The 44470-nt window shown below is 72.1% G+C and carries 48 protein-coding genes and 3 pseudogenes; 26 read left to right on the forward strand and 25 right to left on the reverse strand.

Annotated features, from left to right (window positions below):
• On the reverse strand, positions 1 to 383 hold a 383-nt coding region (locus AB0L29_RS12015), incomplete at its 3' end, for a biotin carboxylase N-terminal domain-containing protein (RefSeq protein WP_365826005.1).
• A 376-nt stretch (positions 384 to 759) separates the two neighbouring features.
• On the opposite strand from AB0L29_RS12015, the gene AB0L29_RS12020 reads away from it, so the two are divergent.
• Positions 760 to 1236, forward strand: coding sequence for a hypothetical protein (locus AB0L29_RS12020; RefSeq protein ID WP_365826007.1), 477 nt, complete (start codon positions 760 to 762; stop codon positions 1234 to 1236).
• Here AB0L29_RS12020 and AB0L29_RS12025 read toward each other — a convergent pair.
• Both AB0L29_RS12025 and AB0L29_RS12030 read right to left on the reverse strand, forming a co-directional pair.
• A complete protein-coding gene (locus AB0L29_RS12025; RefSeq protein ID WP_365826009.1) occupies positions 1205 to 1825 on the reverse strand; it encodes a nucleoside triphosphate pyrophosphatase in 621 nt (206 codons plus the stop codon). The genes AB0L29_RS12020 and AB0L29_RS12025 overlap by 32 nt on opposite strands.
• 32 nt (positions 1826 to 1857) lie before the next feature.
• Positions 1858 to 1986 carry a hypothetical protein gene (locus AB0L29_RS12030; RefSeq protein WP_365826011.1) on the reverse strand — a complete coding sequence of 43 codons (129 nt, stop codon included), beginning with the start codon at positions 1984 to 1986 and terminating at the stop codon, positions 1858 to 1860.
• Positions 1987 to 2123: 137 nt separating this feature from the next.
• Between AB0L29_RS12030 and AB0L29_RS12035 the strand changes: the two genes are divergently transcribed.
• Complete coding sequence (locus tag AB0L29_RS12035) at positions 2124 to 3254, forward strand: SGNH/GDSL hydrolase family protein (protein ID WP_365826013.1); 1131 nt, start codon at positions 2124 to 2126, stop codon at positions 3252 to 3254.
• A 7-nt stretch (positions 3255 to 3261) separates the two neighbouring features.
• Here the strand turns inward: AB0L29_RS12035 and AB0L29_RS12040 are convergent, their stop codons facing one another.
• Positions 3262 to 3474, reverse strand: coding sequence for an acyl-CoA carboxylase epsilon subunit (locus tag AB0L29_RS12040; RefSeq protein ID WP_365826015.1), 213 nt, complete (start codon positions 3472 to 3474; stop codon positions 3262 to 3264).
• Positions 3475 to 3488: 14 nt separating this feature from the next.
• A complete protein-coding gene (locus tag AB0L29_RS12045) occupies positions 3489 to 5078 on the reverse strand; it encodes an acyl-CoA carboxylase subunit beta (protein ID WP_365826017.1) in 1590 nt (529 codons plus the stop codon).
• A gap of 110 nt (positions 5079 to 5188) precedes the next feature.
• On the opposite strand from AB0L29_RS12045, the gene AB0L29_RS12050 reads away from it, so the two are divergent.
• Together AB0L29_RS12050 and AB0L29_RS12055 are read left to right on the forward strand one after the other, a co-directional pair.
• On the forward strand, positions 5189 to 6073 hold the full coding sequence (locus AB0L29_RS12050) for a biotin--[acetyl-CoA-carboxylase] ligase (RefSeq protein WP_365826019.1): 885 nt from the start codon (positions 5189 to 5191) through the stop codon (positions 6071 to 6073).
• A 195-nt stretch (positions 6074 to 6268) separates the two neighbouring features.
• Positions 6269 to 7414: an adenylate/guanylate cyclase domain-containing protein gene (locus AB0L29_RS12055; RefSeq protein ID WP_365826021.1), complete on the forward strand. Its 1146-nt coding sequence runs from the start codon at positions 6269 to 6271 to the stop codon at positions 7412 to 7414.
• A 190-nt stretch (positions 7415 to 7604) separates the two neighbouring features.
• Here AB0L29_RS12055 and AB0L29_RS12060 read toward each other — a convergent pair whose 3' ends face one another.
• Positions 7605 to 8210, reverse strand: coding sequence for a hypothetical protein (locus tag AB0L29_RS12060; RefSeq protein ID WP_365826023.1), 606 nt, complete (start codon positions 8208 to 8210; stop codon positions 7605 to 7607).
• Between the two features lie 240 nt (positions 8211 to 8450).
• Here AB0L29_RS12060 and AB0L29_RS12065 point away from each other — a divergent pair, with 240 nt between their 5' ends.
• From AB0L29_RS12065 to hutH, 3 genes are all read left to right on the forward strand, one after another.
• The gene (locus tag AB0L29_RS12065) at positions 8451 to 9251 is read left to right on the forward strand and encodes an enoyl-CoA hydratase-related protein (protein WP_365826025.1); all 801 of its coding nucleotides are present in this window, start codon (positions 8451 to 8453) and stop codon (positions 9249 to 9251) included.
• A 121-nt stretch (positions 9252 to 9372) separates the two neighbouring features.
• Positions 9373 to 10521 (forward strand): GGDEF domain-containing protein, encoded by a 1149-nt coding sequence (locus tag AB0L29_RS12070; RefSeq protein ID WP_365826027.1) that lies wholly within the window; start codon positions 9373 to 9375, stop codon positions 10519 to 10521.
• An 87-nt stretch (positions 10522 to 10608) separates the two neighbouring features.
• Positions 10609 to 12147 carry a histidine ammonia-lyase gene (gene hutH / locus AB0L29_RS12075; RefSeq protein WP_365826368.1) on the forward strand — a complete coding sequence of 513 codons (1539 nt, stop codon included), beginning with the start codon at positions 10609 to 10611 and terminating at the stop codon, positions 12145 to 12147.
• Between the two features lie 54 nt (positions 12148 to 12201).
• Here hutH and AB0L29_RS12080 read toward each other — a convergent pair whose 3' ends face one another.
• Together AB0L29_RS12080 and AB0L29_RS12085 are read right to left on the reverse strand one after the other, a co-directional pair.
• A complete protein-coding gene (locus AB0L29_RS12080) occupies positions 12202 to 12990 on the reverse strand; it encodes a hypothetical protein (protein ID WP_365826029.1) in 789 nt (262 codons plus the stop codon).
• A 42-nt stretch (positions 12991 to 13032) separates the two neighbouring features.
• Positions 13033 to 13350 carry a hypothetical protein gene (locus AB0L29_RS12085; RefSeq protein ID WP_365826031.1) on the reverse strand — a complete coding sequence of 106 codons (318 nt, stop codon included), beginning with the start codon at positions 13348 to 13350 and terminating at the stop codon, positions 13033 to 13035.
• Between the two features lie 109 nt (positions 13351 to 13459).
• Between AB0L29_RS12085 and AB0L29_RS12090 the strand changes: the two genes are divergently transcribed.
• From AB0L29_RS12090 to AB0L29_RS12110, 5 genes are all read left to right on the forward strand, one after another.
• On the forward strand, positions 13460 to 13828 hold the full coding sequence (locus AB0L29_RS12090) for a hypothetical protein (protein ID WP_365826033.1): 369 nt from the start codon (positions 13460 to 13462) through the stop codon (positions 13826 to 13828).
• A 260-nt stretch (positions 13829 to 14088) separates the two neighbouring features.
• Entirely contained in the window at positions 14089 to 15339 is a 1251-nt protein-coding gene (locus tag AB0L29_RS12095) for an Ig-like domain-containing protein (protein WP_365826035.1), read from the forward strand.
• 198 nt (positions 15340 to 15537) lie between these two features.
• Positions 15538 to 16992, forward strand: a complete 1455-nt coding sequence (locus tag AB0L29_RS12100) for an ABC transporter permease (RefSeq protein WP_365826037.1) — start codon at positions 15538 to 15540, stop codon at positions 16990 to 16992.
• A 48-nt stretch (positions 16993 to 17040) separates the two neighbouring features.
• On the forward strand, positions 17041 to 17724 hold the full coding sequence (locus AB0L29_RS12105) for an ABC transporter ATP-binding protein (protein ID WP_365826039.1): 684 nt from the start codon (positions 17041 to 17043) through the stop codon (positions 17722 to 17724).
• A 281-nt stretch (positions 17725 to 18005) separates the two neighbouring features.
• Positions 18006 to 21251, forward strand: coding sequence for a S8 family peptidase (locus tag AB0L29_RS12110; protein WP_365826041.1), 3246 nt, complete (start codon positions 18006 to 18008; stop codon positions 21249 to 21251).
• Positions 21252 to 21465: 214 nt separating this feature from the next.
• Here the strand turns inward: AB0L29_RS12110 and AB0L29_RS12115 are convergent, their stop codons facing one another.
• The gene (locus AB0L29_RS12115; protein ID WP_365826043.1) at positions 21466 to 21678 is read right to left on the reverse strand and encodes a hypothetical protein; all 213 of its coding nucleotides are present in this window, start codon (positions 21676 to 21678) and stop codon (positions 21466 to 21468) included.
• Positions 21675 to 22607 carry a helix-turn-helix transcriptional regulator gene (locus AB0L29_RS12120; RefSeq protein WP_365826045.1) on the reverse strand — a complete coding sequence of 311 codons (933 nt, stop codon included), beginning with the start codon at positions 22605 to 22607 and terminating at the stop codon, positions 21675 to 21677. Before AB0L29_RS12120 ends, AB0L29_RS12115 begins: the two co-directional genes overlap by 4 nt.
• Before the next feature lie 167 nt (positions 22608 to 22774).
• Here AB0L29_RS12120 and AB0L29_RS12125 point away from each other — a divergent pair, with 167 nt between their 5' ends.
• Entirely contained in the window at positions 22775 to 23815 is a 1041-nt protein-coding gene (locus AB0L29_RS12125; RefSeq protein ID WP_365826047.1) for an NAD(P)-dependent alcohol dehydrogenase, read from the forward strand.
• 81 nt (positions 23816 to 23896) lie between these two features.
• A complete protein-coding gene (locus AB0L29_RS12130; RefSeq protein ID WP_365826049.1) occupies positions 23897 to 24280 on the forward strand; it encodes a VOC family protein in 384 nt (127 codons plus the stop codon).
• A 35-nt stretch (positions 24281 to 24315) separates the two neighbouring features.
• Here AB0L29_RS12130 and AB0L29_RS12135 read toward each other — a convergent pair whose 3' ends face one another.
• The 4 genes and pseudogenes from AB0L29_RS12135 to AB0L29_RS12150 form a co-directional block, all read right to left on the reverse strand.
• A complete protein-coding gene (locus AB0L29_RS12135) occupies positions 24316 to 24576 on the reverse strand; it encodes a hypothetical protein (RefSeq protein ID WP_365826051.1) in 261 nt (86 codons plus the stop codon).
• Positions 24577 to 24844: 268 nt separating this feature from the next.
• The gene (locus AB0L29_RS12140) at positions 24845 to 24973 is read right to left on the reverse strand and encodes a hypothetical protein (protein ID WP_365826053.1); all 129 of its coding nucleotides are present in this window, start codon (positions 24971 to 24973) and stop codon (positions 24845 to 24847) included.
• Between the two features lie 21 nt (positions 24974 to 24994).
• Positions 24995 to 25060 (reverse strand): annotated as a pseudogene (locus tag AB0L29_RS12145) (DUF4291 domain-containing protein); the annotation flags it as partial.
• Between the two features lie 82 nt (positions 25061 to 25142).
• Entirely contained in the window at positions 25143 to 25520 is a 378-nt protein-coding gene (locus AB0L29_RS12150) for a helix-turn-helix domain-containing protein (protein ID WP_365826054.1), read from the reverse strand.
• A 100-nt stretch (positions 25521 to 25620) separates the two neighbouring features.
• Between AB0L29_RS12150 and AB0L29_RS12155 the strand changes: the two genes are divergently transcribed.
• Entirely contained in the window at positions 25621 to 26310 is a 690-nt protein-coding gene (locus tag AB0L29_RS12155) for an NAD(P)-binding domain-containing protein (protein WP_365826056.1), read from the forward strand.
• An 808-nt stretch (positions 26311 to 27118) separates the two neighbouring features.
• Here AB0L29_RS12155 and AB0L29_RS12160 read toward each other — a convergent pair.
• A complete protein-coding gene (locus AB0L29_RS12160; protein ID WP_365826370.1) occupies positions 27119 to 27571 on the reverse strand; it encodes a DUF4291 domain-containing protein in 453 nt (150 codons plus the stop codon).
• Positions 27572 to 27794: 223 nt separating this feature from the next.
• Between AB0L29_RS12160 and AB0L29_RS12165 the strand changes: the two genes are divergently transcribed.
• The 5 genes from AB0L29_RS12165 to AB0L29_RS12185 all read left to right on the forward strand — a co-directional run bounded on the left by AB0L29_RS12165 (position 27795) and on the right by AB0L29_RS12185 (position 32377).
• A complete protein-coding gene (locus tag AB0L29_RS12165) occupies positions 27795 to 28844 on the forward strand; it encodes a tyrosine-type recombinase/integrase (RefSeq protein ID WP_365826372.1) in 1050 nt (349 codons plus the stop codon).
• 172 nt (positions 28845 to 29016) lie between these two features.
• Positions 29017 to 29658: a hypothetical protein gene (locus AB0L29_RS12170; protein WP_365826058.1), complete on the forward strand. Its 642-nt coding sequence runs from the start codon at positions 29017 to 29019 to the stop codon at positions 29656 to 29658.
• Positions 29637 to 31286 (forward strand): site-specific integrase, encoded by a 1650-nt coding sequence (locus tag AB0L29_RS12175; protein WP_365826060.1) that lies wholly within the window; start codon positions 29637 to 29639, stop codon positions 31284 to 31286. The genes AB0L29_RS12170 and AB0L29_RS12175 overlap by 22 nt, the downstream gene beginning before the upstream one ends.
• A gap of 47 nt (positions 31287 to 31333) precedes the next feature.
• The gene (locus tag AB0L29_RS12180) at positions 31334 to 31927 is read left to right on the forward strand and encodes a hypothetical protein (RefSeq protein ID WP_365826062.1); all 594 of its coding nucleotides are present in this window, start codon (positions 31334 to 31336) and stop codon (positions 31925 to 31927) included.
• A gap of 150 nt (positions 31928 to 32077) precedes the next feature.
• Positions 32078 to 32377, forward strand: a complete 300-nt coding sequence (locus tag AB0L29_RS12185; protein WP_365826064.1) for a hypothetical protein — start codon at positions 32078 to 32080, stop codon at positions 32375 to 32377.
• A gap of 53 nt (positions 32378 to 32430) precedes the next feature.
• Here AB0L29_RS12185 and AB0L29_RS12190 read toward each other — a convergent pair.
• The 5 genes and pseudogenes from AB0L29_RS12190 to AB0L29_RS12210 form a co-directional block, all read right to left on the reverse strand.
• Positions 32431 to 32577: pseudogene (locus AB0L29_RS12190) on the reverse strand (DUF4291 family protein); the annotation flags it as partial.
• A 150-nt stretch (positions 32578 to 32727) separates the two neighbouring features.
• Complete coding sequence (locus AB0L29_RS12195; protein WP_365826066.1) at positions 32728 to 33018, reverse strand: hypothetical protein; 291 nt, start codon at positions 33016 to 33018, stop codon at positions 32728 to 32730.
• Positions 33015 to 33356, reverse strand: a pseudogene (locus AB0L29_RS12200) (hypothetical protein). The gene AB0L29_RS12195 and the pseudogene AB0L29_RS12200 overlap by 4 nt, the downstream one beginning before the upstream one ends.
• 297 nt (positions 33357 to 33653) lie before the next feature.
• Positions 33654 to 34322, reverse strand: a complete 669-nt coding sequence (msrA, locus tag AB0L29_RS12205) for a peptide-methionine (S)-S-oxide reductase MsrA (RefSeq protein WP_365826068.1) — start codon at positions 34320 to 34322, stop codon at positions 33654 to 33656.
• Positions 34323 to 34420: 98 nt separating this feature from the next.
• Complete coding sequence (locus tag AB0L29_RS12210; RefSeq protein WP_365826070.1) at positions 34421 to 35539, reverse strand: hypothetical protein; 1119 nt, start codon at positions 35537 to 35539, stop codon at positions 34421 to 34423.
• Between the two features lie 142 nt (positions 35540 to 35681).
• On the opposite strand from AB0L29_RS12210, the gene AB0L29_RS12215 reads away from it, so the two are divergent.
• Complete coding sequence (locus tag AB0L29_RS12215; RefSeq protein WP_365826072.1) at positions 35682 to 36836, forward strand: cystathionine gamma-synthase; 1155 nt, start codon at positions 35682 to 35684, stop codon at positions 36834 to 36836.
• A gap of 16 nt (positions 36837 to 36852) precedes the next feature.
• Here the strand turns inward: AB0L29_RS12215 and AB0L29_RS12220 are convergent, their stop codons facing one another.
• The 3 genes from AB0L29_RS12220 to AB0L29_RS12230 all read right to left on the reverse strand — a co-directional run bounded on the left by AB0L29_RS12220 (position 36853) and on the right by AB0L29_RS12230 (position 38329).
• A complete protein-coding gene (locus tag AB0L29_RS12220) occupies positions 36853 to 37098 on the reverse strand; it encodes a hypothetical protein (protein WP_365826074.1) in 246 nt (81 codons plus the stop codon).
• 64 nt (positions 37099 to 37162) lie between these two features.
• Positions 37163 to 37666, reverse strand: a complete 504-nt coding sequence (locus AB0L29_RS12225; RefSeq protein ID WP_365826076.1) for a sigma factor-like helix-turn-helix DNA-binding protein — start codon at positions 37664 to 37666, stop codon at positions 37163 to 37165.
• A gap of 156 nt (positions 37667 to 37822) precedes the next feature.
• A complete protein-coding gene (locus AB0L29_RS12230; RefSeq protein ID WP_365826374.1) occupies positions 37823 to 38329 on the reverse strand; it encodes a MarR family transcriptional regulator in 507 nt (168 codons plus the stop codon).
• A gap of 162 nt (positions 38330 to 38491) precedes the next feature.
• Here AB0L29_RS12230 and ilvA point away from each other — a divergent pair, with 162 nt between their 5' ends.
• The 3 genes from ilvA to AB0L29_RS12245 all read left to right on the forward strand — a co-directional run bounded on the left by ilvA (position 38492) and on the right by AB0L29_RS12245 (position 41741).
• Positions 38492 to 39721, forward strand: a complete 1230-nt coding sequence (gene ilvA, locus AB0L29_RS12235) for a threonine ammonia-lyase (protein ID WP_365826078.1) — start codon at positions 38492 to 38494, stop codon at positions 39719 to 39721.
• 170 nt (positions 39722 to 39891) lie between these two features.
• Complete coding sequence (locus AB0L29_RS12240; RefSeq protein ID WP_365826080.1) at positions 39892 to 40902, forward strand: ATP-binding cassette domain-containing protein; 1011 nt, start codon at positions 39892 to 39894, stop codon at positions 40900 to 40902.
• On the forward strand, positions 40899 to 41741 hold the full coding sequence (locus AB0L29_RS12245; protein ID WP_365826082.1) for an ABC transporter permease: 843 nt from the start codon (positions 40899 to 40901) through the stop codon (positions 41739 to 41741). The genes AB0L29_RS12240 and AB0L29_RS12245 overlap by 4 nt, the downstream gene beginning before the upstream one ends.
• A 57-nt stretch (positions 41742 to 41798) precedes the next feature.
• On the opposite strand, the gene greA is transcribed toward AB0L29_RS12245, so the two are convergent.
• Together greA and AB0L29_RS12255 are read right to left on the reverse strand one after the other, a co-directional pair.
• Positions 41799 to 42296, reverse strand: a complete 498-nt coding sequence (gene greA, locus AB0L29_RS12250) for a transcription elongation factor GreA (protein ID WP_365826083.1) — start codon at positions 42294 to 42296, stop codon at positions 41799 to 41801.
• 237 nt (positions 42297 to 42533) lie between these two features.
• On the reverse strand, positions 42534 to 42932 hold the full coding sequence (locus AB0L29_RS12255) for a DUF4307 domain-containing protein (RefSeq protein WP_365826085.1): 399 nt from the start codon (positions 42930 to 42932) through the stop codon (positions 42534 to 42536).
• 169 nt (positions 42933 to 43101) lie between these two features.
• On the opposite strand from AB0L29_RS12255, the gene mca reads away from it, so the two are divergent.
• The gene (gene mca / locus AB0L29_RS12260) at positions 43102 to 43962 is read left to right on the forward strand and encodes a mycothiol conjugate amidase Mca (protein ID WP_365826376.1); all 861 of its coding nucleotides are present in this window, start codon (positions 43102 to 43104) and stop codon (positions 43960 to 43962) included.
• On the forward strand, positions 43955 to 44233 hold the full coding sequence (locus tag AB0L29_RS12265; RefSeq protein WP_365826087.1) for a hypothetical protein: 279 nt from the start codon (positions 43955 to 43957) through the stop codon (positions 44231 to 44233). The genes mca and AB0L29_RS12265 overlap by 8 nt, the downstream gene beginning before the upstream one ends.
• The last annotated feature ends 237 nt before the right edge of the window (positions 44234 to 44470 follow it).

The raw sequence follows: 44470 nt of genomic DNA on the forward strand, positions 1-44470 counted from the left end.
GGCGCGCCGGCGCGCTGGGCGATGTGCCGGGCGGCGACCTTGTCGCCCAGGTCGCGGATGGCCTGCGGCGGCGGGCCGATCCACACCAGGCCCGCATCCAGCACCGCCTGGGCGAAGTCGGCGTTCTCCGAGAGGAAGCCGTAGCCGGGATGGACCGCGTCGGCCCCCGACTCACGGGCCGCCTTCAGCACCTTGCCGATGTCCAGGTAGCTGGTGGCCGGGGTGTCACCGCCCAGGGCGAACGCCTCATCCGCGGCGCGGACATGCAGCGCGTCCCGGTCCGGGTCGGCGTAGACGGCCACGCTCGCGATCCCGGCATCCCGGCAGGCCCGGGCCACGCGGACAGCGATTTCGCCACGATTGGCGATGAGCACCTTGCGCACGATTGAGGCTCCCTCCTTGAAACAAGCCGAGTTTAGGGACTGCCGACACGGCACTTCGACCCGTCCCCAATGGTGAGCTTGCCCACACGGAGCGTGATGCGAGGCTCGCTCGACCCGCGAAATCCCTTGTCGTACCGCGATACGCGGGACTCCTCCGGGCAACCCTAGCTGCCCCCTGTGGTCAAGGTCTCTGTCACCACGTGCTGCGGGCCACTCGGTTTCTTTGTGGAGTCCCTACGAATGGCCCAATGATTCTTTGCCGGCCGCAGGACCCTTGTCCCCAGGTTTACCGGTTAGTAGCGTTCGCGCTGTACCGAACGTACCCGGGGTAACCGGATCCCGGGCGGACGCGCGTGCTCGGAAGTGGGTGGGGCCGGTGGTGCGCAGACCGGTGGCGTGGTGCGTGGCGGTCGTCCTGCTCGCCGAGGCGTTCGGCATCGCCGCGCTGAACTGGTTCCTGGGGATCGTCGTCGACCGGCAGGAGATGTCCCTGGCCGGTCTCGACCCGCACGTGATGTCGGTGTCCTCGAAGGCCGGCGGGATCGTCTTCGGGCTCTACTTCGCGCTGTGCGCCCTGGTCGCGTTCCTGGTCGCGCTGCGCGACCGCCCGCCCGCGGGCCTCGGGCGCGTGCTGCTGGTCAGCGCCGCCGTGGTGCACGGTCTGCTCGGCGCCTTCGCCTGGGGGCCGGTGGGCCCGTCGGCGTTCCTGTTCATGATGCTGGTGCTCGCGCTGATCGTGCTGCTGCTGACGGCGTACGACAGTCCCGCGAAGCCCGCCGGCGCCGCGCCCGAGGACGGAGCGGGCGGCGGCGGGGCCCCGGTCACGCCTCCCGCGGCGCCCACAGCTCCGTGATGCCCACGCCCAGCTCCGCCAGCAGGCGGCGGACCAGCGGCAGGCTGATGCCGATCACGTTGCCGTGGTCGCCGTCGATGCCCTCGATGAAGGGGGCCGAACGGCCGTCGAGGGTGAACGCCCCGGCGACGTGCAGCGGCTCGCCGGAGGCGACGTACGCGGCGATCTCCTCGTCGGTCGGCTCGCCGAAGCGGACGACGGTGGAGGCGGTGGCGGAGGCGTAGCGGCCGCTGAGCGTGTCGAAGACGCAGTGGCCCGTCTGGAGGGTTCCGGCGCGGCCGCGCATGGCCTTCCAGCGGGCGGTGGCCTCCTCGGCGTCGGCGGGCTTGCCGAGGGCCTGGCCGTCCAGGTCGAGCACCGAGTCGCAGCCGATCACGATCGCGCCCTTCACCTCGGGCCTGGCGGCCACCACGGAGGCCTTGGCCTCGGCGAGGGCGAGGGCGAGCTCGGCGGGGGTGGGGGCGGTGACGGCGTCCTCGTCGACGCCGCTCACGATCACCTCGGGGTCGAGTCCGGCCTGGCGGAGCAGTCCGAGCCGGGCGGGGGACTGGGAGGCGAGGACGAGTCGGCGGCGGGGCTGATCTGTCATGCCATCAGAGTATCGGCGCAGGCCGCGCGCCCTCACCTCACTCCGATCACGAGCATGGCCAGCACCATGGCCAACGCCATGAGAACGCCCAGCCGCCGCAGCATCTCCTGCGCGTCGCGCAGTTCCTCGGGCGGTTCGTTCTCGGGGTCGGACCACAGCATGCCTTCCATCGTCCGGCGGCGGCCGGGCGCGTCGCCTGAGTACGCGTACTCAACTTCCCCGGCTCGCCGCAGCCGTCAAAAGGGACTACAGTTCCATTAATTAATGGAACTCTGGTTCCCTTTGGAAGGGGCGTGTCATGTTCACCGCTGTCTGGACCGCGTCACCCCAGCTCCCCGGCGAGGGCTTCACCCCGAACTGGTCCCGCGAGGGTTTCTGGCGCCAGTCGCTGCGCCAGACCGTCCGTCCGACGGCGGGCGGGGAGAAGGTCCGCATCCGGCTCTCGAACGCCTACGGGACCTCACCGGTCCGCCTCGCGGGCGCGACCGTCGGCCGGACCGCCACGGGGGCGGCCGTCGAACCCGGCTCGCTGCGGCGGCTGACCTTCGGGGGCGCCTACGGCGCCGCGATACCGGCGCGCGGGGAGCTGCTCAGCGACCCGGCGGAGCTCGCCGTGGCCGCCCTGGAGCCGGTCACCGTCACCTTGCACTTCGACGCCACCACCGGCCCGGCCACCTTCCACGCGCAGGCCTTCACGACCAGCTACCGGGGGGCGGGGGACCTCCTGCTGGACGCCGGCGGGCAGGGCTTCGACGCGGCGACCGAGTCCTGGTACTTCCTGTCGGCCGTCGAGACCGACGCCGGCCGCGGCGACGGGATCGCCCTGTTCGGCGACTCGATCACCGACGGGTTCGGCTCCACGCCCGGCGCGGACCGCCGCTGGTCCGACGCCCTCGCCGAACGCACCGGCCGGCCCGTCCTCAACGCGGGCATCGGCGGGAACCTGCTGCTCAACGACTCGTCCTGGTACGGCGAGAAGGCCGTGCACCGGCTCGCCCGGGACGTCCTCGCCCACCCGGGCGTGGACACGCTGGTGGTGCTGCTCGGCCTGAACGACATCGGCTTCAGCGAGACGGACGAGCAGCCGACGTACCACCCCGCGCCGGTGGTGGAGGCCGCCGAACTGATCGACGGCCACCGGGAGCTGATCCGGCAGGCCCGCGCACGGGGCCTGCGGGTGATCGGCGCGACCCTGCTGCCGCTGGCCGGCTCGGACCACTGGGGCGAGCACGCGGCCAAGGTGAGCCACGAGCTCAACGAGTGGATCCGGTGCGCGGGGGAGTACGACGCGGTCGCCGACCTGCACCGCGCCCTGGCCGATCCGGCGGACCCGGACCGGCTGCACCCGTCGTACGACTCCGGCGACCACCTGCATCCCGGTGACGCGGGCTACGCGGTGATGGCCGAAGCCGTCGCGGCGGTGCTCTGACTCCCGGCTACGCGCCCGGCCAGTACGTCCGCGCCCACGCCGCCGGCCCCGGCCGGGGCAGCCGGCGGGCGGCGAGGCGGGACGGGTCGGACCAGGAGTCACGGGGTTCGGGCGCGCCGGACGGCGCGTCGGCCGCCGCCGCGGCGCGCGCCCGGACCACCGCCAGGGCGGCGGCCAGCTCCTCCGGGGTCGGGTTGCCCCGTACGACCTTGATCGTCACAGCCACTCCTGGGGTCAGAGGGGGATGTTGCCGTGCTTCTTCGGAGGCAGGGATTCCCGCTTGGTGCGCAGGTGACGCAGGCCCCGCACGATGTGGGCGCGGGTGTCGGACGGCATGATCACGGCGTCGACGTAGCCGCGCTCGGCCGCGACGTAGGGGTTGAGGAGGGTGTCCTCGTACTCCTGCATCAGCCGGGCCCGGGCCGCCTCCGGATCCTCCGCCTCGGCGATGGCGCGGCGGTGCAGGATGTTGACCGCGCCCTGTGCGCCCATGACGGCGATCTGGGCGGTGGGCCAGGCGAGGTTGAGGTCGGCGCCCAGGTGCTTGGAGCCCATCACGTCGTACGCCCCGCCGAACGCCTTGCGGGTGATGACCGTGATCAGCGGGACGGTCGCCTCGGCGTAGGCGTAGATCAGCTTGGCGCCGCGCCGGATGATGCCGTCGTGCTCCTGGCCGACGCCGGGCAGGAAGCCGGGCACGTCGACGAAGGTCAGCACGGGGATGTTGAAGGCGTCGCAGGTCCGTACGAAGCGGGCGGCCTTCTCGCTGGCCTTGATGTCCAGGCAGCCGGCGAACTGCATCGGCTGGTTGGCGACCACGCCCACCGGACGGCCCTCGACGCGGCCGAAGCCGGTGAGGATGTTCGGCGCGAACAGCGGCTGCGTCTCGAAGAACTCGGCGTCGTCCAGGACGTGCTCGATCACCGTGTGCATGTCGTACGGCTGGTTCGCGCTGTCCGGGACGAGGGCGTCCAGCTCGCGGTCCTCGTCGGTGACGGCGAGGTCCGCCTCCTCCGGGAAGGCCGGGGGCTCGGAGAGGTTGTTGGAGGGCAGGTACGACAGCAGCTGCTTGACGTACTCGATGGCCTCCTTCTCGTCCCCGGCCATGTGGTGGGCCACGCCCGAGGCCGTGTTGTGGGTGCGGGCGCCGCCCAGCTCCTCGAAGCCGACGTCCTCGCCGGTGACCGTCTTGATGACGTCCGGGCCGGTGATGAACATGTGCGAGGTCTGGTCCACCATGACCGTGAAGTCGGTGATCGCGGGCGAGTAGACCGCGCCGCCCGCGCAGGGCCCCACGACCAGGCTGATCTGCGGGATCACGCCGGAGGCGTGCGTGTTGCGGCGGAAGATCTCGCCGTAGGCGCCGAGCGAGGCCACGCCCTCCTGGATCCGGGCGCCGCCGGAGTCGTTGATCCCGACGACCGGGCAGCCGGTCTTCAGGGCGAAGTCCATGACCTTGACGATCTTCTGCCCGTACACCTCGCCGAGGGCGCCGCCGAAGACGGTGAAGTCCTGCGAGAACACGGCGACGGGCCGGCCGTCCACGGTTCCGTACCCGGTCACGACACCGTCGCCGTACGGGCGGTTCCTGTCGAGCCCGAAGTTGTTGGACCGGTGCCGGGCGAACTCGTCCAGCTCCACGAACGAGCCCTCGTCGAGGAGCAGGTCGATGCGCTCACGGGCCGTCAGCTTGCCCTTGGCGTGCTGCTTCTCGACGGCGCGTTCCGAGCCGGCGTGCGTCGCCTCGTGGATACGGCGCTGCAGATCCGCGAGCTTGCCCGCGGTCGTGTGGATGTCGGGCTGCTGCTCTTCCGGCTCGGACATCGGGATGCGGCTCCCTGCCTGCTCAAAAGGGGGGACGGTTACTCATCCGCAGCGTAGTGGGGTGCCCCGACATCGGCAGTGCGGCGTTTACCACACCTAGGGTGGCTTGCATGACGCCGCGAGATGCATCAGAGGGATCCCAGGGATTCGAGGGAAACGGCAGCCGTTGGTCGGATCTGGACCGTCCGCCCCTCAACGCCACCGCCCTGCGCCGGGGGCTGGTCCAGGAGGGCGGCCTGTGGTCCCGGGTGGAGGTGGTGCAGCGTACCGGCTCCACCAACTCCGACCTGGTGGCCCTGGCGGCCGGGGGCGGGGCGCGCGAGGGCGCGGTCCTGGTCGCCGAGGAGCAGACGGCCGGGCGCGGACGGCTCGACCGGCAGTGGACGGCCCCGGCCCGCTCGGGCCTGTTCTTCTCCGTCCTGCTCACGCCGGCCGAGGTGCCGGTGGCCCGCTGGGGCTGGCTGCCGCTGCTCACCGGGGTCGCGGTGGCCACGGGGCTGTCGCGCGCGGCGGGCGTGGACACGGCCCTGAAGTGGCCCAACGACCTGCTGGTGACCGTGGGCGGCGAGGAGCGCAAGGCCGGGGGGATCCTCGCGGAGCGGGCCGGCGACGGCGGGGTGGTCATCGGGGTCGGCGTGAACGTCACCCTGCGCGAGGAGGAGCTGCCCGTGCCGACCGCGGGGTCGCTGGCGCTGGCCGGGGCGGTGAGCACCGACCGGGACCCGCTGCTGCGGGGGATGCTGCGGGCGCTGGAGCAGTGGTACCGGCGGTGGCGGGACGCCGGGGGCGACCCGGCCGCGTGCGGGCTGCAGGAGACGTACGCGGCGGGGTGCGCGACGCTCGGCCGGGTCGTGCGGGCGGAGCTGCCGGGGGACCGGTCCGTGGTCGGGGAGGCGGTCGCGGTGGACGGGGACGGGCGGCTGGTGCTGGCCACCGGCGAAGGCGTGCAGGAGCCGGTGGGGGCGGGGGACATCGTCCACCTGCGGCCCGCGTGACGGGCCGGTAGGGGGCCGGTGCGGGGCCGCCCGGCCGGTGTCCCCGGGGGCGGACCGGGCCACCGGCGCCGGGCGGCGGGGCGACGGAGGCGGCCCCGCACCCCGGATCCGGCGGACGGAGTGAGCTGGCGCACACCTGCCGTACAGTTGAGGCCGGTCGATACATGACCGTGACAGATCGGAAGGGCAGCAGGCGTGACCGTCGACGACTCGGGTTCCGGCACGGACGCGCAGGGCCGGGCGGAGCCTCCCCACGAGCGGGAGAACCCGCATTCCGCCGATCCCGGCGAGGACCCCCTCGCGCTGCGGCTGGAACAGCTCATCCTGGGCGCCGAGCGTCGCTACACCCCCTTCCAGGCGGCCCGCAGCGCGGGCGTCTCCATGGAGCTGGCCTCCCGTTTCTGGCGGGCCATGGGCTTCGCGGACATCGGGCAGGCCAAGGCGCTGACGGAGGCGGACGTCCTGGCCCTGCGGCGCCTGGCCGGTCTGGTTGAGGCCGGGCTGCTGAGCGAGGCCATGGCCGTGCAGGTGGCGCGGTCCACCGGGCAGACCACCGCCCGGCTCGCCGAGTGGCAGATCGACTCCTTCCTGGAAGGGCTGACCGAGCCCCCCGAGCCGGGCATGACGCGCACCGAGGTGACGTATCCCCTGATCGAGCTGCTCCTGCCCGAGCTGGAGGAGTTCCTGGTGTACGTCTGGCGGCGCCAGCTGGCCGCCGCGACCGGACGGGTCGTCCAGGCCGCCGACGACGAGGAGATGGTCGACCGGCGGCTCGCCGTCGGCTTCGCGGACCTCGTCGGGTTCACGCGCCTGACCCGCCGGATGGAGGAGGAGGAGCTCGGCGAGCTCGTCGAGGCCTTCGAGACGACCGCCGCCGACCTGATCGCCGCGCACGGCGGGCGGCTGGTCAAGACGCTCGGCGACGAGGTGCTCTACGCCGCCGACGACGCGGGCACGGCCGCCGAGATCGCCCTGCGCCTGATCGAGACCATGGCGAACGACGAGACGATGCCCGAGCTGCGCGTCGGCATGGCGTTCGGCACGGTGACCACCCGCATGGGGGACGTCTTCGGCACGACCGTCAACCTGGCCTCCCGGCTCACCTCGATAGCCCCCAAGGACGCCGTCCTGGTCGACAGCGCCTTCGCCGAGGAGCTCATCCGCACCCGGGACGCCCCGGCCTCCGAGGCGGCGGCGGCCGAGGAGGCGGCCGCGGCGGAGAAGGAGGGCGAGGAGCCGCCGGTGTACCGGTTCGGACTGCAGCCGATGTGGCAGCGGCCGGTGCGCGGCCTGGGCGTCGTGGAGCCGTGGCTGCTCACACGGCGCAACGGGTCCCTGTAGGGCCTGTCGTCACATTCCCGTCGTCCGCCCGGAGGGCGGGCCCCGCGGCGTCGGGTGCGTGCTCCCGGCGTGCCGGGCACGGGCCCTCGTACGAGATGTACTCGGGTCTGCGCCCGGTGCGGCGGGAGTGCGTGCAGGGCGTCGCGGGGCAGGCGGGAGTTCGACGACAGTCCCTAGCCCCCGGCCGTCGTCAGCCCAGGCCCCGCGGCCGGTCCAGGCACAGGCCGATGACCGGGATGCACAGACCGGGCCCGCCGCGCTGCTCCGGGGACGGGGCCGGGGTCGGGGCCGGGGCGCGCGTGGTGCGGTCCGGGGCCGGATCCGGCCGGGGCGCGGTGCGCGTCGCCGGGAGCGCCGGGGCGGTGCCCGGGGTCCTCGGGAGGGCGGTGGTGCCGGGCGCGGCCGCCGGCCCGCGGCCGGTGGACGCGTACGCCCTGCCCGGCGGGACCGGTACCGCGCCCGGGCCGCCCGGCACGGTGGGGGCCGACGGGCTCGCCTCGGGAACGGCGCGGGCGGTCGCGGCGGCGGTGGCCGCGTGGTCCGTGCCGGTGAACCGGTCCGGGGGGCGCCCGGCCTCGACGGTTCCGACGCCGCCGGCCCCCGGCTCCGGCCAGGACGCCAGGCGCAGGAGGCCCAGGGCGCCCGCGGCCAGGGCGAGGCCGCCGACGGCGAGCAGGGCCCCGCGCGGGCGGGGCTTGCGGTGCCGGCCGCGCGCCCGGGGGCCGAAGGGGCGGGCTCTGCCGGCGGGCGGCGCGTCCGGGCCGGCCGGCCCGCGCGGTGGCGTGTCCGTCGTCATCACGATCCGATCCCTCCCGGTGCGCACGCGCCCCCGATGCGCCGTGGCGGTGCGCACGCTATGCGCTGCCCCGGGCGGTGTGGCCGGAGCCGCCCGGATGTCACCCGGACGGGTGGCCGGGGCGGTGGCGCGGGAACCGGCGCCACCGCTCCCTGCCGGCCGCGTCCGCCCTTTTCCCGGCGGGGAGCGGCTGCGATGATCGGGGCGAGTGCTGTTAACCCGCGTTAACCGGAGGGTGTCATGAGTGAGGAACGGTTCGGGGAGTACGTGCTGGTGCGCCGGCACGAGCAGGGGCACGTCGCGGAGCTCGCCCTCGACCGGCCCAAGGCCATGAACGCCGTGTCCACCGGGATGGCCCGGTCCATCGCCGCCGCGTGCGCGGCGCTGGGGGAGGACCGCGGCGTACGGGTGGTCGTGCTGACCTCGACGCACGAACGGGCGTTCTGCGTGGGGGCCGACCTGAAGGAGCGGAACTCCTTCAGCGACGCCGAGCTGGTGCGGCAGCGGCCGGTGGCGCGCGGGGCGTACACCGGGGTGCTGGAGCTGCCGGTGCCGACCGTCGCGGCGGTGCACGGGTTCGCGCTGGGGGGAGGGTTCGAGCTGGCGCTGGCGTGCGACGTGATCGTGGCCGACCGTACGGCGGTGGTGGGGCTGCCCGAGGTGTCGGTGGGGGTGATCCCGGGCGGTGGCGGCACCCAGCTGCTGCCGCGGCGGGTGGGAGCGGCCCGGGCCGCCGAGCTGATCTTCACGGCGCGGCGGGTGGAGGCCGCCGAGGCCCGGGAGCTGGGGCTCGTCGACCGGCTCGTGGAGGAGGGGCGCGACCGGGAGGAGGCGCTGGCCCTGGCGGCCCGGATGGCGGCGAACTCGCCGGTGGGGCTGCGGGCGGCGAAGCGGGCGCTGCGCCTCGGGCACGGGCTGGACCTGCGGGCCGGGCTGGAGGTCGAGGACGCGGCCTGGCGGGCGGTGGCGTTCTCGGGGGACCGGGCGGAGGGGGTGGCGGCGTTCAACGAGAAGCGCAGGCCGCAGTGGCCCGGGGAGTGAGCCGGCGGCCTGGGGGGTGAGCCGGCGGCCGGCCGGGTGACCGTGCGGCGCGGCCTGCCCCGGCTTCCCCGTTCGCTCCGTTAATATCCCTATTCGCCCTTAACGTCCCTAGCCTGGAGTGATGGGTGAGGACAGGCGACTCGCGGCCGTCGTCGCGCTGGCGCAGGGGATGGCCGCCGCGCACAGCACGCGGGAGGCGTGGCGCGCGGCGGCCAACGGGGCGTGCCGGGCGCTGGGCGGGAGCTTCGCCGCGCTGTCGGTGTGGGAGCGCGAGCTCGGACGGCTCCGGGTCCTGGTCAACGTCGGCGACCTGGCCGAGGGCGAGGAGGAGTTCCCGGACGACGAGGCCTACCCGGTGCACCAGTTCGCGGAGATCACCGAGTTCCTGCACGAGCAGTGGGCCGGCGGCGGGCCCGGGGCCTGGGTCGAGACCGCCGAGGGCGCGCCGACCGGGCGGCGCCCCGGGTACTGCCACCAGCGGGTGGCCACCCTGCGGCGCCGGGGCCGGGGCTGCTGCGTGGTGGCGCCGATCGTGCTGCACGGCCGCGCCTGGGGCGAGCTGTACGTCGCCCGCCCGGCCGGCACCCCCGTCTTCGCGCGCGCCGACGCCGACTTCGCCACCGTCCTGGCCGCCGTCGTCGCCGCCGGGATCGCGCAGACCGAGCGGCTGGAGGAGGCCCGGCGGCTGGCGTTCACCGACGCGCTCACCGGGCTCGCCAACCGCCGCGCCGTCGATCTGCGCCTGGAGAAGGCGATCGAGCGGCACCGGCGGGACGGGTCCGTGGTCACTCTCGCCGTCTGCGACCTGAACGGGCTCAAGCGGGTCAACGACACCCACGGGCACGCCGTCGGCGACCGGCTCCTGGAGCGTTTCGGGACCCTGCTGTCCGTGTGCGGGGCCATGCTGCCGGGGGCGCTGGCGGCCCGGCTCGGCGGGGACGAGTTCTGCCTGCTCGCGGTCGGGCTGCCCGCCGACCAGGTCGTCAAGGCGGCCGACGAGCTCTGCCGCCGTGCCGCCGTGCTGGGGCTCGGCGACGGCGTGGCCTGCGGGATCGCCTCCACCGAGGACCCCATCGGGCCGGTCCGCTCCGCCCGCCGGCTCTTCCGGCTCGCCGACGCGGCCCAGTACCGGGCCAAGGCGCAGCGGGCCGCGCATCCGGTCGTGGCCGGCCGTGAGGGGCCCGACGACCCCGTGGTGCGGCTCGCGGACGAGCCGTCCGGCGGGGAGGACGGCGAGCGCCGCCGGTTCCGCGGGCGGCACTCCCCGTAGGCCCGGCGGCGACCTGTCCGTAAGGGGTGAGGCCGGTCCCCGGTGGTGACATCATCGAATTCACTGCGTACGCTCCTGAATATGGATATGCACACTGTGGTGGTGGGGACGTCCGGGGCGACCGCGTCCGACGTTCTCGCCGTGGCGCGCGCCGGTGCCCGCATCGAACTCTCCCGGGAGGCGGTGGCGGCCCTGGCCGCGGCCCGCGAGATCGTGGACGCGCTGGCGGCCAAGCCGGACCCCGTCTACGGCGTGAGCACCGGCTTCGGAGCCCTGGCGACCCGGCACATCAGCCCGGACCTGCGCGCCCGGCTGCAGCGCAACATCGTCCGCTCGCACGCCGCCGGCATGGGGCCGCGCGTGGAGCGGGAGGTCGTCCGCGCCCTGATGTTCCTGCGCCTGAAGACCGTCTGCTCCGGACGCACCGGGGTGCGGCCCGAGGTCGCGCAGACCATGGCCGACGTCCTGAACGCCGGGATCACCCCGGTCGTGCACGAGTACGGCTCCCTCGGCTGCTCCGGCGACCTCGCCCCGCTGTCCCACTGCGCCCTCACCCTCATGGGGGAGGGCGACGCCGAGGGCCCCGACGGCGTCGTGCGCCCGGCCGGCGAACTCCTCGCCGAGCACGGGATCCGGCCCGTCGAACTGCGCGAGAAGGAGGGCCTCGCCCTCCTCAACGGCACCGACGGCATGCTCGGCATGCTGATCATGGCCCTCGCCGACCTCGACGTCCTCTACAAGTCGGCCGACGTCACCGCCGCCCTCAGCCTGGAGGCGCTGCTGGGCACCGACAAGGTGCTCGCCCCCGAGCTGCACGCCATCCGGCCGCACCCGGGGCAGGCCGCCAGCGCGGCCAACATGCTGGCCGTGCTGAAGGGTTCGGGCCTGACCGGGCACCACCAGGACGACGCGCCCCGCGTCCAGGACGCCTACTCCGTGCGCTGCGCCCCGCAGGTCGCCGGCGCCGGGCGGGACACCCTGGCCCACGCGCGCCTGGTCGCCGAGCGGGAGCTGGCCTCCGCCGTGGACAACCCGGTCGTCCTGCCCGACGGACGCGTGGAGTCCAACGGCAACTTCCACGGCGCCCCGGTGGCCTACGTCCTGGACTTCCTGGCCGTCGCCGCCGCCGACCTGGGCTCCATCGCCGAGCGCCGCACCGACCGGCTGCTCGACAAGAACCGCAGCCACGGGCTGCCGCCGTTCCTCGCCGACGACGCCGGGGTGGACTCCGGCCTGATGATCGCTCAGTACACGCAGGCCGCGCTGGTGAGCGAGATGAAGCGGCTGGCCGTACCGGCCTCGGCGGACTCGATCCCGTCCTCCGCGATGCAGGAGGACCACGTCTCGATGGGCTGGTCGGCGGCGCGCAAACTGCGCACGGCCGTGGACAACCTCAGCCGGATCATCGCGATCGAGCTGTACGCCGCCACGCGCGCCGTCGAACTGCGCGAGGGGCTGACTCCGGCGCCCGCCACCCGGGCGGTCGTCGACGCCGTGCGCGAGGCCGGTGTCGCCGGTCCCGGGCCGGACCGGTTCCTGGCGCCCGACCTGGCCGCGGCGGACGCGTTCGTGCGCGAGGGCCGGCTGGTCGCGGCCGTGGAGAGGGTCACCGGACCCCTGCAGTGAGGCGGCCGGGCCCCGCCGTGCGCGAACGCGCGTCGACGGCGGGGCCCCGGAGGGTTACTTGAGCTTGGCGATCTGCGCCTCGACCACGGCCGCCGGGATCTCGGCGGTCTCGCCGGAGCCGAGCGCGGCGAAGTTCACCGTGTAGAAGGTGGCGACGGTGCTGCCCTTGCGCACCACCTCGGTGTGGAAGGTGGCCGTGCCCTCGCCGTCCATGTCGACGTCCTCGGCGAACGCGACGGACTCGTCGCCCAGTCCGGAGCCCTTCTCCGCGGCGACCTTGGTGACCTTCGTCTTCTCGCCCCCGGCGGCGAGGGCGAACCCGCCGGAGCAGGCCGACACGCCGTCGGAGACGGCCTTCACGGCCTGCTGGGCGCCGTCGCCCTCGTAGGAGGACAGGCCCACGTAGGTCATGTCGATGTCGAAGGCGTCCTCGATGTCCTCCGGCTGCGCGGTGGCGGTCGAGGCCTTGTCCTCGGCGACGGAGTTGCCGGCGCTCGCGTCCGTGTCGCCCGGGGGCAGGGCGGCGCCGGCCCAGGCGAGCGGGTCGCACTCCGCCTTGTCGGTCTTCACCGCGGCCTTGGACTTCGGAAGGGTGGCGTCGCCCGAGGTGACCTTGTAGCCCTTGACCTCGCCCTGCGCGAGGAGCAGCTTCTCCAACTCGGCCGCGGTCGGCGCCTCGGCGGCCGGAGCGGACGAGGAGGAACCGGAGCCCTTCGACCCCCCGGGGTTCCCGGAATCCGCGGAGTCGTCCGCGCCGGAGTCGGAGCAGCCCGTGACGAGGGCGAGCGACAGCAGGCTCACGGCAACCGTGGCGCTCAGCCGCGCGCCCGATGATCTCTTCATGGGCGGACTATGTGGCCCGGGCCGACGGCACGTCAAGCCGATTTACATACCGAGACGTTCCCGGCGAACCGCGTACGCGACGAACCCCGCGCCCAGCGTGAGGAAGAAGGTGCCCCCGATGACGTACGGCGTGCTGTCGAAGCTGCCGGTGTCGGCCAGCCGGACCTCGGCGGCGGCGGTGTCCCGCGTCGCCGTGGACGCGGCCCGGGCCTGCTCCGTGACCTGCGGAGACGGGCTCTGCGAAACGGCCGTTCTGACCGGGGTCTCCGCCGTCGCGTTCGCGGACGGGACGAACCACAGGGCGCCCAGCAGGGTGCCCGCGGCGGTGGCGGTCAGCAACGGACGGCGAGCGGATGACACGGAATATCGATCCCCTTGTGGCGCTGGCGAATTGGCCGTGTGGGGCGATGTTAGTGAAAGGCGCGGGTCACGGGAAAGTCACGGGCGCTCGGAGCCGTACGCTCCGGGCATGAGCACTCCACAGACATCACGTTTTGTCCGCCTCCGCGTGGAACTCGTCCTCGAGATCGAGGACGAGGAGGCGGTGACCAAGGCCGCGCTGCGGGCGATCGCCGGCGACGGCGGGATGCCGGACGCGGAACGGGTACACGCCGAGGGGGCCGTGACGGAGGACGCCGCGGAGGCGCTCGCCAGCCTCGTCGACCCGTTCGATCTGGTCGGCGAGGTGCCCGGGGTGCACCTCCAGCAGGCCTCCTGGAGTGGCGAGCGGATCGAGTACGACCCCGATTCGCCCGGCTGGGACCTGGACGAGGATGATGTCGACGACGACACCGGCTACACCGGGGGCACTGACGACACCGACGACGACCGCACCTGAGACGAAGGGGACGCCGTCCGGGGCGCCTTGGGGAAATCGTGACCCCGGGCGGCAACCGCCGTCCGGGGTTTCGCGTCTCAAACGGCGCACTGACCGATGCCCGCCCCGTCCGCCCTGCGCGGACGTGGTGATCCCCACACAGCGGGGCGATGTGGAACGGGACGAACCGGTCGTAGCGTTGAAAGTTCCCGGAGGACTCCCGGATCGTGACGGGGGGCTCCCGGGTTTTGGGGAATTCGGCAACGATGGAGAAGCGTGTGATGACGGACGGTAAGCGGCGCAGGGGCCTGACGGTCGCGTCCGCACTGCTCGGCGGGGTCCTGGTGCTCTCGGCCTGTTCCGGCGGCGACGAGGCCTCCGGGAGTGACGGCGGCAACGGCGCCTCGCAGGCCAACGTCGACGAGGCGGCAGCCGCGAAGACGTCCGAGGCCCAGATCAAGATCACACCGAAGGACGGCTCGAACAACGCCTCCATCAACAACTCCGCGACCGTGACCGTGACCAAGGGCACACTCACGGACGTGAAGATGACGACCGCCGACGGCACCGCCGTCGCCGGCGAGATATCCGCCGACAAGAAGAGCTGGAAGCCCAGCGTCCAGCTGGAGCGCGCCACCACCTACAAGCTGGCGGCGACCGCGAAGGACTCCAAGGGCCGCGCCGCCCACGAGAACGCCTCGTTCACCACGGTCTCCCCGGACAACAGCTTCATCGGCACCTTCACCCCGGACGACGGCGCCACGGTGGGCGTGGGCATGCCGGTGTCGATCACCTTCGACAAGGCGATCACCGACAAGGCCGCCGTCCAGAAGGGCGTCACCGTCTCCACCACCAGCGGCCAGGAGGTCGCCTGCCACTGGTTCAACGCCAACCGCATGGACTGCCGGCCGGAGGAGTACTGGAAGGAAGGCTCCACCGTCACGCTGAAGCTGGCCCTGGACGGCGTCGAGGGCGCCGAGGGCGTCTACGGCGTCCAGCAGAAGACGGTCACCTTCAAGATCGGCCGCAACCAGGTCTCCTACGTCGACGCGAAGACCAAGCAGATGAAGGTCACGCAGGACGGCAAGGTCGTCAGGACCATCCCGATCTCCGCCGGCTCGCCCGAGAACAAGACGTACGAGGGCCAGATGGTGATCTCCGAGAAGTTCAAGGAGACCCGGATGAACGGCGCGACCGTCGGCTTCACCGACGACGACGGCAAGGGCGAGTACGACATCAAGGACGTGCCGCACGCCATGCGCCTGACCAGCTCCGGCACCTTCATCCACGGCAACTACTGGGGCTCCCCCTCGGTCTTCGGCAACGTCAACACCAGCCACGGCTGCGTGGGCCTGCAGGACAAGAAGGGCGCCAACGACCCGAACATGCCGGGTGCGTGGTTCTACGACAACACGATCCTCGGTGACGTGGTCGTGGTGAAGAACACCGGCGACAAGACCGTCGCCCCGGACAACGGCCTCAACGGCTGGAACATGTCCTGGCAGCAGTGGAAGGCGGGTTCGGCGCTCTGACGCCCCCGCCCCGGTAGCGGCCCGATGCCGCCGTCCGTCCCGAGGGGGGCGGGCGGCGGCATCGGCTTTTCCCCACGGGCCCCGAGGACGGCACCGGCCCTTCGGGCGTCCGCGGAGGCGGGTGAGCCCGGGCGGCTTCTCATCGGCCTCTTATGCGGGACTTACGCCTTCATCACGCACCGTTCCTAACGTGCCGCCATGTTCTTCACCTACCTGAGGCGCGAACTGCGCCGCCGCAGAAGGGCGGCCCTCGTCGTCGCCTCCGGCCTCGCGCTGGGCATCGCGCTGGTCATCGTGGTCGACTCCGTCTCCTCCGGCATGGGCAGGGCGCAGGACAGGGTCCTGCAGTCGCTGTACGGACTGGGCACGGACATGACGGTCACCAAGGCCGCGGCGCCGGCGGCGAGCGCCTCGCAGCGGCCGCGCTTCCGCTTCGACGCCCAGGACGACGGCTCCGACGCGCAGCAGAGCAGCGACCGCGTCATGGTGCAGGGCTTCCAGACGCTGGCGAGCTCGACCGTGGCCGAGGTCGGCGAGCAGAGCGGCGTCGCGGACGCCGTCGGCGGGCTGAGCCTGCAGGTCGTCAGGGTCAGCGGCCAGTTCACGCGCGGGCAGTTCCAGCAGGACGGCAGCGGCGGCAGCGGACGGCAGGACGGCGGGCCCGGGGCCGCGCCCTCCCCGCAGGGCCGGGTCGAGGGCGGCGGCGCCGACTTCGACGTCAACAGCTGCTCCGTCTACGGCACGGACGTCACCGAGCCGTCCCTCGGCCCGCTGACCTCCTCGAAGATCAGCAGCGGTCGCGCGTTCAGGACGTCGGAGAGCGACGCGAAGGTCGCCGTCGTGGACTCGGCGTACGCCAAGGAGAAGGAGCTCGAGGTCGGCGGCACCGTCACCCTCAAGGGCACCGGGTTCAAGATCGTCGGCATCGCGACCGCCGACAGCGGCGACGCGGCGGCCGACCTCTACATCCCGCTGAAGCGGGCCCAGACGCTCGCCGACGCCGAGGACGAGGTCACCACGATCTACGTCAAGGCGACCGACTCGCAGCGGATCGCCGGCGTCAAGTCCGCGATCCGGAAGAACGTCCCGGGGACGACCGTCACCACCTCCGCCGACCTCGCGGACACCGTCTCCGGCTCGCTGTCCACGGCCTCCTCCCTCACCGCGAGCGTCGGCAGGTGGCTGTCGGCCGTGGTGCTGGTGGCCGCGTTCCTGGTCGCCGGGTTGCTGACGTCCTCGGCGGTGTCGCGCCGGGTGCGGGAGTTCGGCACCCTCAAGGCGCTGGGCTGGACGTCGGGGCGGGTGACCCGGCAGGTGGTCGGGGAGGCCGTCGTCATCGGACTGGCGGGCGGCGCGCTGGGCATCGCGCTCGGGCTGGCGGGGGCGTACGCCGTGACCGCGGCCGGCCCCACGCTGCAGGCGCAGCTCGGCGGGGGCGGCGGCCCGGCGGGCGGGCCCGGCGGGGGCTTCGGCGGGCCCGCCCGGCAGGCCGCCGCGCGGACCCTCGACATCGCGCTGACCGCGCCCGTCAGCCTCACCACCGTCGCCCTCGCCGTCGGGCTCGCGGTGGCCGGCGGGCTGACCGCCGGGGCGTTCGGCGGCCGGCGGGCCTCCCGGCTGCGGCCGGCGGACGCGCTGCGGCGCGTCGAGTAGCCGCGCGCACCGCGCCCATCCCTTCCCTCTCCCAGGAGTCGCACCACCATGTACGAACTCAGAGGCGTCACCAAGCGCTACACCCGGGGCAAGGAGACCGTCCACGCCCTCGACGGCGTCGACCTGACCGTCCCGGACGGCGACCGGCTCGTCATCCAAGGACCCACCGGCGGCGGCAAGTCCACGCTGCTGCAGATGCTCGGCGGGCTGGACCGGCCCAGCTCCGGTGAGGTCCTCCTGGACGGCACCGACCTGGCCGCGCTGCCCGAGGCGCGGCTGACCCGGGTGCGCAGCGAGAGCATCGGCTTCGTCTTCCAGTCGTTCAACCTGATCCCGACGCTCACCGCGCAGGAGAACGTCGAGACCGCCCTCGTCCCGCTCGGCGTGAGGGCCGGGGAGCGCCGCGAACGGGCCGCCGAGGCGCTGGCGTCGGTGGGGCTCGGCGAGCGGCTCGCGCACCTGCCCGGCGAGATGTCCGGCGGCCAGCAGCAGCGGGTGGCCATCGCCCGGGCGCTGGTGAAGCAGCCGAAGGTGCTGCTCGCCGACGAACCCACCGGGAACCTCGACGAGTCCACCCGCGACGAGATCATGGACGTGCTCGAACGCATGTGGCAGGAGCTCGGGTTGACCTTCGTCATGGTCACCCACGACTCGGCGGTCGCGAGGAAGGCCCCGCGGCTGGCGACCATCCGCGAGGGGCGGATCTCGGTGGAGGAACGGGCGGGAACCTGACCGGACGGGAGCGCAACCGTACGAACCTGTAACAGCGTTCCGGCGGTCGCGTAACAGTACGCCGACAGCTTTGTCGCCCTCCTCTCATCTGTTGAGTGCCTGATCACCCCCCGGCATACTGCGTATTCCGGGGGGTGCGCGCATGCGCACGAGACCACCCCCGGCCGGGTGAACGGGGATTTCGCCCGGTTCTTCTGCTAGGGGGAATTTTGCGCAGACAAGTGAAAAGAGCATGCGCGGCCACGGTCGCCGCGGCGGCAGCCGTGGCCCTGGCGGCCGGCATGACCAGCCCCGCGTCGGCGAAGGGGGAGCCGGCGGGCGGCGTGTCGAAGTCGCCCTCGCTCACGGCCGAGCAGCGCGTCACCCTGATCACCGGTGACCGGGTCGCCCTCGACGCCAAGGGCCGGGTCGTCGGCCTGGAGCGGGCGAAGGGCCGTGAGGACATACCCGTCCAGATCCGCAGGATCGACGGCCACACCCTCGTGATCCCGGCGGACGTCGCCCGGCTGATCGCGAGCGGCAAACTCGACCGGCGGCTGTTCGACGTCACCGAACTCAACAAGGCCGCCACGCGCAAGACCCAGAAGCAGGGTCTGAAGGTCATCGTCGGCTACCGGGGCAGCGCGGCGCACGCCAAGGCCGAGGTCCGCGACGCGGGCAAGCTCCGGCAGACCCTGAAGACGCTGAACGCCGACGCGGTGCAGACCCCGCACGAGGACGCGCCCGAGCTGTGGGACGCGGTCACCGACGGCGACAGGACGGCCTCCGGCATCGCGCACGTCTGGCTGGACGGCGTCCGCAAGGCCAGCCTGGACAAGTCCGTTCCGCAGATCGGCGCCCCCAAGGCGTGGGCGGCCGGCTACGACGGCAAGGGCGTGAAGATCGCCGTCCTGGACACCGGCGTCGACGCCACCCACCCGGACCTCAAGGGCCAGGTGATCGCCGAGAAGAACTTCAGCACCTCTCCCGGCACCAATGACAAGGTCGGCCACGGCACGCACGTCGCGTCCATCGCGGCCGGCACGGGCGCCAAGTCGGGCGGCAAGTACAAGGGCGTCGCGCCGGGCGCCAAGGTGCTCAACGGCAAGGTGCTCAGCGACGAGGGCTACGGCAACGACTCCGAGATCCTGGCCGGCATGGAGTGGGCCGCCGCCCAGGGCGCCGACGTCGTCAACATGAGCCTGGGCGGCGGTGACACGCCCGAGGTCGACCCGCTGGAAGCGGCGGTCAACAAGCTGTCCGCGGAGAAGGGCGTCCTGTTCGCCATCGCCGCCGGGAACGAGGGCGACTTCGGTGAGCAGACCGTCGGCTCCCCGGGCAGCGCGGCGGCGGCCCTGACCGTCGGCGCGGTCGACGACAAGGACAAGCTCGCCGGCTTCTCCAGCCGCGGTCCCGGTCTCGACGGCGCCCTCAAGCCCGACGTGACCGCGCCCGGCGTGGACATCACCGCGGCCTCCGCCAAGGGCAACGACATCGCCAAGGAGGTCGGCGAGAAGCCGGCCGGCTACATGTCGATCTCGGGCACGTCGATGGCGACCCCGCACGTCGCGGGCGCCGCGGCGATCCTCAAGCAGCAGCACCCGCAGTGGAAGCACACCGAGCTCAAGGGCGCCCTCACGGGCTCCACGAAGGGCGGCAAGTACACTCCCTTCGAGCAGGGTTCGGGCCGCATCCAGCTCGACAAGGCCGTCAAGCAGACCGTCATCGCCGACCCGGTGTCGGTGAGCTTCGGCGTGCAGCAGTGGCCGCACACCGACGACAAGCCGGTCACCGAGCAACTGACGTACCGCAACCTCGGCACCAAGGACGTCACGCTCACCCTGTCCGCCACCGCCAGCAACCCCAAGGGCCAGGCGGCCCCGGCCGGCTTCTTCAAGCTCGGCGCGACCAAGGTCACGGTCCCGGCCGGCGGCAAGGCCTCCGTCGGCCTCACCGTCGACACCCGGCTGGGCGGCACGCTGGACGGCGCCTACTCGGCGTACGTGACGGCCACCGGCGGCGGCCAGAGCGTCCGCACGGCGGCGGCGGTGCAGCGTGAGATGGAGTCCTACGACGTCACCGTCAAGCACATCGGCAGGGACGGGAAGCCCGCGGAGGGCTACCTCACCGACCTGATCGGCTACGCGGGTCTGGGCAAGGACCGGGGATACACGGCACCGCCGAGCTCCGGCACGGTGACCATGCGGCTGCCCAAGGGCACGTACCTGCTGGACGCCTGGCTGGCGAAGGACCTCGAGACGTTCGAGGGCGGCATCGACTGGCTGGTCCAGCCCAAGCTGGACGTCACCAAGAACCTCACGGTCACGGTGGACGCGCGCAGGACCAAGGCGGCCGACATCACGGCACCGGACGCCAAGGCCGAGCCGCTGACCGCGACGACGGGGTACTTCTACGAACCCGCCCTGATGGGCGTGCAGTTCGCGGCGGAATCGTTCGCGGACGTCCGCATGGCACACCTCGGCCCGGACGTCACGGGCGGCCTGTCCCAGACCTGGTACGGCCAGTGGACGAAGGGAGCTGGCGCCGAGTACGACGCGGCGACCGCCGAGAAGGTCAAGAGGCTCAAGGGCGACAAGGTCCGTCACTTCAAGGCCGGCGAGTTCGCCACGGTGAAGAACGACCTCGGCGCCGCGGCGCCGGGCAAGACGGGCGGGCTGTTCACCGTCGGCGAGCTCTCCGACGACATCGTCTTCGGAAGCCCCGTGGAGCAGAAGCTGCCCGGGACGCGCACGCTGTACCTGTCGACCTCCGAGAAGGCCAAGTGGACCTTCGACTTCGTACAGTTCGCGGGCAAGGACGAGCAGGGCTTCCCGATCCCCGAGGCCTCCTACTCGCTCGGTGCCCCGCAGACCTTCAAGGCGGGCCAGAAGTACACGAAGACCTTCAACACCGCGGTCTTCGGCCCGCACCTGAACGCGGAGTTCGGGCTCTTCCGCGAGGGCAACAGCATCTACGGCGCGCTGCCGCTGTTCGCCGACGCCAACAAGCACGTCGGTTCGTCGGACTTCACCTCGGCCGCCACGACCCTCTACCGCAACGGCACCAAGGTCGGCTCCAACGACGACCCGCTCTTCGGTGACGGGGCGTTCACGGTCCCGGCCGGCGACGCCGAGTACAAGCTGACGACGTCGGTCAAGCGCAGCGTCAAGGTCGCGGCGGCCTCCACCCGCATCGACGCGAGCTGGACGTTCCGCTCGAAGAAGTCCGCCGCCGACATCACGAAGCTGCCCGCCTCCACCGTCCGCTTCAACGCCAAGACCGGCCTGGACAGCAGGGTCGCGGCCGACCAGAAGGCCAGCATCCCGGTCGAGGTCCAGGGCGCGGCCAAGGGCGGCAACCTCAAGTCGCTGGCGGTGTACGTGTCGTACGACTACGGCCAGACCTGGAAGAAGGTCACCGTCAAGGACGGCAGGATCAGCGTCAAGAACCCGGCGAAGGGGAAGGCCATCTCCTTCCACGCCAAGATCGCCGACAAGAAGGGCAACAAGTCGACGATCTCGATCTACAACGCGTACTACGCCAAGTGAGCCTTCGGGCCTTCGGGCCTTCGGGCCTCTGAGACCGCGAGCCACCGGGCGACGGCCCGCCGGAAGCCCCGCTTCCGGCGGGCCGTTCGTGTGCCGGGGACCCGTGACCGCCGCCGTGACCGCCATGGTCACCGTCGTCGTGGCCGCTCGCCGTCGCCGCCATGGTCACCGCCGCCGTGGGCCTCCTCGGCACACTCCACGCTCCCCTGCCCGGTCAGCGGCTCGCCGCGCGGCAGCGGGCGCCGAGGACGCGGGCCGCCGAGGACGGGCGGTGGCCGGCGGCGATGCGGCGGCCCGCGGCGATGCGGCGGCCGGCGGCGATGCGGCGGCCGGCGGCGATGCGGCGGCCGGCGGCGATGCGGCGGCCGGTGCGGGAGGATCCCGGGGTGCGGGCCCGAGGGCCGGCGGTCCGCGCCGGGGGCCTCACACGGACGGCGCCGAGGACGCCCCGGCCCCCGACCGCGTCGCGTCCGCCCCCCAGCTCGCCAGCAGCCGCAGCGCCTCCGCCGACGGGGAGCCCGGTTCCGCGTGGTACGTGATCAGCGCCTGCTCCGCGTCGTCGGCCAGGCGGAACGACTCGAAGGACAGCGTCAGCTCACCGACCAGCGGATGCCGCAGGCGCTTGACGCCGTAGCTCTTCTCCTTGACGTCGTGCATGGCCCACAGCCGCCGGAACTCCTCGCTCTTGACGGAGAGTTCGCCCACCAGGGCGGACAGCCGCGGGTCGTCCGGACGGCAGCCCGCGTCCATGCGCAGGTAGCTGACGATGTCGGACGCCTTCCGGTCCCACTCCACGAACAGCTCGCGGTACTCCGGCCTGAGGAACACCAGCCGTGCCCAGTTCCGCTCCTGCGCCGGCAGCTCCGCCCAGTCGCCGAAGAGGGCCGCCGCCATCCGGTTCCAGGCCAGGATGTCCGAGCGGCGGCCCGTGACGTACGCGGGGACGCCGTCGAGGCAGTCCAGCAGCTGCCGCAGCGCCGGCCGCACCTGCTGCGCGCGGGCCGCCGGCTTCCTCTTGTGCTGCTTGGGCTTGGCCAGGTGCGTGAGGTGGGCGTGCTCGGCGTCGGTCAGCCGCAGCGCCCGCGCGATGGAGTCGAGCACCTCCGCCGACACGTTCCGTCCGTTGCCCTGTTCCAGCCGCGTGTAGTACGCCACGGACACCCCGGCGAGCTGCGCCAGCTCCTCCCGGCGCAGCCCCGGCACCCGGCGGTGCCGCCCGTACTCCGGCAGCCCCACGTCCTCCGGCTTCAGCCGGGCACGCCGGGTGCGCAGGAACTCGCTGAGCTCGGCACGCGGGTCCAGGCCCCGGCCGGCTTGCGCGGCGGGCGTCCGCACGGATTCGGGCTGTTCGTCCATACGTCCAGTATTCACGGTCGTACGCACACGAACCTGTCCCCGCCAGTAGTAGGAACAGCATGCGTACGCAAAGCCGTGACCTGGGTGGATGCCGGCCCGCCGGGCACGCTGGACGTCGTGCCCGGCCGGAAGGCAGCCGGGCGCGCTACCCCTAGGAGAACCTCCGCATGACCACTGTTGCTGCGTACGCCGCCCCCGCCGCCAAGGCTCCGCTGGAGCGCACCACCATCGAGCGGCGCGCGGTCGGCGAGTACGACGTCCTGATCGACATCAAGTTCGCGGGCATCTGCCACTCCGACATCCACCAGGTGAACGAGGGCTGGGGCGAGGCGATCTTCCCCATGGTCCCCGGCCACGAGATCGCCGGCGTGGTCTCGGAGGTCGGCTCCGGCGTGACGAGGTTCGAGGTCGGCGACCGCGTGGGTGTCGGCTGCATGGTCGACTCCTGCCGCGAGTGCGACAACTGCCGGGCGGGCCTGGAGCAGTACTGCGCCGAGGGCGCCGTCATGACGTACAACGGCATCGGCAAGGACGGGCGGCCGACCCACGGCGGCTACTCGGAGAAGATCGTCGTCGACGAGAACTACGTCGTGCGCATCCCCGACGGCCTCTCCCTGGACGTCGCCGCCCCGCTGCTGTGCGCCGGCATCACCCTGTACTCCCCGCTGAAGCACTGGAACGCCGGCCCCGGCAAGAAGGTCGCGATCGTCGGCCTGGGCGGCCTCGGCCACATGGGCGTGAAGATCGCGCACGCGCTCGGCGCCGAGGTGACCGTGCTGTCGCAGACCCTGCGCAAGAAGGACGACGGTCTCAAGCTGGGCGCCGACCACTACTACGCGACCGGCGACCCGGCCACCTTCGAGGCGCTGGCGGGCACCTTCGACCTGATCGTGTCCACCGTGTCGGCCCCGCTCGACCTCGGCGCGTACCTGTCGCTGCTGAAGACCGACGGCGCCCTGGTGAACGTGGGCGCGCCCGAGGAGCCCGTCTCCCTCAACCTCTTCTCGGTGATCAACGACCGCAAGACCCTCGCCGGTTCCATGATCGGCGGTATCGCGGAGACCCAGGAGATGCTGGACTTCTGCGCCGAGCACGGCTTCGGCGCCGAGATCGAGCTGATCCGCGCCGACCAGATCAACGAGGCGTACGAGCGGGTCCTCGCCAGCGACGTGCGCTACCGGTTCGTGATCGACACCGCGACGATCTGACCGCCGTTCCCCGGGCCCCGGAAGCCGTGCTCCGGGGCCCGCCGGGGCCCGGCGTATCGTGGTCGGGAGGGGAGGCCCGCCATGACCGTGCAGCTGAACCACACGATCGTCACCGCGCACGACAAGCACGCCTCGGCCCGGTTCCTCGCCGACCTCCTGGGACTCGAAGTGCGCCCGCCCTACGGCCCCTTCGTCCCGGTCGAGATCCCCAACGGCGTGACCCTCGACTACCTGGACACGGACGGCGCCATCACGCCGCAGCACTACGCGTTCCTGGTGTCGGAGGACGAGTTCGACGAGATCTTCGCCCGCGTCCGGGAGGCCGGTCTCACCTACTGGGCGGACCCGTTCCGCACCCGCCCCGGCGAGATCAACCACCACGACGGCGGCCGGGGCGTGTACTTCGACGACCCCGACGGACACCGACTGGAGATCCTGACCAGGCCCTACGGCAGCGGCGGCTGACCCGGCACCGCCGCTCGCGCGCCGCGGCGCCCGCCCTACAGGCGCGTCCTGCGCCGCACGGCCGCCGCGCGCAGCGCGAGGCCCGCGGCCAGCAGCACCCAGGCCACGACGGCGTGGGCCCACCCCGTCACGCCCCGCGCCGTGCCGACCGCGCTCCACACGGCCCACAGCGCCAGGACCACGCACAGGGCGGTCCACGCGGTGTCCGCGAGACGGACCCGCAGCTGCGCGCGCTGCCTGGTGCCGGGTTCGAGATCACCGAGTTCGGACGACCCTGTTGCGCTCCACCGTGTCACGACGCGTCTCCCTCCCGTCGGCGCGTACCCGTGACCGCCGGGTACCCGGCGCGACGTCCGGGACACCCGGCTCCCCGTTTCCGCCAGGGGCGGGCCGGACCGGCCGTCGCGCACCCGCGGTCGCGGCCACCGGCCGTACGGGTGCTCACTGGTGGGGACCGGGCCACCCGCCCAGGCCACACCGGTCGAGCACGGCACGCGGGCGCCGCCGAGCCCGCGCCGCCGTGCGGCCCGCGGTAGTGGCCGGCCTCCGGGCGGGCGTGCACGGTCATGGGTGCAGGTGGGCCAGGAGGCCGCCTCCGTCCGGGCAGGGCCGCTCCTCGGGCAGCAGCCGGGCCGCGGGGACCGGGGCGTCGCTGCCGATAAGCGGGTGGATCTCGCGGGCGAGCGGAGTCACGTCGCGGAGGGAGACCTCTCACTCGTCCGCGTACCGTCGTACGGCCGCGCCGGAGAGCCCGGGCCGCGGCGAGCGGCAGGGCAGGGGCGAGCGGCAGGGCAGGGGCCGCAGGCGCGGATCGCGTCCGAGGTCCCACCGGAACGACGGCGTGATCCGGGCCGAGCCGTGGTCACGGACTTCCCGCGGCACTGTCCTCCTGAGCTGCGAGGAGTTCGTCACCGTGCTCGACCGCCCAGCGTCCGAGCGCCGTCATCGGGCCCTCGACCAGGCTCTGCCCCAAGCCGGTCAGCGCGTAGTCGACGCGTGGTGGCGCCTCGGCACGCGCGTGGCGCTCGATCAGTCCGCCCGCGAGCAGACGGTGCAACGAGTCGGTCAGCACCTTGTCACTGATGCCGCCGATCGCGGCGAGCAGCTCGCGGCGTCGGCGCGGTCCCAGGCGGAGTGCCGCCAGCACAACGGGATCCCAGGTGTGGGTGAAAAGGTCGGTGGCCGCGCGCAGACGGCAATCGGCGACCCACTCGTGGCAGTGAGCGTCATGATCGTTCATCTCGCCGCCCATCATCGCGCGTCGGTCACGCACCGATCGGTACGTAACGCCTTCCCTACCGTGGCCACCCGACCGACGGCTACGGGAGAGGCACGGGCAGATGCGCATCGGGATCCTGGGAACGGGGACGCTGGCGGCGGCCCTCGGTGAGGGCTGGGCACGGGCAGGACATGAGGTGGCGATCGGCGGACGGTCGCGGACCAAGGCGGAGAAGCTCGCCGAGCGGCTGGGCCGCGGAGTGCTCGCCGTCGCGCCGCGTGAGGCGGTCACCGGGCGCGATGCGGTGCTCCTCGCCGTGTCCTGGGACGGCGTCGAGGACATGCTGGAATCGGCGGGCGCGTCCGACGGCGCGCTTGAGGGGATGCCGCTGATCGATCCCACGAACGCCGTCACGCATGGCGCCGGCGCTCTGCTCACCGGACACGGTGAGTCGATGGCGGAGCGGATCGCCGGGCTCGCTCCGGGAGGCCGGGTCGTGAAGGCCTTCCATCTCTTTCCCGCCGACCGGTGGACGCGCCCGCCCGGCGGTGGCCGGCCCCGGGTGACGGTGGCGATGTGCGGCGACGACGCGACGGCACTGGACGTCGTCGGCGAACTGGTCCGTGACGTCGGCGGAGTCCCGGCGGTCCTGGGGACGCTGAGCCGCGTCCGCCAGTTGGAGGAGGTGGCGGGTTTTGTCATCGGCCTGGCCTTCGCAGGCTTCGACCCCGCCTCCGCCGTCCCCCACCTCCCCTCGGACGACAGGCGTGCCGGCCCACAGGAGCAGGCGTATATCCCCCACTCTCAGTGATCCGCCGCGGACGGGGCCCGTGAACGCGGTTCGGGAGCCCGGGCCAAGCCTGGTCCACCGGCCTTTCGACAGCGCCCCCGGCCAGGACTCGTCCGAGGCCGCCCGCCGGCCTGCGGCTGCCGGAAGGCCGACTTCACGCGTCGCCGTGCCCTCCCGCTACGAGCGGACACGGGCCGTCCCGGATCATGCCGTGCCGGCAGCCGCCGGGCCCGCCCCCCCGCGTGTACGGCAGCTGAGCGCACAGCGCCCTGCCCACCGGACCAGGACCGGAGTCTGGCAGAGCCTGCGCGGGCAGGGGGCCGACCGGGGCAACTGCTCACGAGAGCTGTAGAGCCATCAGCTTGGGAAGCTGCGATCGTTTACGACCACCTTGGGCACTGACCTGGGCGAAGGGCCGGGGTGCAGCTCTATCGGGCTCGGCTGCTTTCACCGCTGTTCCCCGCTCGGTCTGGTGCGCTTGTGGTGCGGCCGTGGTGCGTAGTCGCGGCCGCAGCCTGTACTTGTTGCTGAACCGCATCACAGCTCCACTCGAGCCTTCGTCTCCCGTCTCCCGACTCCCCTGCCTCAGTACAACGTGCGCCGGCCTGAACGGAAGGCTGTGAAGGGTCGGTTCCATGACCTTGAAGAATGCTTCGGCATCCGGTCCATCGGCGTAGAGCACGGCCTCGTCTCCACCGGACTCGTTCCCGTCGATCTCGCCAACTCCTGCCTCCTGGACCGCGGCCGTCATGGCCCGTTCCCCGTCCCGCCGAGTCTGCGTTGCCATGTGACCCGTGGTGGTAGTCGGCTTCCGGACGGGCGTGCACGGTCACGCGTGCAGGTGGGCCAGGAGTTCGCCCTCAGCCGGGTAGGGCCGCTCCTCGGGGAGCAGCCGGGTCGCCGCGTCCAGGTCGCCGTCGTTGACGAGTCCGTGGATCTCGCGGGCGAGCGGAGTTGCGTCGCGGATGCAGACCGTCCACTCGTCCGCGTAACGCTCCACGGCCTCACCGGAGAGTCCGAGTTGCAGCGAGCGGTGGGGCAGGGGCCGCAGGTGCAGATCGCGCTCCGGGTCCCACTGGACGCGGGCCGGCGAGCGCTTCAACCGGCGTTGCCAGGTGCTGCGGTCGGAGTGCAGCCCAGGGACGTAACTCGACAGGCACGCGTTGCGCAGGGCCCACTCGAAGCCGTCGCGGGTGATCTCGACGGCAAGAACCGTCTCCTGTCCCGGCTTCGTGCCCCAGCCGCAGCGGTACATCATCCACAAGAACGACGGCTTGGTCAGTTGACTGCACTAGCTCAGGCCACGGCTCGACTCCGTGACCTTGGTTCAAGAGCATGCGGGGGTGCATGAAGCTCCTTCGATTCATCGAGATCTGATTGACGGCCGGGTACGGCTGCCCCGGATGGGGGCGGTGGTAGAAGGCGAGTCGCCTTCGCTGCCGTGGCGGGTGGTAGATGCTGCTGGTCGGGAGATCGAGCCGGTCAGCAGTTACCTTCGGGACCGGATGCTGGGCGATGTCAGCCCGCTGACATGTCGCAGCTACGGCTTTGACCTGCTGCGCTGGTACCGAGTGCTCTGGGCACTGGATGTGGGCTGGGAGCAGGCCACCGAGGCGGAGACCGCCGCGTTGGTGGGCTGGCTCCGTCCGGCTCGCAACCCGCAGCGCCAGCGCCGGGCAGGTGGCCACCGGGCCGGGACGGTGAACCCGAAGACGGGCAAGTCGACGCTTCGGACCGGGTACGCGCCGGCGACCATCGCTCACAACCTTTCGGCAGTTCATGGCTTCTACGCCTTTCACCTGCACTTCGGCCGGGGTCCGGTGGTGAACCCGGTGCCTGAGAACAGGGCACGCCGTGCTGCGCTCGCGCACCTGTCGCCGATCGAGGCTCGCGCCGCGTACCGGCGAGGTCGGCTGCGGCCGAAGGTGCCTGCCCGGCAACCGCGGGCACTGCCCGATCACCAGTGGGACGAACTGTTCACGCAGATGAAGTGCGCACGGGACCGGGCATTGCTGTCCTGCTACGTCTCGTCTGGCGCCAGAGCCTCCGAACTGCTCGGGGTGGAACTCGGAGACGTCGACTGGACCAAGGGCCAGTTGTGGGTGATCTCCAAAGGCAGCCGGGCCCGACAACCGGTCCCGGTATCGCCCGAGGCCCTCGCCCACCTCGCCGCCTACCTGGAGGAGGCTGGGCTCCCGCCCGACGGCATGCCGCTCTGGCGCACCCGCCGCGGCCAGCTGAGACCGCTGACCTACTGGGCGGCCCGCCGCATCATCCAGCGCGCGGACGAAGCGATCGGGGCGAACTGGACGCTGCACGACCTGCGGCACACCGCCGCGACCCGACTCGCCCGCGACCCGGAGCTGACGCTGGTGGAGGTGCAGACGATCCTGCGACATGCCCATATCAGCACCACGGCCCTTTACACCGTGGTCGGACTGGACGACCTGGTGGACAAGCTCGCAGAGCACTACGCACGGCCGGTCCAGCCAGCCACGTGGCCGCAGCGATACGAGGCGAGCGACATCGAGGCGGTGTTCGGTGCCGGGCGCTAAAGTCGGCGACAGCCTGCGGCTTCAAGGCCCGACGACCAACCGGGTCCGCCGTCATGAGAGTGCCGAAGGCCGGGTGTCGACCGGAAACTTCGAGCCTATTGCCATCATTCCCGCCCCTCCGCCACGGCCGATGCGGCCGCCTCGCTCGCTTGGGGACTTCGCGACGGCCTCGGTGGAGGAGATCACCGAGGTGGTCATCGGGCACTTCCTGCCTGCCGGTTCCAAGACGTGGCGAGCACGTCAAGAAATGCAGGAGTTCCTCGGCTACCTGACCGGTTTTCCCGGAGATACCTGGCAGGAGCGTTGGGAAGCGGCCGGCCACGATGCGGGCATTCCCGTCGGCCGGGTCGCTGGGAACGACCGTGCCCTGAGTCGTCGGCTGAGCGCGGCGGCGGGCCGTTGCTTCGCCATGCGGTTGATCCGACCCACGCTGTTGGGCCTGCGATCCAACACCTTCACCCGCTACACCCCGTGGTTCCGCAGCGTCGCGAATGATCCGTGGCTGGAGGAGTTCTGCGAGCGGGTCGATCAGATGCCCGTCGGCTCCTCCCGTCGTGGCCGGGCGAAGTCCGACGTCTGCTACGCGTTGACGGTCTTCGGGATCGACCTGGACGGGCTCACGCCCGAGGCCCTGTTGCACTACGCCGTCGAATGCCGAGCCCATGCTCTGGCCGGGGAAGACGCCGAGTCGGGCACCTTCTCCGGCACACTGGCTTGGCCGGTGTTGCACGAGATGGGGCAGTTTCCGCGCTCCGCTCCGCGAACTCTGCGGGCTGCTGTCACCCGGGGCAGTTGTCGATCGAGAAAGCCGTAGACCGCCATCAGCTGCGCAATCGCGAGGTGCGGGACCTGTTGGTGGAGTACGTACGCCGCCGCTCCGCCGAGCTGGACTACTCGACCCTGCGGCACCTGATCACCCGCCTGTTCAAGACGTTCTGGAAGGTGATCGAGGAGATCAATCCTGAGCAGGCCGACCTGCGGCTGTCGGAGGAGACGTTCACACAGTGGAAGGAGAAGCTGCTGGTCCTGCCCGGCGGCAAGCCGCGCCTGGACATGGATGGCCCGCTGCTGGTGGTCCGGTCCCTCTACCTCGACCTGCACACCTGGTCCGTCGCCGAGCCCGAGCGGTGGGCGAAATGGGTCGCGCCCTGCCCGGTCCGGGACGCCGACCTGCGCCACTTCCAGCTGTGCCGGCGCCGCCTGAACGAACGGATCGCCAACCGCACGCGAGTCCGTCAGCCGCTGCTGCCGATCCTCTCCCAGCACGTCAACGACACCTGGCACCAGCGCAGAGAGCTGCTCAAGGCCGCGCAGAGCGTGAACCCCGGCGAAGAGTTCGTACACGACGGCACCACGTGGCTTCGGGTGTCCTGCAACGAGCGTCACAACCGGCCCCCGGTCCGTGTGGTCAACCGCACCACCGGCGACCTCGTACGCGTCTCCCAGGACGAGAACGCCGCGTTCTGGGAGTGGGCCGTCGTGGAGACACTCCGGCTGGCCGGCCTGCGCGCCGAGGAACTCACCGAACTGAGCCACCTCAGTGTCAGGCAGTACCAGCGCCCCAACGGCGAGGTTGTCGCGCTCCTGGTCATCAGCCCGTCCAAGAGCGACCGCGAACGCGTCATCCCCATGTCGGCCGAACTGTTCCATGTCATCGCACAAGTCATCCGCCGCCACCGCGAGGAACACGGCACCGTTCCGGTCTGCGCCCGATACGACCTGCACGAGAAGGTCTGGAGCGAGGAACTGCCCTACCTCTTCCAGACCGTCCACAGCGGCAGCCAGCGCGGCATGTCCAGCACCACGGTATGGCGCATCGTCCGACGCGCCTGCAATGAGCTGGCGACCACGCATCCGGAGTTCGCCAACGTGCACTTCGCCCCGCACGACTTCCGACGGCTGTTCGCCACCGAGCTGGTGAACAACGGCCTGCCCATTCACATCGGCGCCGCCCTGCTCGGGCACCTCGGCATCCGCACCACCCGCGGCTACGTCGCGGTCTTCGACGAGGACGTCATCAGCCACTACCACCAGTTCCTCGCCCGACGCCGAGCAGCACGGCCAACGGAGGAGTACCGAGAGCCCACCCGCGACGAGTGGGAGGACTTCCAGGAGCACTTCGACAAGCGCCGCGTCGAACTCGGCTCCTGCGGCCGTCCCTACGGCACCCCGTGCGCGCACGAACACGCCTGCATCCGCTGCCCGATGCTCAGCATCAACCCGAAGATGCTGCCCCGCCTCAACGAGCTGGAGGAGGACCTCCTCGCCCGCCGCAAACGAGCCGTCGAAGAGGACTGGCGAGGCGAGATCGAAGGGCTCGATCTGACGCTCACCTTCTTGCGGAGCAAGCGCGAGCAGGCCCGCCGCTTCCAGCGCAGCGATCCTGTCTCCCTCGGAATGCCTGCGATCCCCCATCAGAAACCCGAGGTCACAGACGGGTAAGCAGCACTGCGAACACCAGAAACGCGGCCTGGATGAGAATCAGGGGCATGGATGTTCCCAAGCTGCTGGAAGCCGCTTCCCTGCTCGTCCCCGAGGAAATCGCCACCGAGAACGACATCACGGTGGCCGACGTCTGGGAATACCTCACCCAGGACGAGTGGGAGGTGGCTCTCGGGCTGCTGGAGGAACTCGGAGACGTCCAACCGCTTCCACTCAGCTTCTGGGAAGCTCTGGCCACCGCAGCCGAGCAGATGCGGATGGAGAAGAGCGCGGCCTGGTGCCACTGGCGCTGCTACGAAACCCGCAACGGCATCATCCGGGCCGACCTCACCCTCCGCCCGGCCGCCGAGGCCCGCCGACAGACGCCCATCTCCGGCGCCGGTGTCCTGCGCCCGATGTGGAACATCGGAAATCGAACCCCGACCGGCAAACCTGCCCTCAACATTGCCATGCTCTGGGTTGAGTGCACGCCCTTCCTCGAACCTGGCGGGCGCGCCTCGGTGCGACTCGCGCCCCTTGACCCTCAGCAGTGGCAGCACCTTGAGCCCGGCCAGGTGATCACCATGCACGAGGACCGATCCGTGGCCGGGACGGCAGTCGTACTGGAGATTCAGCGACCTGCGGCCACGCCCACGGCATAAAGTCGAACGATCAGCAGCGCGGACCAGACTGTCTCCGCATGGGGAGCTACGCGCACGAGATCCAAGCAGACCGACGGCTGCTTCAAGATCGGTCCCGTTCGTTCCAGGCCGCGACACGCTAGAGTGCCCGTCGCACCACGGGAGGGGCACATGGCGGAGCAGAGTTGGCAGCTCAGACAGGGTGAGCGGCTGGTGGGAACCTTGGCCCTCGAAAGCGGCGACATGTTCTGGTCTGACTGTCGCTTCGAACCCGGCCCAGCTTGGGAAGGGCTTGCTCCCCTGTTTGCCGCGTCCCGTGATGCCTGGCGCTGTGGTGACGAGGATGCGGCCTTGGCCGCAGACGAGACGATCTACGCCCAAGACCTTGTCCTCGTTCCAGACAGCGGCGGAGCCCCGATCACGGAGTTCCTGATTCGGATCGAGGGGGAAGTCGCCCGATTCCGTCACTGATCCGACGCAGTCACGCTCCTTCGGACTTCTAACGCCCGCCTTGGTGCAGAGAAGATCCAGGTCATGCGGCTGCGCTTCCACGCGGCGGGAAACCGTCCTTCCTGGGCGGCGGGCAGGCCGAGCTCCGGAGAGTACGCCTGATAGACGGTGATCGTGGAGGCTCCATAGGCTGCGCGGATCTCACGGTGCGGTCGTTCCATGACGTACAGCGTCGGGCCGGCCGGTGAGGGCGGCCACTGATTTTTGACGCGCATCGACGGAGGGCCCGAGTACTTCGATCCCGACTCGCCCGAAGGCTCACCGGCCGAAGGACGGTGGTTCGAAGCAGGTACGCAGCGGACCGCCGTCCCCTACTCGTTCATGATTGGGGACCGGGCGGTGAGTTCGGCATCCACACGGATCGGTGGGTGCCCCTTCACGCGACCGTCGAGGGCTGGGTGGAGTCGCTCGCACTGGCCCACCACGCGGCCATGTGGGCGAAGCAGGTCGTCAAGGTCACCGGTGATGACGTCGACGTCCGTACGGGCAAGGTGGACGAGTTGGCCGGCCAGGCACTCCACTTCCGCCACCACCTGAGCGGGGATGCCGCCCGCCACGTGTGCGTGGTCGGGGTCGTACTCCCAGTGCCAGTCCGTGCTCACCGGGCCGGCAGACCGATGGCCGCGTGGGCTTCGTCCAGGATCCGCCCGATCTCGGAGGCGGCCCGGCGTGCCTGGAGGGCGTCGCCGGACTCGGCGGCGTCCCCCCAGCGGCGCGGGTCTGCTGCCAGGCGGGGCTGGCGCTAGAGGGCCCGTTGGGTGACGAATCGCTGGAGTGGCGCCAGGTCCGAGCCCTGCCGGGACTGGTCGGCCGCCTGGTCCAGCTCCCGGGTGCAGGCCGGCAGTGCGGCAGGTGCGATCTGACGGATGGCCTGACACGGTGCGGCGACCGTGGCAGAGGGCTGGGGGATGAGCGGTTGCCCGGCGGCGGAGGTGGTCATGGCTGCTCCCATGGGCATGATTCCGATCCCGGCGTCAGCGTATCGGGCATGAGTGCTCCTTCCGCCGTTTGAACGAGTGGGGGAGAAGCGATACGGCAACCGAGGTCGTCCCCTCGGACCCGATGAGGGCACGACCTCGATTGACGCCGGCGCGGGGCGACGCGTGTGGTTCCGGGCGGTCGCGCGTGCGGTGGGCGACTCCACGGCTGCCCGGCCCGCAGGGCGGTCTACCGATCCGTCGCTTCCGGAGCCGGTCGGGAGGACCCCGGCGTTGCCGTCACTTCGGGCGAGACGGGTTCAGCCGTCAGCCCTGGCGACACCGATGGGGCAGGACACCCCGGTCCCGCCGATCCCGCAGTACCCCGCCGGGTTCTTGTCCAGGTACTGCTGGTGGTACTCCTCCGCCGGGTAGAAGGGGCGGTCCTGTGCCGGGAGGATCTCCGTGGTGATCGAACCGTGGCCGGAGGACGTGAGGACCTTCTGGTAGGCCTCGCGGGAGGCTTCGGCGGCGGCGGCCTGCCCGGGGGTGTGGGTGTAGATCGCCGAGCGGTACTGCGTGCCCACGTCGTTGCCCTGGCGGAAGCCCTGCGTGGGGTCGTGGGACTCCCAGAAGGTCTTCAGGAGCCGGTCGTACGAGATCACCTCCGGGTCGTAGACCACGCGGACGACCTCGGTGTGACCGGTCAGGCCCGAGCAGACCTCCTCGTACGTGGGGTGCTCGGTGTAGCCGCCCTGGTAGCCCACCAGGGTGGTCCAGACACCGGCGGGGAGCTGCCAGAACTTGCGCTCGGCCCCCCAGAAGCAGCCCATGCCGAAGTCGGCGGTCTCCAGGCCCTCGGGGTAGGGGCCGAGCAGCGGGGTGCCGAGGACGGTGTGGCGGTCGGGGACCGGGAACGCCGGCTCCGGACGACCGGGCAGTGCCTGCTCGGGGGTCGGCAGCTGGGGTGTACGGCTGTACAGGAACATGCGGTCTCCAATCGGGGCGTCACCCACTGCGGGGCGACGTCCACGTCAACGTGCGCGCGCTCCCGGGAATTCCGGCCGGGGCCGCGCCCGGTCTGCCCTCAGAGCGACAGGTTCGCCGGGCTGCCGCCGTTCGCCTCGTAGCCCGCCACTGCCAGCGCCCGGTACACCGCGAACTCCGCGGCCGGGTCGGCGGACAGCGTCCAGGGCAGGGCGCCGACGTGGCCGTCGATGTGGATGAGCTGCTGCATGGCCTCCGCCCAGCGCTCGCTGCGCACCAGGAAGAAGACCAGCATGTGGCGCACGTGCGCCAGCATCGGGTCGTCGGGGCGGGCGGAGTGGACCGCGTGCAGCGCGCCGTGGATCGCCTTGGTGACGACCTCGCTCTGCCAGAAGCCGCTGACCAGGGTCACCTCGGGGAGGTGCTCGAAGACCGCGAAGAGGGGCATGGCCGCCAGCAGCGAGCCCTGCGGCGCGCGGGCCGCCGCGGCCTCCGCGAACGAGTACGCCAGCTGGCGCGAGCCGTGCCACTTCTCGCACCAGTAGTGCAGCGCGGCCAGGTGCGCTCCCATGTGGTCCGGGGCGCGGTCCAGGATCTTCAGCCAGAGCTGCTCGAATTCCTTCTGCGAGTAGGACAGCCCGCGGGCCACCGACAGCTCGACGATGTACGGGACCGGGTCGCCGGGGGCCAGCAGCGCCGCCTCGCCGCACGCCGCCCTCGCCTCCTCCATGATGATCCGGAACTCGTCCGTCCCGGGCGTCGCCGTCCGCCACGCCTGCTGCACCAGGAACTCGGCGTGCACCGCGGCGCCGCCCGCGTCCTTGGGGGCCTGCGCACGCCACACCCGCAGCCACTGCCCGCCCGGCGTCTCGCCGGCCCCGCCGGGCCGCTGCCGCAGCTCCAGCGAGGCGGCGCCCGCGAAGGCCTGCACGCGCTGCCAGCGCAGCTCGCCCCGCGCCTCCGTGCCGGCGAGGAGCTGCTGCGCCGCGCGGTGGTCCTGCGTGCGCTGCACCAGGTCCAGGACGTCCATCAGGTCCTGGTCGGGTCCGGGCATGCGGACGTCCAGCTCCTCCTCGCGGACGAAGCCGTAGTCCGCCGGGTCCGCGGCGTCCGGGTGGTCCGGCGAGACCAGTCCGACCGCGCCGCGCCCGCGCCGCATGAACGGCAGCAGCACGAAGCCGAGCATGACCAGCGCCATCAGGACCCACAGAATCTCCATGCCACAAGCGAACCAGACCACGCCGACAATTGGCCAACCTGGGCGGCTTCCCTGTGGAAAACCCGTGAGCGGCGGCCGCGGGAAGCGGCACCCGGGCCCCACCGCCCGTCACACGGTCCCCGGGCGCACTACCCTCGGGCCCATGAGCGACAGGCACATCAGTCAGCACTTCGAGACGCTCGCGATCCACGCGGGCAACACAGCCGACCCCCTGACCGGCGCGGTCGTCCCGCCGATCTACCAGGTGTCGACCTACAAGCAGGACGGCGTCGGCGGTCTGCGCGGCGGCTACGAGTACAGCCGCAGCGCCAACCCGACCCGCACCGCGCTGGAGGAGAACCTCGCCGCCCTGGAGGGCGGCCGCCGCGGCCTCGCCTTCGCGTCCGGGCTGGCGGCCGAGGACTGCCTGTTGCGTGCGCTGCTCAGCCCCGGCGACCACGTCGTGATCCCCAACGACGCGTACGGCGGCACGTTCCGCCTGTTCGCCAAGGTCGCGGCCCGCTGGGGCGTGGAGTGGTCGGTCGCCGACACGGGCGACCCCGCGGCCGTGCGGGCCGCCCTCACCCCGAAGACCAAGGCCGTGTGGGTGGAGACCCCCTCCAACCCGCTGCTCGGCATCACCGACATCGCCGCCGTCGCCCAGGTCGCCCGGGACGCGGGCGCCCGGCTCGTCGTCGACAACACCTTCGCCACGCCGTACCTGCAGCAGCCGCTGTCGCTCGGTGCGGACGTCGTCGTGCACTCCCTGACCAAGTACATGGGCGGCCACTCGGACGTGGTCGGCGGCGCGCTGGTCACCAGCGACCCGGAGCTGGGCGAGGAGCTGGCCTTCCACCAGAACGCCATGGGCGCGGTCGCCGGCCCCTTCGACTCCTGGCTGGTGCTGCGCGGCACCAAGACGCTCGCGGTGCGCATGGACCGGCACAGCGAGAACGCCGCGAAGGTCGCCGACCTGCTGACCCGGCACGCGCGCGTGACGAGCGTGCTGTACCCGGGGCTGCCCGAGCACCCCGGCCACGAGGTGGCCGCCAAGCAGATGAAGGCGTTCGGCGGCATGGTGTCCTTCCGGGTCGCGGGCGGCGAGGAGGCGGCCGTCGAGGTCTGCAACCGCGCCAAGGTGTTCACGCTCGGCGAGTCCCTGGGCGGTGTCGAGTCGCTGATCGAGCACCCGGGCCGCATGACGCACGCCTCCACGGCCGGCTCGCTCCTGGAGGTCCCCGGCGACCTGGTGCGCCTGTCCGTGGGCATCGAGAAGGTGGACGACCTGCTGGAGGACCTGCAGCAGGCGCTCGGCTAGGTCCCCGGCGGGGGACTCACCAGCCGGCCGGGGGCGGGGCCGTGCCCGGCGGCTGTGCCCAGGGGCGCGCCGTCAGCGCCCACACGGCGAACGCGACCGCCGCCGCGAGCGCCAGCGCCCACACCAGGCGGCGGGCGAGCGTCCTGCGCCGCAGGAGGCGGCGGCCGCGGCGCACCGCGTCCGCGTACAGCCCGGGCGGCACCGGCGGCGGCGTCCGCTCCAGCATCCGCCGCACGGCCGCCTCCGGGCGGGGCCGGCTCACACGGGTCTCCCGCCGGGCGGGGCGGCGGCCGGTCCGGCCGGGCCCCCGGGCCCGTACGGCCGCCTCACGGCGGCACCGCCCCGGCCGTCGGCGCCGCCGGGGCCGGCCCGCGCGGCGGGTGCAGCAGCGTCGCCGTGGCCCGGTGGCGGAGCACGCGCACCCGCTCCGGCGTCAGGCCGAGCAGGGCCGCCGTCTGCTCCTCGGCGACACCCTCGTGGAGCCCCAGGACGAGGACCAGGCGCTCCTGCGGGGCGAGCCGGGCCAGGACGCCCGCGGGGCGCGGGCGGGTCCGGCCGGGGCCGCCGTGGTGGTGCCGGGCACCGCGCGCGAAGCGCGTGACGAGGTACCGGCGGGCGCGGTCGTACGGGTCGTCGCCGCGCAGCCGGTCCCAGCACGCGTACGTGTGGGCCAGCGCCGTGGTCAGCAGGCGCCGCGCGCGGGGGTTGTCGTCCGGGGCCTCCGCGGTCAGCAGGGTGGCCGTGTGCAGCAGGCGCCCGCCCGCGCCCGCGACGAACGCCCGGAACTCGCGGTCCCGGAGGATGTCCCGGGACGCCTGCCGTCGTCGCACCGCGCCTCCCCTCCCCGAGGGTCACGCCGAGGATGCGGGTCCCGGCCGCATCCGGACCGCGTCGGCGCGTACGGCGCGGGGCCGGTCTCATATGAGGCCAGGGAAGGCCCGCCGGTCAAGAGCCGGGCGCCCCGCGCGTGCGGGGACGTGCGCGGCTCAGGACGGCGACTGGACTTCCGGGCCCGGCACGCCCTGCGCCGTCATGCGGGCGGACAGGGCGCTGTTGAAGCGGGTGAGGAGCGTGCAGAACGCCGCGCGCTCCTCCGGCGCCCAGTCCTGGGTCAGCTCGGCCATCAGCTGACGCCGCGAGGAGCGCACTTCCTCCAGCCGCGCCTGTCCGCGCGGGGACAGCTGGAGCACCACCGCCCGCCCGTCCTCCGGGTGCGAGGTGCGCTTGACGAACCCGGTGTCGACGAGCGGAGCCACCTGCCGGGTGACCGTCGACGAGTCGATCCCCATGCTCGCGGCCAGCGCCTTGACGCCCATCGGGCCTTCCTTGTCGAGACGGTTGAGCAGCAGGTAGGCGGCGCGGTCCATGGAGTTGCGCACCTGCCCGACACCGCCGAGCCGGGTCTGTTCGGCACGGCGGGCGAACACCGCCACCTCGTGCTGCAGCATGTCGAGAAGACCGGTGTCACCGACGGTCGTCATGTCCGTCGACATGTCGGGTGTTGTGGGCATGGCCGGGGGCTCACTTCGTGGAGGGCTGCTAATTGGGGGACAGGGTACGCGGCCGGGCGGCGGGGCGTACCGGCGCTGCGCAAAGCCGGTCCCGGAGGTTGGTCACAACGGCTCTTCCGGTGTGTGAACTGCGATGCTTGGGTCATGAGCTACAGCACGGCCGACTCCCCGCGGCGCGTCACCCTCGACGACGTGCGCGGCGCCCAGAAGATGCTCTCGGGCGTGGCGCGGACGACCGCGATGGAGGGCAGCAGGCACCTGTCCCAGCTGGTCGGCGCGCCGGTGCACCTCAAGTGCGAGAACCTCCAGCGGACGGGTTCGTTCAAACTGCGCGGCGCCTACGTCCGGATCGCCGGGCTGCTGCCCGAGGAGCGTGCCGCCGGGGTCGTCGCCGCCAGCGCCGGCAACCACGCGCAGGGCGTCGCGCTGGCGTCCTCCGTGCTCGGCGTGCGCTCCACGGTGTTCATGCCCAAGGGCGCCCCGCTGCCGAAGATCAGCGCGACCAGGGACTACGGCGCCGAGGTACGCCTGCACGGGCAGGTGGTCGACGAGACGCTGGCGGCGGCGCAGGAGTACGCGGCCGGGACGGGCGCGGTGTTCATCCACCCCTTCGACCACCCCGACGTCATCGCGGGCCAGGGCACGGTCGGCCTGGAGATCCTGGAGCAGTGCCCCGAGGTGCGCACGGTCGTCGTCGGGATCGGCGGGGGCGGGCTGGCGGCCGGGATCGCGGTCGCGGTGAAGGAGCTGCGGCCGGATGTGCGGATCGTCGGCGTGCAGGCGGAGGGCGCGGCGGCCTACCCGCCCTCGCTGGCGGCCGGACGGCCGGTGTCGCTCGGCAACCCGGCGACGATGGCCGACGGCATCAGGGTCGGGCGGCCCGGTGACGTGCCGTTCGGGATCGTCGGCGACCTGGTGGACGAGGTGCGCACGGTCAGCGAGGACGAGCTGTCCGCCGCGCTGCTGCTGTGCCTGGAGCGGGCCAAGCTGGTGGTCGAACCGGCCGGCGCCAGTCCGGTCGCGGCGCTGCTGAGCCGGCCCGGTTCCTTCGAGGGGCCGGTGGTGGCGGTGCTGTCCGGCGGCAACGTCGACCCGGTGCTGATGCAGCGCGTGCTGCGGCACGGCATGGCCGCGCAGGGCCGCTACCTGGCCGTCCGGCTGCGGCTGACGGACCGGCCGGGCGCCCTGGCGACGCTTCTGGGCGTGTTGTCGGTGGCCGACGCTAATGTCCTTGATGTGAGCCATGTACGGACCGACCCGCGGCTCGGGTTCACGGAGGCGGAGGTCGAGCTGCACCTGGAGACGAAGGGCCCGGCACACTGCGCGGAGGTCGACCAGGCCCTGCGCGAGGCGGGTTACACGGTCATCGTCTGAGGCCGGCCGCGGGGCCGGCCGCCGGGCTCCTGCCGCTCCTCGTGCGGAACCACCGGCCGCACGTCGATCGAGAAAGTCGATTGAGGAACGCGATACATCGCGTTATGGTGTGTCCGTATCGTACGTGCGAGCCGCATGGCAAGTCCGTCCCCGACGATGTGGAGACCCCTATGCCAGGCGCCATCCATGCCGAAGGCCTGGTGAAGACCTTCGGTGACGTAAGGGCTCTGGACGGCGTCGACCTCGACGTCCCCGAGGGCACGGTCCTCGGCCTGCTCGGGCCGAACGGCGCGGGCAAGACGACCGCCGTGCGCTGCCTGACCACCCTGCTGCGGCCCGACAGCGGCAAGGCGGTCGTCGCGGGCCTCGACGTGCTCAGACAGCCCGACGCCGTCCGCCGCTCCATCGGCCTGTCCGGCCAGTTCGCGGCGGTCGACGAGTACCTGACCGGCCGCGAGAACCTGCAGATGGTCGGCAGGCTCTACCAGATGAGGGCCAGGGCGGCCAAGGCGCGCGCGGCCGAGCTGCTGGAGCAGTTCCACCTCGCGGACGCCGCCGACCGCCCCGCCAGGACCTACTCCGGAGGCATGCGCCGCCGGCTCGACCTCGCGGCGGCCCTCCTCGTGTCGCCGCCCGTGATGTTCATGGACGAGCCGACGACCGGTCTCGACCCGCGCAACCGCCAGCAGCTGTGGGACGTCATCAAGCAGCTGGTCTCCGGCGGTACGACGCTGCTGCTGACCACCCAGTACCTGGAGGAGGCCGACCACCTCGCGCACGACATCGCGGTGGTCGACCGGGGCCGGGTCATCGCCGAGGGCACCTCCGACCAGCTCAAGGCCCGCACCGGCGGCGAGCGCGTCGAGGTCGTGGTGCACCGGCGCGAGCACATCCCGTCCGCCTCCGGGGTCCTGCGCGGTTTCGGCAAGGGCGACACCGCGGTCGAGGAGCACATGCGCAAGCTCACCGTGCCCGTGACCGGTGGCGCCAAGCTGCTCGCCGAGGTCATCCGCGAGCTCGACGCGCGCGGCATCGAGATCGACGACATCGGCCTGCGCCGCCCGACACTCGACGACGTCTTCCTCTCCCTGACCGGGCACACCGCCGAGACCGAGGGCGAGGAGAACGGCGTACAACAGGACGGCGCGGGACCCCGGCACAGGAAGGAGGCCGCGCAGTGAATGCCGCCACCGACGCCGTGCCGGCCACGGCGTCCACCCACCCCGTCAGCCGGTCGATCCGGGACTCGCTGGTCGTCGCCGAGCGCAACCTGATCCGGATGTCCAGGATCCCCGAGATGGTCATCTTCGGGCTCATCCAGCCGATCATGTTCGTGGTGCTGTTCAGCTACGTCTTCGGCGGATCCATGAACATCGGCGGCACCACCGACCCCTCGGTCTACCGCGAGTTCCTGATGGCCGGCATCTTCGCGCAGACCGTCACCTTCGCCACCGCCGGGGCGGGCGCGGGCATCGCCGACGACATGCACAAGGGGCTCATCGACCGTTTCCGCTCGCTGCCCATGGCGCGCGGCGCGGTGCTGACCGGGCGGACGCTCGCCGACCTGGTGCAGACGGCCCTGACCCTGTTCGTGCTGGCGATGGTCGCCCTGCTGGTCGGCTGGCGCACCCACACCAGCGCCGGCGAGGTGCTGGCCGCCTTCGGGCTGCTGCTGCTGACCGGCTACGCGTTCACCTGGATCGGCGCGGTGATCGGCCTGTCCGTGCGCACACCGGAGGCCGCGACTTCGGGAGGTCTGATCTGGCTGTTCCCTGTCACCTTCGTCTCCAACGCGTTCGTGGACTCCCAGCAGATGACCCCCTGGCTGCGGCACGTCGCCGAGTGGAACCCCTTCAGCGCCACCGTCCAGGCCTGCCGGGAACTCTTCGGCAACCCCGGCGTCTCGCCCTCGGACGCCTGGCCCATGCAGCACCCGGTGTGGGCCTCGCTGGTCTACTCGGTGCTGATCGTCCTCGTCTTCAGGACGCTGGCGGTGCGCAAGTACCGCTCGGCGGCATGACGAGGCCCCCGGCACCGTCAGGTGAGCCGGGGGCCCGTCGGGGCGTGCGGACCGGGGTCAGCCGTTGTAGGGCTCGGCCTTGAGGATCCGCACGGAGGCCTTCTTGCCGTTGGGCAGCTCGTACTCCGCGTCCTCGCCGACCTTGTGGCCGATCACGCCGGTGCCCAGCGGGGACTGCGGCGAGTACGTCTCGATGTCGGCGCTCGCGTACTCGCGGGAGGCGAGCAGGAAGGTCAGCGTGTCGTCCTCGTCACCGTCGAAGGCGATCGTCACGACCATGCCGGGCGCCACCGCGCCGTCGGCCGCCGGCGGCTCGCCGACCTTGGCGTTCTCGAGGAGCTGGGTGAGCTGGCGCACACGGAGCTCCTGCTTGCCCTGCTCCTCCTTGGCCGCGTGGTACCCGCCGTTCTCACGCAGGTCGCCCTCCTCGCGCGCAGCGGCGATCTTGGCGGCGATCTCCGTGCGCGCGGGACCAGTAAGGTACGCAAGCTCGTCCTTGAGCTTGTTGTACGCCTCCTGGGTCAGCCAGGTGACGTTCTCGCTGGTCTGGGTCACAGGTGCTCCTCGTAGGTACTGGGAAGACAAAGCATCGCCCTACCCGGAAGGATGTTCCCTCATGGATGGGCGAAACCACGAGCCTAACAATTGGGAGGCCCAAGGGGGAGGACATAAGCCATGAGAATTACATCAACGCAGGTCAGAGGCTACGTATTCCCGGCGATGTCCGGATGTCCGGATGTCCGGATGCCCTCGGCCGGCTGTCCCTCCGTCGGTCCGGTCGGCCCGGTCGGCTCAGTCGGCGTGGCAGCCGAGCAGCTGGGCGGTCGTGCCCGGAGAGGTCGTACGGAGCGTGACGACCTTGTCGATGCGCGTGGCGTCCCCCTCGAAGCGGAAGTCGGCCCGGCCGACCTCGGCGCCGTTCTCGGCCTGGGAGCGCAGGGTGCAGTAGCCGTCGGCGCCGGCGTCCTTGCGGACCTCCAGGTGCACCCGCACCGACCGCTCGCCCAGCTCGAAGCTGATCACCTCGGCGCTGATCCGGTTCTTGCCGACGTAGTGGTAGCCGAACCAGCCGACCAGTGCGAGCAGGGCCACGGCCAGCACCGCGCCGACGGTCCGGAGCGTGCGGTCGGCGCGCTCGTCCGAGGAACGGCCGTAACGGCCCGCGGGCCGTCGCGTGCTCGCCGTACTCATGATCGTCCTCTCGACCGGGGCGGGACAGGTGTCCCGAAAGGGGCCCCGGAGCATGATCCCGGAATTATTCGCCCCCCGATTCGGTCACTATAGAAGCCGCCGACCGCGCCGAGGCACACAGGGCGCCGACCGACTTGAGGAATGAGTCTTGACTGACCAGCTGCGACTGATGGCCGTCCACGCCCACCCCGACGACGAGTCGAGCAAGGGCGCGGCCACCATGGCCAAGTACGTGTCCGAGGGGGTGGACGTGCTGGTGGTGACCTGCACGGGCGGGGAACGCGGCTCCATCCTCAACCCCAAGCTGCAGGGCGACAAGTACATCGAGGAACACATCCACGAGGTACGCAAGAAGGAGATGGACGAGGCCCGCGAGATCCTCGGCGTCAGGCAGGAGTGGCTCGGCTTCGTCGACTCCGGCCTGCCCGAGGGCGACCCGCTGCCGCCGCTGCCGGAGGGCTGCTTCGCCCTGGAGGACGTCGACAAGGCGGCCGGCGAGCTGGTGAGGAGGATCCGCTCCTTCCGTCCCCAGGTGATCACCACCTACGACGAGAACGGCGGCTACCCGCACCCCGACCACATCATGACCCACAAGATCTCGATGGTGGCGTTCGAGGGCGCGGCGGACACCGCGAAGTACCCGGAGGACGAGTTCGGCCCGGCCTACCAGCCGCTGAAGCTGTACTACAACCAGGGCTTCAACCGGCCCCGCACCGAGGCGCTGCACCAGGCGATGCTGGACCGCGGACTGGAGTCGCCGTACGGGGAGTGGCTCAAGCGCTGGGACGAGTCCGGCCACAAGGACCGCACGCTCACCACGCACATCCCGTGCGCGGACTTCTTCGAGATCCGCGACAAGGCGCTGATCGCGCACGCCACGCAGATCGACCCCGACGGGGGATGGTTCCGGGTGCCGATGGAGATCCAGAAGGAGGTCTGGCCGACGGAGGAGTACGAGCTGGCGAAGTCCCTCGTCGATACCTCCCTCCCCGAGGACGACCTCTTTGCGGGCATCCGCGACAATGCCTGACATGAGCGCAAGCGCAAGCCTGGCAATGACACACCTCGTCACCCTCGCCAAGGAGGTCGACGAGGACAAGGTCACCCCCGGCGTCCTCGGCTTCATCGTCTTCGCGGTGATGGCCCTGGCGGTGTGGGGCCTGATGAAGTCGATGAACCGGCACATGGGCAGGGTCGACTTCACCGAGGCCCCGGACCCGCAGGGGGAGCCGGCGGGGGCCGCCGGGCCCGGGAAGGACGCCGGGGCCTCCGGCGGCGCGGGCGGGCCGCGGCGCGGCTGACGGTCCCGCGCGGACGGACCGCCGCCCGTCGGCGGGGCGTCCGCCGACAGGGCCTCCGCCGGTGGGCCCGCGGCGGCGCGAGGGGCCGGCCGGGACACCGGGCGGCCGGAGGGACGGCCGCCGTGCCGTGCGCCGGCGGGAGCCCGCCGGCACGGCCCGCACCGGCGGGGCCCGGCCCTCGCCCGGTGCCCCTCCCGCACCTCGCGCCGGTTCGTGCGCCTTTCCCGCATCTCGCGG

This window comes from Streptomyces sp. NPDC052701, from assembly GCF_040678355.1.
GTDB lineage: Bacteria > Actinomycetota > Actinomycetes > Streptomycetales > Streptomycetaceae > Streptomyces.

Bases quoted from the DNA above. Each gene is read 5' to 3' on its own strand.
- AB0L29_RS12025 (WP_365826009.1), bottom strand. From the start codon at position 1,825: ATGACAGATCAGCCCCGCCGCCGACTCGTCCTCGCCTCCCAGTCCCCC.
- AB0L29_RS12030 (WP_365826011.1), bottom strand. From the start codon at position 1,986: ATGCTGTGGTCCGACCCCGAGAACGAACCGCCCGAGGAACTGCGCGAC.
- AB0L29_RS12035 (WP_365826013.1), top strand. From the start codon at position 2,124: ATGTTCACCGCTGTCTGGACCGCGTCACCCCAGCTCCCCGGCGAGGGC.
- AB0L29_RS12045 (WP_365826017.1), bottom strand. From the start codon at position 5,078: ATGTCCGAGCCGGAAGAGCAGCAGCCCGACATCCACACGACCGCGGGC.
- AB0L29_RS12050 (WP_365826019.1), top strand. From the start codon at position 5,189: ATGACGCCGCGAGATGCATCAGAGGGATCCCAGGGATTCGAGGGAAAC.
- AB0L29_RS12060 (WP_365826023.1), bottom strand. From the start codon at position 8,210: ATGACGACGGACACGCCACCGCGCGGGCCGGCCGGCCCGGACGCGCCG.
- AB0L29_RS12065 (WP_365826025.1), top strand. From the start codon at position 8,451: ATGAGTGAGGAACGGTTCGGGGAGTACGTGCTGGTGCGCCGGCACGAG.
- AB0L29_RS12070 (WP_365826027.1), top strand. From the start codon at position 9,373: ATGGGTGAGGACAGGCGACTCGCGGCCGTCGTCGCGCTGGCGCAGGGG.
- hutH (WP_365826368.1), top strand. From the start codon at position 10,609: ATGCACACTGTGGTGGTGGGGACGTCCGGGGCGACCGCGTCCGACGTT.
- AB0L29_RS12080 (WP_365826029.1), bottom strand. From the start codon at position 12,990: ATGAAGAGATCATCGGGCGCGCGGCTGAGCGCCACGGTTGCCGTGAGC.
- AB0L29_RS12090 (WP_365826033.1), top strand. From the start codon at position 13,460: ATGAGCACTCCACAGACATCACGTTTTGTCCGCCTCCGCGTGGAACTC.
- AB0L29_RS12095 (WP_365826035.1), top strand. From the start codon at position 14,089: ATGACGGACGGTAAGCGGCGCAGGGGCCTGACGGTCGCGTCCGCACTG.
- AB0L29_RS12100 (WP_365826037.1), top strand. From the start codon at position 15,538: ATGTTCTTCACCTACCTGAGGCGCGAACTGCGCCGCCGCAGAAGGGCG.
- AB0L29_RS12105 (WP_365826039.1), top strand. From the start codon at position 17,041: ATGTACGAACTCAGAGGCGTCACCAAGCGCTACACCCGGGGCAAGGAG.
- AB0L29_RS12110 (WP_365826041.1), top strand. From the start codon at position 18,006: ATGACCAGCCCCGCGTCGGCGAAGGGGGAGCCGGCGGGCGGCGTGTCG.
- AB0L29_RS12120 (WP_365826045.1), bottom strand. From the start codon at position 22,607: ATGGACGAACAGCCCGAATCCGTGCGGACGCCCGCCGCGCAAGCCGGC.
- AB0L29_RS12125 (WP_365826047.1), top strand. From the start codon at position 22,775: ATGACCACTGTTGCTGCGTACGCCGCCCCCGCCGCCAAGGCTCCGCTG.
- AB0L29_RS12130 (WP_365826049.1), top strand. From the start codon at position 23,897: ATGACCGTGCAGCTGAACCACACGATCGTCACCGCGCACGACAAGCAC.
- AB0L29_RS12150 (WP_365826054.1), bottom strand. From the start codon at position 25,520: ATGAACGATCATGACGCTCACTGCCACGAGTGGGTCGCCGATTGCCGT.
- AB0L29_RS12155 (WP_365826056.1), top strand. From the start codon at position 25,621: ATGCGCATCGGGATCCTGGGAACGGGGACGCTGGCGGCGGCCCTCGGT.
- AB0L29_RS12165 (WP_365826372.1), top strand. From the start codon at position 27,795: ATGCTGGGCGATGTCAGCCCGCTGACATGTCGCAGCTACGGCTTTGAC.
- AB0L29_RS12180 (WP_365826062.1), top strand. From the start codon at position 31,334: ATGGATGTTCCCAAGCTGCTGGAAGCCGCTTCCCTGCTCGTCCCCGAG.
- AB0L29_RS12185 (WP_365826064.1), top strand. From the start codon at position 32,078: ATGGCGGAGCAGAGTTGGCAGCTCAGACAGGGTGAGCGGCTGGTGGGA.
- msrA (WP_365826068.1), bottom strand. From the start codon at position 34,322: ATGTTCCTGTACAGCCGTACACCCCAGCTGCCGACCCCCGAGCAGGCA.
- AB0L29_RS12210 (WP_365826070.1), bottom strand. From the start codon at position 35,539: ATGGAGATTCTGTGGGTCCTGATGGCGCTGGTCATGCTCGGCTTCGTG.
- AB0L29_RS12215 (WP_365826072.1), top strand. From the start codon at position 35,682: ATGAGCGACAGGCACATCAGTCAGCACTTCGAGACGCTCGCGATCCAC.
- AB0L29_RS12230 (WP_365826374.1), bottom strand. From the start codon at position 38,329: ATGTCGACGGACATGACGACCGTCGGTGACACCGGTCTTCTCGACATG.
- ilvA (WP_365826078.1), top strand. From the start codon at position 38,492: ATGAGCTACAGCACGGCCGACTCCCCGCGGCGCGTCACCCTCGACGAC.
- AB0L29_RS12240 (WP_365826080.1), top strand. From the start codon at position 39,892: ATGCCAGGCGCCATCCATGCCGAAGGCCTGGTGAAGACCTTCGGTGAC.
- AB0L29_RS12255 (WP_365826085.1), bottom strand. From the start codon at position 42,932: ATGAGTACGGCGAGCACGCGACGGCCCGCGGGCCGTTACGGCCGTTCC.
- mca (WP_365826376.1), top strand. From the start codon at position 43,102: ATGGCCGTCCACGCCCACCCCGACGACGAGTCGAGCAAGGGCGCGGCC.
- AB0L29_RS12265 (WP_365826087.1), top strand. From the start codon at position 43,955: ATGCCTGACATGAGCGCAAGCGCAAGCCTGGCAATGACACACCTCGTC.